The sequence below is a fragment of the Photorhabdus temperata genome (assembly GCF_025384845.1).
GTDB lineage: Bacteria > Pseudomonadota > Gammaproteobacteria > Enterobacterales > Enterobacteriaceae > Photorhabdus > Photorhabdus temperata.
The window spans coordinates 113,639-154,417 of sequence record NZ_JAJAFX010000003.1 but is presented as its reverse complement, the minus strand read 5'-3'; the positions used below and the strand labels follow the sequence as shown (position 1 = coordinate 154,417).

Genomic DNA, 40,779 nt, shown 5'->3' with positions numbered 1-40,779 from the left:
ACTCAGGAAAATAGCCTTTTGTTGATACTATTTTGAATACCTGCGGCATCAAGCCCTAAATCAGCTCTGATTTCTTCCTGGCTGCCTTGTGGCACAAATTGGTCAGGCAGGCCGATATTTAGAATTTGCACAAGTTGACCTTCCTGCATCAGCAGTTCATTGACGCCACTGCCGGCACCGCCCATAACCGCGTTTTCTTCCAACGTGACCAGTAAATCATGGCTGCCAGCCATTTGCAGAACCAGCTCTTTATCCAGTGGCTTAACAAAACGCATATCAATGACAGTCGCGTCCAGTGATTCTGCTGCTGTTATTGCATCGGGTAATAGAGTGCCAAAGTTCAGAATTGCTATCTTCTTACCCTGACGGCGAATAACACCTTTACCGATGGGCAACTGTTCAAATGGTTGACGTTCTGCGCCAGTTCCGGCTCCTCGCGGATAGCGTACAGCTACCGGACCTTGCTGGTAATGATAACCGGTATGCAGCATTTGGCGGCATTCGTTCTCATCACTCGGTGCCATAATCACCATGTTGGGAATGCAACGAAGGAATGAGAGATCAAAGGCTCCTTGATGTGTCTGACCATCTGCGCCAACGATGCCACCGCGATCTATTGCGAACAGCACAGGCAGATTCTGGATTGCGACATCATGAATAACCTGGTCATAAGCACGTTGCAGGAATGTTGAGTAGATAGCGACAATCGGCTTGTAACCACCAATTGCCAAACCAGCGGCAAAAGTCACGGCATGTTGCTCTGCGATAGCGACATCAAAGTATTGATCCGGATATTCGCGGGAGAATCGCACCATACCAGAGCCTTCACGCATAGCCGGAGTGATTGCCATCAGTTTTTTATCGTTAGCGGCTTCTTCACATAGCCAGTCTCCAAATATTTTGGAGAACGTTGGGCGGTTGTCTGAACTCTTGGGTAATGTACCGCTAGCCGGATCAAATTTAGGCACCGCATGCCAACTGATAGGATCTTTTTCGGCTGGTGCATAGCCACGGCCTTTTTTGGTCATGATATGCAGGAGTTGTGGCCCTTTCAGCTCGCGCATGTTTTTCAGTGTTTGAGTTAATGTCAGTACATCATGTCCGTCAATCGGCCCTATGTAGTTAAAGCCCAATTCTTCAAACATTGTGCCGGGAATGACCATCCCTTTGATGTGTTCTTCGGTTTTTTTCAGTAATTCTTTAATGGGTGGCAGGTTAGAAAAGACCTTTTTTCCACCTTCTCGCAGTGTGGTATAAAGCTTACCGGAAAGAAGTTGAGCCAGATGGTTATTTAACGCTCCGACGTTCTCTGAGATAGACATTTCGTTGTCATTAAGAATGACCAGCATATCCGGGTCGATATCTCCCGCGTGGTTCATCGCTTCAAAGGCCATACCCGCCGTTATCGCACCGTCACCAATAACACAGACTGTACGGCGACCTTTGCCTTCGCGTTGAGCGGCAATTGCTATACCTAATCCTGCGCTAATAGAGGTAGATGAGTGCCCGACGCACAAGGTGTCGTATTCACTTTCATCCCGCCAAGGGAAGGCATGAAGTCCATTTTTCTGACGAATAGTATCAATACGATCCCGGCGTCCTGTCAGGATCTTGTGCGGATAAGCCTGATGACCAACATCCCATACTAGTTTATCGAAAGGCGTTTTATAGACATAATGCAATGCCACAGTCAGCTCAACGGTACCAAGACCGGAAGCAAAATGACCACTGGAGCGACTGACACTGTTTAGCAAGAATTGCCGAAGTTCATCACATAACTTCGGCAGGCTCTCTTTTGGCAACATACGAAGTTCTTCAGGATTTTCCGCTAATGCCAATGTTGGGTATTTGGCTATATCAATGCTCATTTGATGCTCGTTAAGAAGTGTTTATTAATAGAGCTGTTGGAAGTCAAATTTACCAACAGACCTTAGAGCCCATCCCATTAGGCTATTTATGTAACGATAACACCTATTGGGATAGGCAATTAGTTGTTACGCTCAATGATAAAGCTGGCAAGTGCACGCAGCATTGTTGTGTTATAGGATTTTTCTTCCAGTTTATTCAATGATTCTAGCGCTTCTTGATACAGCTCGTGCGCTTTTTTCTGTGCTTGTTCTAACCCCAGCAATGCCGGGTAGGTACTTTTTCTTAATTGTTGGTCACTGCCTTGACGCTTCCCAATCATTTCGGTATCGCCAATGACATCAAGAATATCGTCATGAACCTGGAAAGCGAGGCCAATAGCTTGGGCATATTGATCCAATTCAGGTAAGGCATCATGTCCATTCTTGCCCGCGCCATAGGCTCCTATTCTGACAGCGCAACGGATTAGAGCCCCCGTTTTGTGGCGATGAATTTGTTCCAGCGCATGAAGATCAATCTGTTTGCCTTCAGCTTCTAAGTCCAGAGCCTGACCGCCACACATACCGGCGATACCACTGGCTGTTGCCAGCTCAGAAAGCATTTCAAGGCGATCAGCTGTTGTCACATCTGGCATTTCTCTTTTAGATAAGATTTCAAATGCCAGAGACTGTAATGCATCTCCCGCCAAAATAGCGTGAGCTTCACCAAATTTGATGTGGCAAGTTGGTTGCCCACGGCGTAAATCATCGTTATCCATTGCGGGTAAGTCGTCATGAATTAATGAAAAAGCATGAATGCATTCGACTGCTGCGGCTGGCGCATCCAGATTATTGGCAGATAATCCAAACATGTCACCTATGGCATAAACTAAAAATGGACGCAGACGCTTGCCACCAAGTAAAGCGCCATATTGCATTGCCGGAACCAGTGGGTTGGTAAATGCCAATGAAGATAATGTGGTTGTCAGAACGTTATTGACGCGTTGTTGACAGGCCTTAAGTTGTTCTTTGAATTGAATTGGGTTTTGTTCAGACATAGATTCACTCAGTATCCGGGGAGAAGTTATTCAGCGGAGATTGGGCGTCATCGTTAAGAAGAATTTGCACCCGCTGTTCTGCTTGTTGCAGAGTCTGTTGTCCTTGACGGGCTAACTGAATACCACGTTCAAATTCATTCAAGGCTTCTTCCAGTGCCAGTTCACCGGATTCAAGACGGACGACAATGCGCTCCAACTCTTTTAATGAGCTTTCAAATGTCATTGCTGGTGTGGTTTCTGGTGTACTGTCTGGGCTTTCTGATATTGCGTTTTTCTTTGGCATAATCTTTTTTACTATTTAGAGTTCGCCTGAGGGTTGCAGACTATCCTATTATGCTGGTGCAAACAAATCCTTAACTGGTTTTGTATTTTTTGCGCGCTATGTCGTGAGATAGTGCTATACTCCGCAGCCTGATTTGACTACCAGAACATGATGTCAGTTTCATTTATCAAAACTCCTAACGACTACTATAACTCACTATGAAGTTTATTATTAAATTATTCCCAGAAATCACGATTAAGAGCCAAACTGTCCGTTTGCGCTTTATTAAAATTCTCGCCAGTAATATTCGCAATGTGCTCAAGGCATTGGGAGATAATATTGCGGTAGTTCGCCATTGGGATAATATCGAAGTTCGTACTAAAGATGAAAACCTTGGCGCTCAAATTTGTGATGCGTTGACACGTATTCCCGGTATTCACCATATTCTGCAAGTAGAAGAGCGTGAATTTCGTGATATGCATCATATCTTTGAACAAGCTTATGAGGCTTATGGTGAATCGCTCCATAACAAAACATTTTGTGTACGGGTTAAACGCCGTGGTAAACATGCGTTTACTTCTAATGAGGTAGAGCGCTATGTCGGTGGTGGTTTAAACCAGCACATTGAATCTGCGAAAGTAAAACTGACTCATCCTGATGTTACCGTTAATCTGGAAATTGAGCAGGATACACTGATTCTGGTGAAAGCCCGTTATGAAGGCATTGGCGGTTTTCCTATCGGAACGCAGGAAGATGTGCTGTCTCTGATTTCCGGTGGTTTTGATTCTGGTGTTTCCAGCTATATGTTGATGCGCCGTGGCTGCCGTGTTCATTATTGTTTCTTTAATCTTGGTGGCTCTGCTCATGAAATTGGTGTGAAGCAGGTCGCTCATTATCTTTGGAACCGCTTTGGTAGTTCCCATAAAGTCCGTTTTGTTGCTGTGGATTTTGAACCTGTAGTCGCTGAAATTCTGGAAAAAGTTGATGACGGCCAAATGGGTGTGGTGCTTAAACGGATGATGGTAAGAGCGGCATCTAAAGTTGCAGAACGTTATGGCGTGCAGGCCATTGTTACCGGTGAGGCATTGGGACAGGTTTCCAGCCAGACGCTGACTAATCTGCGTTTGATTGATAATGCATCGGATACTTTGATTCTGCGGCCGCTGATTTCTCATGATAAAGAGCACATTATCAAATTGGCACGCGAAATTGGCACTGAGGATTTTGCCCGTACGATGCCTGAGTTTTGTGGGGTTATTTCTAAAAGTCCGACTGTAAAAGCGGTTAAAGCCAAAATTGAAGCAGAAGAGGCTAATTTCGATTTTGATATTCTGGAAAAGGTTATCAGTGAAGCTCAGAATATTGATATCCGTCAGATCGCAGAACAAAGCAGTGAGCGAGTCGTTGAAGTTGAAACAGTCACTGAATTTGCTTCAACAGATGTATTACTGGATATTCGCTCACCTGATGAACAAGATGATCGCCCATTGCAGATGAATGGCGTAGAAATCAAATCATTGCCGTTCTATAAATTAAGCAGTCAGTTTGGTAATTTACCTAAAGAGAAAACCTATCTTCTCTATTGTGAGCGCGGAGTGATGAGCCGTTTACAGGCGCTTTATTTGTGTGAGCAGGGGTTTGATAATGTGAAAGTTTATCGGCCTTAATTACGATATTTAGAGGCTTCCCATCAGGGGAGCCTCAATGATTTAATCTTAAGCAGGGCATTTTTGTCTGCTTTTTCACTACCATGAGCTAGGCAGATGAGTGCTGAATGGTTCATAATCACTTTCCTTACGTTTTATCCGGTTATATAGACGGATATTCTCAGGAGCAGACAGGCCATGAGTACGGGCTCGGCGCAATAAATATCCAGTGATATAGTCAATTTCAGTGTGACGTTTGGCGCGGATATCTTGCAACATCGAAGAGTAGTTTTTTGCTGTGCGCTCAATAACATCGTAGACATAGGCAGTTAAGCTATCGATAGAAGTATGTATGTTTTCTCGCTCCATAACCTGAATGATTTCTTCACACAGAACATTTAATTGTTCCGGGTAGCGAAGCAAATCTCCATTCCGACATTCATAAATTGCAGTAAGTGGGTTTATGACACAGTTAGCAGCGAGTTTCAGCCAACTAATAGAGAGAATTTCATTATGCCATGCAACGTCCGGTAAAGCCTGATGCAGAATATCGGCCAGAGAGCTGAGTTCAGTGGCATTGGATGTTGCAGAGCCAATATGTGTTAGTCCAGAAGCCGTATGATAAACCTGTTGGTCATTCTGATATGCGCCGTGAGTTGTGACGCCAAGGAGTATTGGATTAGGCGCAGATAGCAATTCTTCCTGGGAACCCATGCCATTGTGTAGTAATAAGATTGGGCAATCAGATGAAAGTTTGGGGAGCAGATTATTAACCGCATCAGATACTTGCCAGGCCTTCAGGCAGACAATCAGTAATTCGCTGTTGGCAAGATGGTCATTGTCATTAGTTGGGATCCGCTGGTTAAATGCTTCTCCACTAATTTCGTCAATATGAACAGGTAAATCAGGCTGGGGGATTCTTAGCCAACCTTGTACCTGGTGTTTTTGTTGTGATAATGCTGCCAGCCACAGTTTTCCTATAGCGCCACAGCCAAGAACGGTTATCTTCATAATATACCCTCGTTGCAAGACGCTGTAATATTGAATGGAAATAGCAAGATCCCGCTAATCGGAGTATAGAGCTTTTGCTAACAATGGAAAGCGGTTATTATGCCAACTTATTGATTATCAGGAGGTCACGGATAATGCCATCTTTCGATATTGTCTCAGAAATTGATATACATGAAGTTCGCAATGCGGTAGAAAACGCGCAGCGTGAGCTTGCTACACGCTGGGATTTCCGTAATGTCAGCGCCAGTTTTGAATTAAATGAAAAAAGTGAATCTATCAAGATTGCCAGTGAGTCAGATTTTCAGGTAAATCAGTTGGTTGATATTATACGTGAAAAACTGGCTAAACGTGGTATTGATGGAGCTGCACTAAATATCCCTGATGATATGCTGCACAGTGGTAAAACTTATAGCGTTGAGGCGACTCTGAAACAGGGGATTGATACCCCTACAGCGAAAAAGATCGTGAAGCTGATTAAGGATAGTAAATTGAAAGTGCAGGCTCAGATTCAGGGTGAGCAGGTGCGGGTAACCGGTAAAGCGCGTGATGATTTGCAGAGTGTTATGGCATTAGTCCGTGGAGCAGAATTAGGGCAGCCATTCCAGTTTACTAATTTCCGGGATTGATTTTTCCCGTATTGGCTAACCAGCTCCGCTTAATGGATTAACATATTTGGCCTAATGTGGGGTGGGATATTTCTGAGCGGGAATCCCATCCCCAATTTCCCTTCAATATCGAACCGGAATGAGGGGGTTTTATTAGCGAAAGTTGCTGTAAGTTATGCTATCAATTGCTCAAGTTGTGCTCTGCTCGTCTGCTTAGTATCTACTTTTATGTAAGCGCTGCACTCTTCCGGCACAATAACAACTTCGCGAACACCGGGTTGAACAAGAATTTTTTGTTCCAGCAATGTCTTATTTACTCTATTTTCTGGCAGCGAAATTCTGATACTGCTGACATAAGGGGGTTGTTTCATTGTCGTGCTGATAATAAACCAAATAATTGTCAGAGCGATGCCTGCCATAAATACCAGCGATGCTCCCTTTAATTCATATAACCAGCCACCAAGGCTACCGCCCAAAGCTACGCCTAAAAACTGACTGGTGGAGTAAATTCCCATTGCTGTACCTTTGTAACCCGCCGGCGCTTCTTTGCTGATAAGTGATGGCAGAATAGCTTCCATTATATTGAAAGCAATAAAGAAAATTTGTATGCCAACAAAGATTGTCCACAAATGGTGTCCTGCTGACCACAATACAATTTCGGCGATAAATAGCAGTGTGATACATAACAGAAACACTTGTTTCATGCGGCGCTTTTTTTCTGCGTAGATAATGAAAGGCAAAACAGATAAGAATGAAATCAGCATGGTGATCAGATAAACCTTCCAATGCTGTTGGGCTGGGAATCCAGCTTGTTGCATAACCAGAGGCAAGGCGACAAAGCTTGCCATTAGCAAAGCGTGCAAACTGAGAATGCCAAAGTTAAGTTTTAGTAGTTGGCTATCAGCTAAAACTTTATGGAAACTGTGACGAACAATGTCTGATTCACGGTTAAGAACGTGTTTATCTGTGGAAGGAACAGCAAATAATGTTATTAGAATGCCACAACCGGCTAAAATGGTAATGCCCCAAAACAGGCCATTTAAGCCAATGGCATGAGTAAGAATTGGGCCAAGTACAATTGCTATGGCGAAAGTGACTCCAAAGCTAATGCCAATAAATGCCATTGCCTTAGTTCGGTTTTGTTCGCGGGTCAAATCAGAAAGCAGAGCCATAATTGCGGCGGATATAGCACCAGCCCCCTGGAGTGCGCGCCCAACGATTATGCCCCAGATAGAATCACTGAGAGCTGCCGTGATACTGCCAAGAACAAAGAGTAGTAGTCCACCAACAATTAAGGGCTTACGGCCAATTTTGTCAGAAAGCAGGCCAAAAGGGATCTGGAAAATTGCCTGAGTTAAACCATAAATGCCAATAGCGATGCCAATAAGAGCTTCGGTAGAACCTTTTAGATCAAGACCATAGGTTGTTAAGACAGGAAGGACCATGAACATGCCCAGCATACGCAAAGAAAAAACTGAGCCTAAGCCCCATGTCGCCCGAAGCTCAAGTGGCGTCATTTTATTATCGTTCATGGTTACCTCGAAATATTTAGATGTGCCATTGTAGATAGGTTTCTGATAAGTGGTAAATAGTTAATTGAATTAATAATATTGAAGTATAAGGGAAGGGGGAAGGAGATGAAAAGGAAACTGATGGCAGAGGCGTATGCCACTGCCATCAGGGAGAATTACCGGACGTAAGTTAGAAAGGTTTCTGAGGACACATTTGGGTCAACAGACATCATGACACTCAGGGAAGTGATTGCCACAATGGAAAAGACAAATAACTTACGGGCCCAAACGCGGTCATTAGCTGTTTTATAACCGGATAATGCCATTCCCAGCCACCAGATGCTGACTGCTGCTGCAACAATCAGATATTTGTAACCAGCGTAACCGCTGATTGCCAACATGAGAGTTGCAATCATAAATGCCAGGATATAAAGGATAATATGGTTTTTCGCCACAGAGATGCCTTTAATCACGGGTAGTACAGGGATGTTCGCTGCCTGATAATCCTTGAAACGGAAGATAGCAATGGCATAGGAGTGCGGCATTTGCCACAAACTGAAAATCAGTAACAGGATCAACGCGCCCGTGTCAAACTGACCAGTCACTGCACAATAACCGATAACCGGAGGTGCAGCGCCGGACAAACTGCCGATCAACGTGCCATAGACAGATTTCCTTTTCATATAAAGGCTGTAAACCCCTACATATACGACAAAACCGATAATCGCTAATTGCATTGCTAAGGCATTGGCTGCTACATAGAGCAGCGCCATGCCAGCAATACCCAGTATTGATGCATAAATCAGGCTGATTTTCGGATCAATAAGCCCTTTTACAAGGACGCGGTTTTTTGTTCTTTCCATGATCCGATCGATGTCACGGTCAATGTAGTTGTTAAATACACAACCAGAAGCCACGACTAATGAGACGCCGAGTAGAGTCGAGATGAACAAAGAGTAATCAATCACCCCTTTCGAGGCGAGTAGAAAACCACCGATCACAGAAATTAAATTGCCGAAAATAATTCCTGGTTTAGTTACTTGCAGGTATTGCTTAATCATAATATGCAGCTCTTTAATCAACCATCATATTAATGTTGAGGTTGTACATGATCCATAGCGAGCCAACAACAACAATACCGATAATCAAAATAGTGAACAGCAATGCGACTAAGTTCCAACGCTCTTCTGACGAAGTGTTCATGTGCAGGAAGTAGATAAAATGAACAAGAATCTGCACAACAGCTAGAGCGACTACCGTTGTCAGGATAGTGGTATGGGAGGCGGAACCATCCATTACCATCCAGAACGGAATCACTGTCAGGATGACTGAAAGAACAAAGCCGATAATATAAGACTTCAGGCTACCGTGGCTAGCTCCAGTATGAGCTGTATTTGAATGACTCATTACATAGCTCCTAACAGATAAACAACGGTAAACACACAGATCCACACCACATCAAGGAAGTGCCAGAATAAGCTCAGACAGTTCAGACGGGTTTTATTAACATCGGTTAATCCGCGGCGTGTTACCTGAATTATCATGATGATAATCCAGACCAGACCACAGGTAACGTGGATACCGTGAGTGGCGACCAGTGCGAAGAATCCAGACATGAACGCACTGCGGTCAGGGCCGTAGCCGTCTGCAATCAGATGATGGAATTCATACAGTTCCATTGCCACGAAGCCAAGGCCGAACAGGAAAGTCATACCGAGCCAAGCGTTAACCTGGCCGATTTTGCCTTTGTTCATACCCAGCATGGCAAAGCCATAAGTGATACTACTGAATAACAGCAGGAAAGTTTCAACCAGTACAAAAGAGAGGTCGAAAATTTCTTTACCAGATTTGCCGCCCGCGGTTCCGTTAACCAGCACTGCATAAGTCGCAAACAGACATGCGAACAAAATACAGTCACTCATCAAGTAGATCCAGAAACCGAATACCTTAGTGGCTCCCGCATCGTGGTGCCCATGATCCTCATGGGCATGATTGTGGTTAGTCATAGTTTCAGTTGACATGGTTCAGACCTGCCTTGCTAATTTGTTCATGGTGTTGATTCTCAATTTGCTCAACTTCAGCAACGGGTACGTAGTAATCAACATCGTTATCAAAGCTTTTCGCGATCCAAGTGATAATCATGCCGGCGAAGCCTGCGATAGCCAGCCACCAGATATGCCAAATCATAGCGAAACCAAAAAGCAAGCTGAAGCCTGCAATAATCACACCTGCACCGGCATTTTTAGGCATATGAATTTCTTCATATTTAGCAGGACGCTTATAAGCTGTGCCTTTTTCTTTCATATCCCACCATGCATCACGGGTTTGAACATGTGGAACGTCAGCAAAGTTATAAAATGGTGGTGGAGAAGATGTTGCCCACTCCAGAGTACGCCCGCCCCAAGGGTCGCCAGTTAGGTCACGGTTTTGGTCACGGTCACGGATACTGACGTAGAATTGAATGACCTGACACAAGATACCAACGGCAATCAGTGCAACACCGATTGCGGAGACAACCAGCAGAGTATGGAATTCAGGGTTGATATCCTGGCTGATACGACGGGTCATACCCATGAAGCCGAGTGCGTAAACTGGCATAAAGCCGATGAAGAAGCCAATGATCCAGAACCAGAATGCGCGGACACCCCATTTTTCATTTAGTGTGAAACCAAATGCTTTTGGGAACCAGTAAGCAGTACCAGCGAAACAACCGAAGACAACACCACCGATGATAACGTTATGGAAGTGTGCGATCAGGAACAGACTGTTATGCAGAACGAAGTTTGCACCCGGAACAGCCAGCAGAACCCCAGTCATACCACCGATCGAGAAGGTGACGATAAAGCCAACAGTCCACAACATCGGTGTTTTATACTCAATACGGCCCTGATACATCGTGAACAGCCAGTTGAAGATCTTAACCCCTGTCGGAATCGAGATAATCATGGTGGCTATACCGAAGAAGGCGTTAACGTTCGCGCCGGAGCCCATTGTAAAGAAGTGATGCAGCCATACGATGAACGACAACACGGTAATGGCAATGGTTGCCCATACCAGAGAAGTATAGCCGAACAGCCGTTTTTTCGAGAACGTCGCAGTAACTTCAGAGAAGACACCAAAGACCGGCAGTACCAAAATATAAACCTCAGGGTGACCCCAGGCCCATATCAGGTTGATATACATCATCATGTTACCGCCCATATCATTGGTAAAGAAATGGGTGCCCATGTAGCGGTCGAAAGTCAGCAGGGCAATGGTAACAGTCAGAATCGGGAATGCTGCGATGATCAGTACGTTAGTACACAGTGCTGCCCAAGAGAATACAGGCATTTTCATCATAGACATGCCGGGGGCACGCATCCGCAGGATCGTGGCAAAGAAGTTAACGCCTGTCAGCAGCGTACCGATACCCGATATCTGGAGACTCCATATCCAGTAATCGACCCCAACGCCAGGGCTATACTCTATACCTGAGAGTGGAGGGTAGGCTAACCAGCCAGTTTGAGCGAATTCACCTACACCCAGCGAGATGTTAATCAGTGCGACACCAACGACAAAGAACCAGAAACTCAGTGAGTTCAGGAATGGAAACGCAACGTCACGGGCACCGATCTGTAGTGGAACCACGATGTTCATCAGGCCGACAACGAAAGGTGTTGCCATGAAGAAAATCATGATGACGCCGTGGGCGGTAAAGATCTGGTCATAGTGATGCGGCGGCAGGAAACCTGCTTCGCCAGCGGAGGCGACAGCCTGCTGACCGCGCATCATGATGGCATCGGCAAAGCCACGGAGCATCATGACCAGCGCCACGATGATGTACATAATACCGATTTTTTTGTGGTCAACGCTGGTTAACCACTCGCTCCACAGCCATTTCCATTTACGGAAATAGGTCAGGGCTCCGACAACTGCGAGCCCTCCGAAGAGAATCCCTGCAAGAGTGACCATGATAATGGGCTCATGCAATGGGATTGCATCAAGTGTTAATTTTCCCAACATTACTTTATTCCTCAACTCCGGCATGAGCAATTTCGCTCATATTCATGTTATGACCTGTCGTTGCACCGTGGCCGCCATGCATGTTCATGTCGCCCATAAATTTGGCAATAATGTCTTGATACAGGTTAGGCTTAACGCTTGAGAAGTATTCAACCGGATGGTTCTGGCTTTGTTTGGCTAACTCATCAAATGCCTGCATGGTATCCAGGGTTTTGGGAGAGGCTTTTACTTTTTGGACCCATTGTTCAAAACCTTCACGATCCGCGGTAGCTGTGGCAGTAAATTTCATGCCGGAAAAGCCGTGCCCGCTGTAGCTGCTGGACAAACCTTTATAAGTGCCTGGTTCATTGGCAATTAAGTGAAGTTTCGTCTGCATACCCGCCATTGCGTAGATTTGACCACCTAACTGTGGGATGAAGAATGAGTTCATCACAGAATCAGAGGTGATTTTGAAGTTAACAGGAACACCAGTAGGGAAGGCAATTTCGTTAACGGTAGCGATACCTTGCTCCGGGTAAACGAACAGCCATTTCCAGTCAAGAGAGATTACTTCAATAGTCACTGGTTTTTCGTCGCTGACCAGTGGCTTATATGGATCAAGCTCGTGGGTTGTTTTCCAGGTAATAGTTGCCAAAATGATAATGATAATGATAGGAACCGTCCACACTACCAGCTCAATTTTATTTGAGTGTGCCCAGTTAGGGCGATAGGTAGCGTTTTTGTTGGCTTCGCGGTAACGCACGGCAAAGGTAAATGCCATGATGATTACCGGAATAACTATGATAAGCATCAGGCCAATAGCCGTGAGTATTAGCGTTTTTTGTTCAGCGCCGATGGCGCCTTTAGGATTCATCAATACCATATCACAACCATTCAACATAAGAGTGGCTGCCAGTAATGACAATATCCCAATACTTTTATTGTATTTCATAAGTCTAACGACTCCAAATAACAAAAGCTCTATTGTCGTTTCATCAGTGTGGGCATTCTACGGTAAGGCCACAGGAGTGTAAACATTTGTAATAGTTAGTTGATAGGTTGTTGACCCTTTATGTTAGTGGGATCACATGTAAATGGAAGATGCGGCAAGAGCTAGCTTGAAAAGGTTATTTCAGCTTAACGAGGTGTGACTGAAATGTGATGGAAATATTAATTTATATTGAAATATTTTTATATTTTTCAGTGGAAAGAAAAATATAAAAATTTACTTTAAAGATTTTCATGACGGCAATTTTATTTAAGAATTAAATTAACTGAGAGCTACCCAGAAGCAGCTCACAGTTAACATCAGTAATTAGAAATTATATTTGATGGTGTAGACAATTCCATCCTGCCAGAACCCTTCACCTAATTTATGATCGGCATATCGATATTGAACGCCGGTTGTGAAAGATGGGTGAGGTGTCCACCACAATGCCACTGCGCCGTTAACACCGTCCCGCCCGCCATTGCCATAGCGCTCATTCCGGTTAAGTTCTATTTCATTCCAGTTAGTTATACTGAATTTTTCCTGCCAGAGCTGAAAATCATAACCTGCCACCCAGCCGACAACATAGCCGTTATTACCAGAGTAGAAAGTTTGATCAACATAATGTAATGCAACGAATGGTTTGAACCAGACACCGGCGATGTCAGTGTTGTAGCCAATACCATACAGGGTATTTACCTCATGGAAATTTCCACCGTGTGCTTTACCTGGGAGGGAATAAGTCCCGTAAACATGGCCGTAGAGATTGAAACCAGTATCAGCCAGATAGAAGCGCCCGGTTGTTTTAAAGGTGTATCTTTGGTTATCCCCTGGTTGAGCATGTTTGCTGTTGAAAGCATTTTCCAGATCAAAGAACCCGTATAATTCACCCCAGTCAAATCCGGTTCCGCCTTCCAGTTCCACATAGGCAAAGTCGTCTTTATGAGAGGTTTGCCCTGATTTATGTGTGGTGTGGCTGGTCCAGTCGAGGTAGTTCATGCTGATATTAGCAAAGCCCCATTGATATTCAGCATAAGCTGGAACTGAGACAGTAGTAAATAAGGCAGTAGCCAGAATGGTTTTTCTCATAAATTTCTCTAACGCATCCATGAAAAGAGGTTTTTAATTTTAAAGCTATATAGATAAGCTTTAAAAATGGTAGCCTGATTTTACGCGGATATGAATATTGAACAATCCAATAATTACTCAAAAATAGCACTTTTAGATAAATGACTATCCAAAATGTGATCGTTATCACTTAGTTTTTAGCCGGATATAAAAAGGCTGACCGTAGTCAACCTTTAATAAATTAATTTAATGTTTTCACTTTGTTAAGCCAATTTGTTCCTTCTTAATGCAAGATAATCCAGAACGCTGCCTAAAATGATGCCGGCGATACTGAACTGTGCTCCTAACAATAGTAATTGTTCGGCCAGATTAGGTGCATTAGTCCAGTTGAGAGCATTGGTGATTATGGTAAATAACCAAAATGTAAGAAAGATACTTGCTAATGATAGTAAGCCAAGAGCCAGGCGATAAAAATTTCTGAACTCAGTACGCGGCATAAAATCATTGGTTTGTTGGGTGTAAGCCAGAGTTTGGCGGCAGATAAATAGCAGTAATAAACCTGGAACAGAGGCTGCTATAGAAAACAGATAGAAGTTTGGCCAGCCATGTAATTCAACGAACCAACCAGCAATCGGGCCGACGTATACTCGTCCAACAGCCGATAAGGCAGATAATAAAGCAAACTGTGTTGCGGAGAATGATTTGTGACATAAAGCCATAAGTAAGGCAACAAATGCAGCGGTTCCCATTCCACCACAGATATTTTCCAGAAAAATGGCGCTGCCCATAGTGTAGATATTTTTGTCAGTGATGGATAACAGCCAGTATCCAGTATTAGAGATGGCTTGAAGAATGCCAAATATCATTAGTGAGCGAAATAAACTCCATCGTTGCATCAAATAACCACCATATAATGCACCGACGATAGTTGCGGCTAATCCCAGTGTTTTGTTGATCATACCGACTTCACCAGCATCAAAACCAATACCACGGATGAGAAATGGGGTGCTGAGACTGGCAGCAAAGGCATCGCCTATTTTATACATGACAATTAATAGCAGTATCAGCCACGCATTATTCCGACTGAAAAAATCAGCTAATGGTTCTATTGCGGCCTGCTGGAGTGTTTTGGGTGGAGGTGCGTTAATTTCGGGCTCTCTGGCTCTTAACGTCGCATAGACGCCAATCAGCATCAATCCAGCCATCAACCAGTATGTGTATTGCCAGCCTATATAGCGGTCTGCGATCCATAATGCTAACCCGCCTGAAACTAACATTGCCAACCGATAACCAAGTACCGAAACAGCCGCTCCTACTCCCCGTTCTTCGCTACTGAGTAAATCTGCTTTATAAGCATCAAAGACGATATCTTGTGACGCAGAACAGAAAGCGACGGCGACTGCCAGTGCTGCCAGCCACCATAAATGTTGAGATGGTTGGAGAAAACCCATTGCAGCAATACTGGCTATTAGTAATAACTGTGTAACAAGCAGCCAACCACGGCGGCGCCCAAGGAAAGAGGGGGTAAAGCGGTCCATAAAAGGGGACCAAAGAAATTTGAAAACATATGCCTGGCCGACAAGGGAAAAGAAGCCAATAGTTTTAAGATCGACGTCTTCAACGGTCATCCACGCTTGTAGGGTGCCGGCAGTCAGTGCGAGAGGTAAACCAGAAGCAAAGCCAAGTAAAAGCAGGATACGTGAGTTATGTTGAGTAAAAACAGTGAGATAACGATAATGCATGAGCCTCCCAAAACTCTGTCCTTGGCGGACAGAGTAAGTCATTAATCCTTAATTAGCGGGCATTTTGTTTGATGAAATTACTAACGGAAGGATCCTGAGCCATATCTGCGATGACTTCAGATAGTACAGTATTTACCGCATCAGCAATTTTCTCATTGGTTGCTCCGAGAGGGCCTTGCACATTGTAGCTGGTGCGATAGTTTTTAACTTGTTTACTTCCGTTTTGCGCTGCACTGATGATGGAAATATCGGCTTTTGTTGAAATATTATGACGTAAGCTGCCTTCTTTAACATCTGCATACAGGTTGTTCACAATAATTTGCAGATTAGCATTGGCTGGAGAGCCAATCATATAACCACGGGCAGCCATCTGTTTTTCCAGGATTTCCTGGAGTAGAAAACGCAGATCACGGGACGGTTTCAGTATTTCCAGCTTTGCATTGCGGTTAACTTGAGCGAGTGTCTGAGATTGACGATTATCGGCACCACTGATGCTGATGGTAATAGCCCCCATAGTTGGGTCTGCTGTTGGCAGCGTAATTTTAGGTTCGATGGTCAGGGTATTGCTGGGAGCAGCACAACCAGCAAGAAGAAAAAGGGCTATAAGCGGGAATAATATTCTTTTCAGCATGTTGATTTTCTCATCAGTGATAAGGATGTCCAGTAATACTTATCAATTTAATAAGCATAAACTACGCCAATAATAGCACTGCCTTTGATCATGGCATATCCCTGATGAGGTAAACGTGTACAAAAACCTTTTGATGTGGGGTTTGATTAAAAGATATTTTAATACACAGGTGCTATAACTCATGAAGAATAGACTAAAATCATTGATATGGTTGGCAGTACGATTGCTGTGTAGTTTAAGGAGAATGATTATGGTGTACCAGGATATAGAAGAGAAATTACAGGCTGCATTTAATCCCTCATATCTTGAGGTTATTGATGAAAGTTATCGTCATAATGTACCTGTAGGTTCTGAAAGCCATTTTAAGGTTGTAATCATCAGTAATAAATTTGTTGGTGAACGTATGCTGAATCGCCATCGTTCTGTTTACGGTACATTATCGGCAGAACTGGCCGCAGGTGTTCATGCTTTGGCGTTGCATACCTATACCGAAAAAGAGTGGAATGAATTGCAGGATACTGTTTTAACTTCACCGGCTTGTCGGGGTGGTAATGTGGCCTGAGTACTTAATTGGGACATTCTCCTGAAATTGCGATATTAAAATAGAATGAACCCGATTAACGGCCTTTGGGCCGTTTTTGCGTTTTGTATGTGACACATTTTGAACGCAATTCTGATAGTTAAGAAATTGTTGTTGCATGGAATTGATGAATACCTCGGGCTTTTGTTAGCAATTCTCGACTCACACCGTCTGCATCGCTATAATGTCGCGTCTAATTTTTAGAATGGTTTCGGGACGCTTCTGACATCAGGGATTCTCGGTTTTTAAATGCGACCGCCCCGGTTCTTAGAGAGTGTTGCGATTGGCACATAGAACATCTGCCGGTTGTACGGTCTCTGGAGTTGACCGAGCACTATGATTTTTTTGAGGTAAAAAGATGCAAGTTTCTGTTGAAACCACTCAAGGCCTTGGGCGTCGTGTGACAATCACCGTTCCTGCTGCCGATGTTGAAAAGGCAGTTAGCAGTGAGTTGGTCAATGTAGCAAAAAAAGTTCGTATCGATGGTTTCCGTAAAGGCAAAGTGCCTATGAACATCGTTAAACAGCGTTATGGTGCTTCTGTTATTCAGGATGTTCTGGGTGATCTGATGCAACGTAACTTTATTAATGCAATCATCGAACAAAAAATCAATCCAGCGGGTGCGCCAAGTTATGCGCCAGAGCAGTTCAAAGACGGCGAAGATTTCACTTATTCTGTAGAATTTGAAGTGTATCCGGAAGTTGAGCTGAAAGACCTGGAAGCTATTGAAGTTGAAAAACCAGTTGTTGAAGTAAAAGACGAAGATGTTGATGCAATGTTGGAAACATTGCGTAAGCAGCAGGCTGACTGGAAAGAAACCGAAGAAGCTGTTAGTGCGGAAGATCGTATTACTGTTGACTTCAACGGTTCTGTTGATGGTGAAGAGTTTGAAGGCGGCAAAGCTTCTGATTTTGTTCTGGCTATGGGTCAGGGTCGTATGATCCCAGGTTTTGAAGAGGGCATTGTTGGTCATAAAACTGGTGAAGAGTTCACTATTGATGTGAACTTCCCAGAAGATTATCATGCTGAAAATCTGAAAGGTAAAGCAGCTAAGTTTGCGATCACTTTGAAAAAAGTGGAACAGCGTGAATTGCCGGAGTTAACTGAAGAATTCATCAAACGTTTCGGTATTGCTGATGGCACTGTTGACGGCCTGCGTGCAGAAGTACGTAAGAATATGGAACGTGAACTGAAAAATGCAGTTCGTAACCGTATTAAATCTCAGGTTATCGATGGTTTAGTTAACGCTAACGAAATCGAAGTTCCGGCCGCTGTTGTTGATGGCGAAATTGATGTTCTGCGCCGTCAATCTGCCCAGCGTTTTGGTGGCAATGAAAAACAAGCGTTGGAATTGCCTCGTGAACTGTTTGAAGAACAAGCTAAACGTCGCGTTGTTGTTGGCCTGTTATTAGGTGAAGTTATCAGTAGCAATGAACTGAAAGCTGACGAAGAGCGTGTTAAAGGACTGATTGAGGAAATGGCTTCCGCCTATGAAGATCCTCAGGAAGTGATCGAATTCTATGGTAAAAACCAGGAATTGATGAGCAATGTTCGTAATATTGCTCTAGAAGAACAAGCTGTTGAAGTTCTTCTGGGTAAAGCAAAAGTTTCTGAAAAAGAAACAACTTTCAATGAGTTAATGAATCAGAATCAAATGGCGTAAGCTTTAGCTTCGCTTGAGATAACGAATTTATCATCTCTGTGAAACTGAACCCGCAGATTTATCTGCGGGTTTTTTTATGAATAAAGGCGAAATTTTTCTTGAAAAAAGCGGGTTTAACCCCAGATCCTTTTTTACATTATGTATATGATTGCAAAATTTTTCAGGGGTAATCCTCCTTTGATTGATTAACTTTTGAATCATGGTCATCATCGCTTATCTCAAGTAGAATCGGTTATGAATGGCACCAACATGAATTCTATTAGGAGACGGAAATGTCATATAGCGACAAGCGGGATCAATATGTGCCTCATATGGCTTTGGTGCCGATGGTAATTGAACAGACTGCACGTGGAGAGCGTTCGTTCGATATCTATTCACGCCTGTTAAAAGAACGTATTATTTTTCTGACCGGTCAGGTTGAAGATCATATGGCAAACCTGATTGTGGCCCAAATGCTGTTCCTTGAGGCAGAGAATCCGGAAAAAGATATTTTCTTATATATTAATTCACCAGGTGGTGTGATTACTGCGGGCATGTCCATTTATGACACGATGCAGTTTATTAAACCGGATGTTAGCACCATTTGTATGGGGCAGGCATGTTCAATGGGGGCATTCTTGCTGACTGCCGGCGCAGAAGGAAAACGTATCTGTCTGCCAAATTCCCGGGTCATGATCCATCAACCATTAGGTGGTTTCCAAGGGCAGGCTACGGATATTGAGATCCATGCCCAGGAAATACTTAAAGTTAAAGCGCGTATGAATGATTTGATGGCAAAACATACGGGAAAAACCCTTGAAGAAATTGAGAAAGATACAGAACGTGATCGTTTCTTGTCAGCAAGTGAAGCTGTAGAGTATGGGTTGGTTGATAAGATTTTCACCCATCGCGATTAATTTATTATTCCCGGAAGCTATAATATAAATATTCGCCTTACCATTTGGTAAGGCTATGCCGTTCGGGGTAATAGCAGAGTTTCCTGCTTTGCCAGATGAATCTGGGGTGGCAGTTGATTAAAGTGAGGTTGTGACTGATGACAGATAAGCGCAAAGACGGTTCAGGAAAGCTGCTGTATTGCTCTTTCTGCGGGAAAAGCCAACATGAAGTGCGGAAATTGATTGCTGGCCCGTCAGTGTATATCTGCGATGAATGTGTGGATTTATGTAACGACATCATTCGCGAAGAAATTAAAGAGCTTGTACCACATCGTGAGCGTAGTGCATTACCAACTCCTCATGAAATTCGTCAGCATCTGGATGATTATGTTATCGGCCAGGAAACGGCGAAAAAAGTGTTAGCAGTTGCTGTTTATAATCACTACAAGCGGTTACGTAATGGCGATACCAGTAACAGTGTTGAATTAGGTAAAAGTAATATTCTGCTTATTGGGCCGACAGGGAGTGGTAAGACACTGCTGGCTGAAACACTGGCCCGTTATCTTGATGTTCCCTTTACTATGGCAGATGCGACTACGCTGACCGAAGCGGGATATGTGGGCGAAGATGTAGAAAACATTATTCAGAAGTTACTGCAAAAATGTGACTACGATGTGCAGAAAGCTCAACGCGGTATTGTTTACATTGACGAAATTGACAAAATTTCACGTAAATCTGATAACCCGTCAATTACCCGGGATGTTTCAGGGGAAGGTGTACAGCAAGCGCTGCTGAAATTGATTGAAGGTACAATTGCGGCGGTTCCTCCTCAGGGCGGGCGTAAACATCCACAGCAGGAGTTTTTACAGGTAGATACCTCTAAAATCTTATTTATCTGTGGTGGGGCGTTTGCCGGTCTGGATAAAGTGATTAGCCAGCGTCTGAATACCAGTACTGGTATTGGCTTTGGTGCGAAAGTCAAAGGTGAGTCAGAAAAAGCGACTGAAGGTGAATTATTTGCACAGGCTGAACCAGAAGATCTGATCAAGTTTGGTCTTATTCCTGAGTTTATTGGGCGGTTACCTGTTGTTGCCACGCTTACTGAACTGAGTGAAGAAGCGTTGATTCAGATTCTAAAAGAGCCTAAAAATGCGCTGACTAAGCAGTATCAGGCTCTATTTAACCTTGAGGGTGTCGATCTGGAGTTCAGAAATGAAGCTCTGATCGCTATTGCTAAGAAAGCGGTGCTTCGTAAGACAGGGGCCCGTGGCCTGCGCTCTATTGTTGAAGGTGCATTGCTGAACACGATGTACGATTTGCCATCAATGGAAAATGTTGGCAAAGTTGTTGTAGATGAATCAGTTATCAATGGTCAATCTGCACCATTACTGATTTACAGCAAGCCGGATGCCCAGGTTTCTGGTGAATAATTGAGGCCAGGACAGGGAATTCACTAAACGAGATATTATTGAATAAAATGAGGGGGTTGCCCTCATTTTGTTTTTAATTAAAGTGCCATACCATTGAATGTCAAATTCCTGTCCCCATATATTTTATATTCTATGAAGTGAAACTCGTGAGAACCGTGTTTCACGAGATTCCTTAAAAACTGGCGAAAGCTAAACGAAGAGAGAGCTCTATGAATCCTGAGCGTTCCGAACGCATAGAAATCCCTGTATTGCCTCTGCGCGATGTGGTGGTTTACCCGCATATGGTGATCCCACTGTTTGTAGGGCGTGAAAAGTCTATTCACTGCCTGGAAGCAGCAATGGATCATGACAAACAGATCATGTTGGTTGCGCAAAAAGAAGCTTCAACTGATGAGCCAGGGGTTAATGATCTTTTCTCCGTTGGTACATTAGCTTCTATTTTACAGATGTTAAAACTGCCTGATGGCACCGTAAAAGTACTTGTTGAAGGGTTGAGACGTGCCCGTATTACGACTCTGACTGATAATGGCGAGCATTTTTCTGCTCAGGCTGAGTATCTTGATTCACCAATCGTTGATGAGCGTGAGCAGGAAGTTCTGATCAGAACGGCTATTAATCAGTTTGAAGGTTACATTAAGCTCAATAAAAAAATCCCGCCGGAGGTTCTGACCTCACTGCACAATATTGAAGATGTTGCTAAATTAGCTGATACAATTGCTGCTCATATGCCATTGAAACTCAGTGACAAACAGACTGTTCTGGAAATGTCTGATGTTGTTGAGCGCCTTGAATATCTAATGGCAATGATGGAATCAGAAATTGATCTGTTACAGGTAGAAAAACGCATCCGTAATCGCGTGAAGAAACAAATGGAAAAAAGCCAGCGCGAGTACTACCTGAATGAACAGATGAAAGCGATTCAGAAAGAGCTGGGTGAAATGGATGATGCGCCTGATGAGTATGAGACTCTCAAGCGCAAAATTGAAGCGGCAAAAATGCCAAAAGAAGCCCATGAAAAAGCGGAAGCTGAATTACAAAAGCTGAAAATGATGTCTCCTATGTCGGCGGAAGCGACGGTTGTCCGTAGCTACATTGATTGGATGGTACAGGTTCCGTGGGTTGTCCGCAGTAAAGTTAAAAAAGATTTGGTTAAAGCCCAAGAGACTCTGGATACTGACCATTATGGTTTGGAGCGCGTGAAAGAGCGTATCCTTGAGTATCTGGCAGTACAAAGCCGAATCAGTAAAATTAAAGGGCCGATTTTATGTCTGGTTGGGCCTCCAGGGGTGGGTAAAACTTCTTTAGGCCAGTCTATTGCACGAGCAACCGGGCGGAAATATGTGCGTATGGCATTGGGCGGAGTTCGTGATGAAGCGGAAATCCGTGGTCATCGCCGTACCTATATTGGTTCTATGCCGGGTAAATTGATTCAGAAAATGTCCAAAGTTGGGGTGAAAAATCCATTATTCCTGTTGGATGAAATCGACAAGATGTCATCTGATATGCGTGGTGATCCAGCTTCTGCCTTATTGGAAGTTTTGGACCCGGAACAGAACGTGGCATTTAACGACCATTATCTGGAAGTCGATTATGATTTGTCAGATGTCATGTTTGTTGCAACATCCAACTCTATGAATATTCCGGCACCATTGCTGGATCGTATGGAAATTATTCGTCTTTCCGGTTACACCGAAGATGAAAAACTAAATATTGCCAAACGTCATTTGCTGCCTAAGCAGATTGAGCGTAATGCCCTGAAAAAAGATGAATTAACTATTGATGACAGTGCCATTATTGGCATTATCCGTTATTACACCCGTGAAGCCGGAGTGCGTAGTTTAGAACGAGAAATTTCTAAACTGTGCCGTAAGACGGTGAAAACATTGCTCATGGATAAGAGCTTAAAACACATTGAGATCAATGCAGATAATCTGAAGGATTATCTGGGTGTTCAACGTGTGGATTATGGTCGTGCAGATACAGAAAACCGTATTGGTCAAGTCACAGGACTTGCATGGACTGAGGTTGGCGGTGATTTATTAACCATTGAAACCGCATGTGTTCCAGGGAAAGGTAAGCTGACGTATACCGGTTCATTAGGTGAGGTTATGCAGGAGTCCATTCAGGCTGCATTGACCGTTGTTCGTGCCCGGGCTGATAAACTGGGTATCAATTCTGATTTCTATGAAAAGCGGGATATTCATGTCCACGTTCCAGAAGGTGCAACACCAAAAGATGGCCCAAGTGCAGGTATCGCTATGTGCACAGCATTGGTTTCTTGTCTAACAGGTAATCCAGTTCGGGCTGATGTTGCTATGACGGGGGAAATTACTCTGCGTGGTTTAGTTCTGCCAATTGGTGGTTTGAAAGAGAAACTATTGGCTGCGCATCGAGGTGGCATTAAAACAGTCTTGATTCCGGAAGAGAATAAACGTGATCTGGAAGAAATTCCTCAGAACATTATTGCGGATCTACAGATCCATCCGGTTAAGCGTATTGAAGATGTTTTAGCTATTACATTGCAGGATCCTGCGTTTGGCGCGGAATTAGTGTCAGTTAAATAGTATAAAAATAGTGAACGATCCCAAGAGCTATGGATGAAATATAGGCTGGTAAGTGAATTCAGGCTTACCAGCTTTTTTTGTATCGTTAACTTGGATGAATTGTCTAATAAATATTTTGCTGTTTTATGATTTCTTGCCAATACCGGAAAGGATTGATATAACGGCACTGCTATCGGGTTATCTGTTAGGATTCTGATGCGATAGTAAAATACTATATGGGGATGATAAGAGTGAATAAATCACAACTGATCGACAAAATTGCTGCTGACTCTAATATTTCTAAAGCAGCTGCAGGGCGTGTAGTAGATGCATTCATTTCTTCTGTAACTGCTGCATTGAAAGATGGCGATGATGTTGCTCTGGTGGGATTCGGTACTTTTGCTGTTCGTGAACGTTCTGCTCGTACTGGTCGTAACCCTCAAACAGGGAAAGAGCTCAAAATTGCTGCGGCTAAAGTACCTGCTTTCCGTCCAGGTAAGGGTTTGAAAGACGCGGTTAACGAGTAACACAAACCAAATATTCTTTGTCAACGTCTGCTATATTGGTAAACATAGACTGACGAGACAGATTTGGTAAGCTAAAATAGAAGCGCATCAATTGATTGGTGCGCTTTTTTTCTCTTAACGCTTGAATTAGCGTAATATGGCGTTTTCTATTTCACCAAAGCGGAGTTTTGCCTCTTTATGATGGACAACCTACGCACGGCGGCAAACAGTCCTGTGCTTAAAATCGTGCTGGCTCTCATTATCTTGTCTTTTGTACTGACGGGGGTTGGGGGCTACTTGACAAGTGGAACTGGTAGTTATGCTGCCGAAGTGAATGGTCAGACTATCAGTCGTACTCAATTGGAGCAGGCGTTTCAGCAAGAGAGAAACACGTTGCAAGAACAACTGGGAGATAAATTCTCTGTGTTGGCAAGTGACGAACAAAGTATGAAGCAGATTCGTAGCCAGGCTTTGGAACGTCTGATTAATAACGCGTTGATTGAGCAATATTCCCGTGAATTGGGTCTATCTGCCAGTGATGAGCAAGTTAAGGATTCTATCCGAAATATCCCTTATTTTCAGACAAATGGTAAATTTGATAACAACAAATACCTGGAACTGCTTAACCGTTTCAATCAGAGTCCGGATATTTTTGCTGAACAAACACGCCAGAATTTAATTAATCAGCAATTAGTTATGGCTTTTTCTGGTAGTGAAATAGCATTGCCTGGTGAGGCAAAACTCAATGCTGAATTGCTTTTGCAAAAGAGGACAGTCCGTCTGGCTACACTGGAGCTGAAGAAAATCCAGGCGCAGCAAGAAGTGACAGATAAAGATTTACAGGATTATTACACTCGAAATAAGAACAGCTTTATTGCTCCCGAAGAAGTGAAAGTAAGTTATATAAAGATGGATGCTGTAGACGAAATGGATAAAGTTTCAGCCACATCCGCTGATATTGATACTTACTATGAGCACAACTTGAAGCGTTATACTCAATCAGAGCAGAAAAAGTACAGTCTGATTCAGCTTGCAACTGAAGCTGAAGCCAAAGCAGTGCTTGATGAGCTGAATAAAGGTGCTGATTTTGGTAAATTGGCGACTAAAAAATCCACAGATAAGTTTTCAGCGAAAAGTCATGGCGATATTGGCTGGATGGAAGCGGATTCTCTTCCTGAAGAGATGAAAAAAGCTAACTTGAGAGAGAAAGGCCAAACTTCTTCTGTGATTAAAGTTCCTAATGGTTTCGCTATTTTCCATTTAGATGATGTTAAGCCTCAAATAACTAAGCCTTTGTCTGAAGTTCGCCCTGAAATTGAGAAAATAGTTAAGCAGGAAAAAGCGGTAGATGCTTTCTATGCTCTGCAACAGAAGGTCAGTGATGCGGCTACCAGCGATAATGAATCTTTAGCTGCTGCTGAGGAAGTTTCAGCTATTAAAGTTGTGACGACTAATTGGTTTGATCGCAATAATGTGCCGGCAGAGATTAATTTTAGTTCTGTTATTCATGCAATTTTTGAAGGTAATCTTGTTGACGGGCAAGGGCCAACAGGCACTAACTCTGATGTGATCTCAGTTGAAGGTGATCGTGCGTTTGTTCTGCGTGTAGATAATTACAAGCCAGAAACAGTGCAGCCATTTGAGAAAGTTAAAGAACAGGTTATCGAACTGGTTAAGCGTCAGAAAGCTGAAAAACAGCTTCAAATTGAAAGTGAGGGATTACTTGCTGCCTTAAAAGAAGGTAAAGGTGAACAAGCTCTGAAAGACGCAGGCATTCATTTTGGTGAATCTCAGGTTATTCAGCGTATACCTCAGAATAATGTATTGGTTGATGCGGTATTCGCTTTACCACAGCCAAAAGAAGCTAAGGCAGAGTATGGTTTAGCGAAAAATAGCTTGGATGACGTTGTTTTGATTCAATTGGATAAAGTGACTCCAGGTGTTGTATCCGAAGAGCAAATTAAAAGCATGACTGATGGTTACCAGAGTGAGATGGGTAACGCGATGCTGGAGTCATTACTGATTAGCTTGCGTGAAAAAGCCAAAATTAAGTTAGGTCATATTGAATAAAAATTTGCGGGAAATATCGCAAATATTTTTGTAATTATCTTGCTCATAAAGGCCGCTTTCGCGGCCTTTCGCATATCTGATATTCATCTATTGTGCTCAAATTTATCTGTGGCAATCTTTTTTGTACCAATAAAACACGGAGGAATGAGTATGAAAAAATCGGGAATTTTATCTGTTTTGCTTGCTGGCTTGCTTTATGCGTGTGGAGGGCAATTTGCAATCGCCGCTGAACAAGTAAAAGATAAAGTCGCTAAAACAGCCAGTACTACAAGTAATTCTTCATCAGAAAAGCAGTTACAGCAACCAGATGCTTTGAAAGTAGAAGAAAAGGGAAAGGTGAATATTAATACTGCAAGTGCAGAAGAGTTAGCAAAAGCACTGAATGGTATTGGGGTAAAAAAAGCACAGGGAATTGTTGAGTATCGTGAAAAACATGGCTCATTTACTGCTGTGGAACAATTACAGGAGGTTCAGGGAATAGGGCCAGTTTTTATCGAACGAAACAGAAGTAAGTTGAGTTATTAGTAGCCATCCAGCATCCTCATTCATGATTTATTTTGTGAGTGGGGATGTTGTGATCGGGGTTGCAAATAAATCACTTTAATTCGTGTAAATTTTTTGTTTTGCTATTGTTAACCGAATCTGGTCAGATGAGTGACGTTAACATTAAGGCAATATTATGAGTTCAATTATAAAAGTTCATGGTTATCATATCGATTTATTTCAACATGTAAACAATGCCCGCTATTTGGAGTTTATGGAAAGTGCTCGATGGGAATGGCTATATAAGCACTCTGTAGTGGAATGGATACAGAAAAATAATGTTGGGTTTGCGGTGGTTAACATGAATATTAATTATCGTAGTTCAGCCGTTCTTGGTGATGAATTGGAAGTGGATTGCCGATTAACTGAGTTGAGAAACAGAAGTGGTGTATTTTCTCAGGAAATAATACGCAAGAGGGATAATCAACTCATTACAGATGCTAAAACCACATTTGTGTGGATTGATAGGAAAACGCAAAAGGCATTGTCTATTGAAGGTGAATTACGTGAAATAATGGGAGCTTTGATGAAAACGGGACAATGAGAGGAGAATGTTCCCATTGTCCTTTGGGTTAAGATAAATGTGTTTTTGCTTTCATTTCAGTCATTATTTTCTCAGGCGCATTCAGATATTGTTCCAGTCCGTTAGCTCTGAGATGACAAGCTGCACATGTACCACACCCATTACCTTGAATGCCGTTATAACAAGTCAGTGTCTGGCTACGGACGAAATCTAAATGCTGATAGTAATCGGACAATGCCCAGGTTTCAGCTTTGTTGAGCCACATCAATGGGGTTTCAAAGTGGATATCACGGGCAACGCCAAGGTTTACAGCTTTATTCAGTGCTTTGACAAATTCATCACGGCAATCAGGGTAGCCAGAGAAATCAGTCTCGCATACACCAGTGATAACTGTTTCAGCTTCAACTTGGTAAGCATATATAGCAGCCAGTGTCAGGAACAAAATATTACGGCCAGGAACAAATGTACTGGGTAGGGTGCTTTTTTCACTTTCACTATAGTTAGGGATAGGGATGTTATCACGAGTCAGACTGCTGAGAGCCAGTTCGTTAAGTAATGTGACATCAATTACCTTATGTGCAATAACACCAAGAGAATGGCTGATATCACATGCAACATCAATTTCGGCACGATGGCGTTGACCATAATCAAAAGTGACACAATGTACTTCATCATATTGGTTAATTGCCTGAATCAGACATGTAGTGGAATCTTGCCCACCACTGAATACAACAACAGTTCGTCTCATTGTAACATCCTCATTGGAATAAAACGGTTATGTTACTTATAACCTTGGAGATTGGGTAGCTGCTTGAGGTAAGGTGAGATATCGCCGATATTATTTTTTACCCAATCTGGGTTGTAATAAGTGTCGAGATAACGTTCACCACTGTCACACAGTAAGGTGACTATTGCTCCTTGTTCTCCACGTTCATGCATTTGATTGGCAAGCAGGAGTGCACCCCAAACATTAGTCCCCGTAGATGCTCCAACTTTTCTGCCCAGTAATTTTTCCAGCCAGTAAATCGTTGCAATGCTGGCGCAATCTGGTATTTGTATCATGTCATCGATAACTGTAGGAATAAAAGAAGGCTCTGCTCGGGGACGGCCAATACCCTCAATTTTGCTGCTGTAATTGCCACGAATATCACAACAATTTTGACGGTAGCAGTCATAAAATACAGAGTTTTCTGGATCAACAACAATCAGCTTGGTGTTATACCCCTGGTAACGGATATAGCGTCCTAATGTTGCGGAAGTTCCGCCAGTGCCAGCACTCATAACGATATAATCTGGTTCAGGAAATGGTTCCATTTGCATCTGGCGGAAAATACTTTCAGCAATATTATTATTACCCCGCCAGTCTGTTGCACGTTCAGCATAAGTGAATTGATCCATATAATGACCATTTAATTCTTTCGCTAGTCGTTCTGATTCGTCATAAATTTGAGCTGAATGATCAACAAAATGGCATTTCCCGCCGTAGAATTCAATTTCTTGAATTTTACGTTTTGCGGTGTATGAGGGCATAACAGCAATAAAAGGTAATCCAAGTAGACGGGCAAAATAGGCTTCGGATACAGCAGTACTGCCAGATGAGGATTCAATAACGGGAGTACCTTCTTTGATCCAGCCATTGATAAGTGCGTAAAGGAATAAAGAACGGGCAAGTCGGTGTTTTAGACTGCCGGTTGGGTGGGTACTTTCATCTTTCAGATATAAATGGATACCTGGAAAGGCCGGTAAATTAAGGCGGATGAGATGAGTATCAGAACTGCGTTGATAATCTGCCTGAATCTCTTTGATTGCCTTGGTTGTCCAGCTGTACGACATAATTTATTAACTCTTAATTAGAATATGATTGATGATGAGTAGATTAACTTTATACTGGGAGAAATGGATTGTTATTTTTTTCAATATGTGGTTTCTTTATGGAAAAATTTTCTATAAGAGGTGACTATGTTAGATAAAACAGACCGCAAATTGCTTAAGTTACTACAGAAAGATTGTAGCCTGTCTCTGAATGCATTGGCGGAAGCTGTTAATCTTACCTCTACCCCTTGCTGGAAACGTTTAAAACGGCTTGAAGACGAAGGATATATCGTTGGCAAAGTTGCTTTGATTGATAGTGAAAAATTAGGGCTAGGGTTGACAGTGATTGTCATGATCAGAACTCAGCAGCATAACAGTAGTTGGTATGAGGAATTTGTTGCATTTATAAAGCAAATGCCAGAGGTTCTGGCTTTTTACCGTATGGCCGGTGAATGTGATTATCTGATGCATGTAGAAGTTGTGGATATGAAAAGCTATGATCTCTTCTACAAGCGCATGGTTAATGGTGTTTCGGGATTGATTGATGTTACATCCAGCTTTGCAATGGAAAAAATCAAGTACACTACAGCATTACCGATACCAGATTAGCTAATGATTACTCAATGAGTTAACTTCATTATTCTGAATGTTGTTCAACATTTATATTATCTATTTCTATTTCAGGATATACGCGTGTGAGATTATTTTCTCAATTAAGCTGGTACTTCCGCCGCGAGTGGCGTCGCTATCTTGGCGCAGTGACTCTGCTTATTATCATTTCTATTCTGCTACTGGTTCCTCCATATCTGGTGGGCGTAATTGTTGATGGCATCCGTGCTGGTTCTATGTCATCTCACCAACTGATGGTGTGGATTGGTGTTATGCTGGTTATTGCATTGATTGTTTATATTCTGCGTTATATATGGCGCTTATGGTTGTTTGGGGCGTCATATCAATTAGCGGTTAAATTACGGAATAATTTTTACCAGCAACTTAGCCGACAAACCCCTGAGTTTTATCTGCGTCACCGTACGGGTGATTTGATGGCCCGTGCGACTAATGATGTGGACCGTGTGGTATTTGCTGCGGGTGAAGGGGTGCTCACTTTAGTTGACTCGTTGGTTATGGGTTGTGCAGTACTGATTATGATGAGTGTACAAATTAGTTGGCAGTTAACTTTATTGTCTTTGTTACCTATGCCAATTATGGCAATCATCATTAAACGATATGGTGATCAACTTCATCATCGCTTTAAATCTGCACAAGGTGCCTTTTCTGCTCTGAATAACCAAGCTCAGGAAAGTCTGACCAGCATTCGCATGATCAAGGCATTTGGTCTTGAAGATATGCAATCAAATCAGTTTGAACAGGTTGCTGTGGAAGCTGGGCGTAAGAATATGTATGTTGCCAGGGTGGATGCCCGATTTGATCCGACAATTTTTATTGCTATCGGTATGTCAAACTTTCTGGCTATCGGCGGTGGTAGCTGGATGGTGCTGAATGGTGTTTTGACTCTTGGGCAGCTCACTAGCTTTGTGATGTACCTTGGCCTGATGATTTGGCCAATGTTAGCGCTGGCATGGATGTTTAATATCGTTGAACGGGGAAGTGCTGCATATAGCCGTATCCGTAGCTTGTTGCAGGAGCCTCCGGTTATTGCGGATGGTAACCGTCATTTATCTCCTGAGCGTAGTATTCTGAATGTGAATATCAAAGCGTTTCATTATCCGCAAAGTAATAAAACTATTCTGAGTCAAATTAACTTCCGGTTATCACCCGGACAGTTACTGGGGATATGTGGCCCAACCGGTTCAGGTAAGAGCACACTACTTGCGTTGATACAGAGACAGTTTGATGTGACTGATGGGGAAATTTTTTTCCAGTCGATTAAAATTGCAGATATCCGGTTAGATGAATGGCGAGCACGGTTTGCTGTTGTCAATCAAACTCCTTTTCTATTTTCAGATACAGTTGCCGGGAATATTGCTTTGGGACGTCCTGATGCAACACAGGAACAGATCGAAGAAGTTGCCCGTCTTGCCAATGTTCATGAAGATATTCTTCGTTTACCTGAAGGGTACCAAACGGAAGTGGGCGAGCGTGGAGTGATGCTTTCTGGTGGGCAGAAGCAGCGCATCTCTATTGCAAGAGCATTGCTTTTAGATGCAGAGATTTTGATTCTGGATGACGCTTTATCTGCGGTGGATGGGCAAACTGAACACAATATCTTACAAAACCTCAGCCAGTGGAGACAACAACGCACGGTTATTATCAGCGCACACCGCCTGTCTGCATTAACTGATGCTGATAATATTCTGGTGATGCAGCAAGGTTCTGTTATACATCAGGGGCGGCATCAGCAACTGGCGGAGCAGCCAGGATGGTATCGTGATATGTATCATTATCAGCAGCTTGAAGCAGCATTGGATGACGGGGAAACCACTGAGGGAGATCAAGATGACTAAGGTTCGCCGATTGTGGCCGTCTCTGAAACGTTTGCTGGCTTATGGAAAAAATTATCGTAAGCCGTTGGGGCTGGCGGTGCTAATGCTGTGGGGGGCTGCAATTGCGGAAGTAAGTGGTCCGATTTTGATTAGTTACTTTATCGATAATATGGTTGCAACAGGTAATATGCCAGTAGGAGTGATTATTGGGCTGTCTGTAACCTTTATTGCTCTGCAACTGATTACGGCCTCATTACACTATTTCCAGACTTTATTGTTCAATCAAGTGTCAGTGGATGTGGTTCAGCAACTTCGTACTGATGTGATGAATGCAGCATTGCGCCAGCCTTTGAGTGCTTTTGATCATCAACCGGTAGGGCAATTGATTTCCCGTGTAACGAACGACACAGAGGTTATTAAAGATCTTTATGTCAATGTGGTTCCTACGGTATTCCGGAGTATAGCGTTGATTGGTGCGATGATGATAGCCATGTTTGTGCTCGAATGGCGTATGGCACTGATTGCAATGCTTATTTTTCCTGTTGTGTTGATTGTCATGGCGATATACCAGCATCTAAGTACGCCAATTGTCCGACGGGTACGCAGTTATTTAGCTGATATTAATGATAATTTTAATGAAGTTATCAATGGAATGAGTGTTGTTCAGCAGTTCCGGCAGCAGGCTCGTTTTGGTGAACGTATGTTGTCAACAAATCGTGCTCATTTTAAAGCAAAAATGCAGGCGTTGCGATTAGATGGGATTTTATTACGTCCATTGCTGAGTTTCTTGTCAACTATGGTGCTGTGCGGTCTTATTGTGTTGTTTGGGTTCAGTGGAGCAGGAGTGATTGGTGTCGGGGTATTATATGCTTTTATCAATTATCTTGGGCGGTTGAATGAACCACTAATCGAACTGACCTCTCAACAATCAATCTTGCAACAGGCTGTAGTTTCTGGTGAGAGGATATTTGAATTAATGGATAGCCCTCAACAAGGTTATGGTATGGATAGTCAACCACTATCCAGTGGTCGAATTGATATAGAAAATGTCAGTTTTTCCTATCGGGATGACAAAATAGTTTTACAAGATATTAACTTACAGGTTCCAGCTTATGGTTTTATTGCTTTGGTTGGTCATACCGGTAGTGGAAAAAGTACGCTGGCAAATTTACTGATGGGATATTACCCGTGGCAGAAAGGGGAGATTTACCTTGATGGCCGGCCTGTGTCGTCTCTGTCTCATTCGGTATTACGCAATGGTGTGGCAATGGTTCAGCAGGATCCAGTCGTTCTCGCTGACTCTTTCTTTAACAATGTTACGCTTGGTCGGAATATTTCAGAAGAGAAAGTTTGGCAGGTATTGGACACTGTGCAATTAGCTGAGTTAGTGCGTACGCTTCCTGATGGTCTTCATACTATCTTGGGAGAGCAGGGCAATACGTTGTCAGCCGGCCAAAAACAATTGCTTGCTATGGCGAGAGTGTTAGTGCAAGCACCGCAAATTTTGATCCTTGATGAAGCGACAGCAAATATTGATTCTGGTACGGAACAGGCGGTACAACAGGCTTTACGATTGATTCGCCAGCAAACAACATTGATCGTGATTGCTCACCGTCTGTCTACGATTGTAGAGGCTGATACTATTCTGGTGCTGCATCGTGGTGCAGTTGTTGAACAAGGACACCATCAACAATTATTGGTAAGACGTGGACGTTACTATCAGATGTATCAGTTACAACAAGTGAGTGATACATTAAATGAATGTGGCACAATCTCTGAGAAAGAGATGGTGATTTAATCATATTTGCACTAATTTGGTGCGCTAACGGGAGAGGACATTCGCTGCTCTCTCTATTCTTCTCTCTGTAATTTATATTCATCCTATAATTAATTGATTTTTATATACTTTAATTTCTGGCACACCCCTTGCTAATTACTTATTGCAAACACAGTAGCCGGATGGCAGGGGGATATATGAAGCTCATTACGACAATTATAAAACCATTTAAATTGGAGGATATTAGGGAGGTTCTCTCTGGTCTTGGTGTTCAAGGGTTGACCATAACAGAGGTAAAAGGATTTGGTCGCCAAAAAGGGCATGCGGAGCTTTATCGTGGAGCTGAATATAGCGTCAATTTTTTACCTAAGGTAAAGATAGATATTGCTGTAGCAGATGAGTTAGTTGAGGAGGTAATTCATGCGATTCAGCAATCGGCTTTCACCGGAAAAGTTGGCGATGGTAAAATTTTTGTCATCGAATTACAACAGGCTATCCGTATCAGAACAGGCGAGATTAATGATGCGGCACTGTAAGTCACTGATAGAGACCATATATATGAAAAGACAATTCTCTGTGGCTACCGGTGTTGTGGCCAGTTTTTTACCATCATTATCTCAGGCAGCGGAAGGTGTTGTTGATAGAGCTGATAATGCCTTTATGATGATTTGTACAGTACTTGTTCTGTTTATGACAATTCCAGGAATCGCTCTATTTTATGGTGGATTGTTACGGAGTAAAAATGTTTTATCGCTGATGGCTCAGGTTATGGTGAGCTTTGCTCTGGTATGTGTATTGTGGGTGATTTACGGTTATAGTCTGGCTTTTGAGCCAGGGAATGGTTTTTTTGGTAGTTTTAGTCAAGTGATGTTAAAGAATTTGGCACTCACGAACTTAAGTGGCAATTTTTATCAGTTAATTCATGTGGCATTTCAGGGTTCTTTCGCTTGTATCACAGTCGCTTTGATTATTGGCGCGTTAGGCGAGCGTATTCGCTTTTCGGCTTTGTTAATTTTCAGTGTGCTCTGGTTGACGTTTTCTTACTTGCCTATGGCGCATATGGTTTGGGGTGGTGGTGTTCTTTCACAGGATGGTGCGTTGGATTTTGCTGGTGGTACAGTTGTACATATTAATGCTGCTGTAGCTGGATTGGTTGGTGCTTACTTACTGGGAAAACGTACTGGTTTTGGGAAAGAAGCATTTAAACCGCATAACTTGCCGATGGTCTTCATTGGTACTGCTATACTCTATATCGGTTGGTTTGGTTTTAATGCGGGTTCTGCTGGTGCTGCTAATGAGATCGCTGCTCTGGCATTTTTGAATACAATTGTGGCGACTGCCGCCGCTATTCTGTCATGGGTTTTTGCAGAATGGCTTTTCCGTAATAAACCTTCTCTTTTAGGGGCATGCTCAGGCTGTATTGCCGGGCTGGTTGGTATTACACCTGCTGCGGGAATGGTTGGTGTTGGTGGTGCACTAATTATTGGATTAATTGCGGGTTTTGCCGGGCTTTGGGGAGTAGTGGCCTTAAAACGGTGGTTACGCGTTGATGATGTGTGTGATGTATTTGGTGTACATGGTATATGTGGGATCGTAGGTTGCCTCCTGACTGGAGTTTTTACGGCAAAATCATTGGGCGGAACCGGTTATGCAGAAGGTATAACCATGTTAGAACAAGTAGGTATTCAGGTTTTCAGTATATTAATCTGTGTGGTTTGGTCAGTAATTGTCTCTTTTATTGCTTTTAAAATAGCAGATCTGCTGGTAGGGCTGCGGGTTACTGTTGAAATTGAAAGAGAAGGTCTGGATATTAATTCCCATGGAGAGAGTGCTTATAATTAATCTGTGATATAAACAGGCAGCAATAAGACCGTAGGTGTGATGCTGATTTCTTATTTGCTGCCCTTATTATTTTTATTTGTTCCGTTTCCTGATTAGCCCTTCTTGTACAGTGGAAGCAACAAGTACACCTTCATAATTATAAATCTGTCCACGAACAAAACCACGGGCCCCAGAAGCTGATGGACTATCTATAGCATAGAGTAACCAGTCGTCTAGTTTAAACGGACGATGGAACCACATAGAGTGGTCAATAGTTGCTATCTTAATATCTTTCTCAAGGAACCCAACACCATGTGGCTGTAATGCTGTTGGTAGGAAATTAAAATCAGAGGCATAGCCGAGCAGATATTGATGCATAAAAGGATCGGCAGGCATGTCGCCATTACTGCGGAACCAAACATAGCGTACAGGTTCTTCTGGTAGATAATTGAATGGGCTGTAATATTTCACTGGCCTCATTTCCAGCGGGCAGGGGTGGAGAAAAATATTCTGCATCTTCTGCGGCAGCAGATGCGACATTTTTTTCGCAATTTCGTCCTGAGGGATAAGTTCTTCTGGATAGGGGACATCCGGCATCATATTCTGGTGTTCAAAACTTTCTTCATGACTTTGGAATGAGGCGGTCATATAAAAGATAGGCTTACCATTTTGAATCGCACTGACTCGCCGGGCACTGAAACTTCCGCCATCGCGCAGGATCTCGACATCATAGACGATGGGTTTGCTACTGTCACCGGGGCGTAAGAAATAGCTATGGAAAGAGTTGCTCATCCGGTCATCAATAACGGTTTGTTTGGCAGCATAAAGTGCCTGACCAATCACTTGTCCCCCGAAAACCTGAGGAAAGCCTAAATCTTTACTTTGCCCCCGGTAAATACCTTCCTCAATTTTTTCTAAGTTCATCAGATTTATCAGATTCTTTAATGACTTGCTCATAATATGCCTTTGTTTTCTATCTGGTTATCAGAGAGTACAAGAGATGATTATTGTCCCATTAATAGATGATAAATAACTAACTAAATTGTAAATGTTTTAAGTCCTGATAGTAGTGCAACAAAGAATATGAGATTAATTGAAGTTTTATATTCAAATTTTTAATCTATAATCCAGACGGTTTAGATTTAACGGTTTGATATTTCAATTTATTTTATTATTTATATAGATTAGTTAATAGTGGAGGAGTGTGTATGAAATTATGGCAGATCCCTGCGAGCGTATTACTGGCGGTTGCTTTGGTTGGGTGTAATGGTAAAGGTCCTGAAATAGCAGATACTCAGGTGGAAGCGATTGAAAATCCAGTAAAACGCTCTTTTGTTGAAGGCAATATTAATATATTGCAGCGTATTGCGTTGCCAGCGGATGCAGTTCTGACAGTAACTTTATCTGATATATCTTTGGCTGATGCGCCTTCAGTTACTCTGTCTGAGAAGGTAGAGCGTTTAGGTGGGAAACAATCACCTTTCCATTTTGTTCTGCCTTACCAGTCAAACGAAATTAAGCCACATGCACGTATTGCCGTCAGTGCTTCTGTTTCGCTGCATAATCGTTTGATGTTTGTTACAGATACTGCATATGAAGTGATTAATAATGGACAGACTAAAGACATCGAAATTACGTTGAAAGCTGTCAGATAATACATTTTCTTGTGTATTTACTCGCAATGTGCAATAAATCATCATTCGGGTCTGCTTGTCTTGCTATTTAGGTAGGTATGAATGATAATGGCGTCGCTTTGAAGCTAAAGCAACACGTCAATGGGGGCTCTGTTGGTTCTCCCGCAACGCTAACTTGTTAACTTGGTCAGGTCCGGAAGGAAGCAGCCATAGCAGGGGATGTGTGTGCCGGGATGTCGCTGGCAGAGCCCTCACCAATTTTATTGATAACCTAATTAAGCCGATAGCACTTTACCGGCCCGGATCATTTTCTACCTGATGAAAACTATTTTAGCGAACGTATTTCCACACTGAAGGTGGAATTCTATCATATAGTTTATTCATGGTCAGCTCAGCTAGTCGGTGATCCGCAGCAGAGTAGAATAGTTCAAGTTCGTCTCCTGAAAGTTCATATTTGTTCTTTTCAATCACACGTTCCAGTGTATCAATTGTAGTGCATTTTCTTAAACGCATCAGATAATCAGTTTTAGTCATAGTCGCCTTTCTTATTTAAGATATATAAAGAATTATTTAGTGAAATATTCAATCAAATTTTGCTCAAGGAGCAATTTAAATCGTGTAACAGGATACTGGTTAAACGTTCATTGGTTTTTTTACCATTTCGTAAGTTTAGAAAAGCTAATCTTATTCGCTTCCAAACAAAGTATAAGTATATGTATTATCAAAAAATTTATCAATTCAAGTGAGAAGGTCGAAATCATCAGAATATTTTATTTTAAAGTGCCAAACTAAAATTGATATGTACTCAATCAATTCATTTAGCTTTAAATTATTCTGAGACGTAAGAATTATTTACACAACCAGTCTCAATGTACTCTGTCACTAGAGGTGCTTCTTGCCTTAGATTCTCACATCAGCATTTTAATTCAGCAATGTCATGTCATCCTAGTGAATATTCATCTATGCTATGTATCTCTCCCGTATATGTATGGCATTACTTAATTTGAGTCAAACACTAAACATATGCACGTATTATAGAAATTTTCTTTCGAGAGATTATTATTATGTGCCTATAATCGTTCTTTGGGATTATTTTTCTTTTTTACAAGAAACCCTGATTTGCTTTTAGTAAATCAGAATCACCTCTTAAACAAAAATTCGTACCTTAACGTAATAAACTATAAATATCGGCTAGTATATGTGAGTTAATATGTAGGCTTATATAAAGCAGTATTATCCTCAGATACCCGTAACAGCAGATTATAGCCTGATGGCTACAATAATCAATGAATATAGCATCATTATTACATAAGTCACTATGTGCTGGTATTGTTTTTTGTCATTTAGTGTAAAAAAAGATAAAGCAATTTTTGTCCAACAATTTTCTCGTTAATTTTATTAAAATCAGTAATGCTTGGATTTTTAAAGATATTTTCTACTCATAAGCGGTAATTTTAATTAAATTTGAACGAATTTATGTAAGAGTTCAGCGAGTAGATTAGTGGTCAGAATCTTGCCTGATACAGGCAACTATTATATTTAAGAAGGCCGTTAAAACGGCCTTCTGATTATTGTTTAGTTGCATTAGTGAGATTCTGACGCAGGTTCAATCTCCTCAGCTTTCTTACTAAAACGTCGTCTGATAACGACAAAGAACACCGGTACGAAAAAGATAGCCAGCGAGGTTGCAGCAATCATTCCGCCCAATACCCCGGTACCCACTGCGTTTTGAGAGCCGGAGCCTGCACCATTACTCAGTACTAGAGGGATAACACCCAGCATAAATGCCAGTGATGTCATTAGGATTGGGCGAAGACGCATTCTTACGGCATCTAGCGTAGCTTCTATCAACCCTTTTCCTTCTTTTTCCATCAGGTCCTTAGCGAACTCAACGATTAGGATTGCGTTCTTTGCCGATAAGCCGATGGTAGTCAGTAAGCCAACTTTAAAGTAAACATCGTTATCCAAGCCTCGGAATGTTGTTGCTAACAAGGCTCCAACGATACCCAGTGGTACTACCAGCATAACTGAGAATGGAATTGACCAGCTTTCATACAGTGCAGCCAGACAGAGGAATACCACTATCAATGACAGTGCATACAGAGCAGGCGCCTGATTACCTGACAGGCGTTCCTGATAAGACATACCTGTCCAGTCGAAACCGATTCCATTTGGTAACTGGGATGCTAATTCTTCCATCAGAGCCATTGCATCACCGGTACTTTTACCTGGCGCTGCTTCACCCAGAATTTCCATTGATGGCAAACCATTGTAACGTTCCAAACGTGGCGAGCCATAGGTCCATGGTTCTTTAGACATATCTGCGAAGGCAGATAATGGAACCATTTCGCCGTGTTTGTTACGAACATACAGTTTGTAGATATCACTTGGCAGCATACGATAAGGTGCTTCTGATTGAACATAAACTTTTTTGACACGACCACGGTCGATAAAGTCGTTCACATAGTTGCCACCAAACATCGTGCTTAGTGTCGAGTTGATATCAGAGATGGAAACACCTAAAGCTTCCGCCTTTTCCTGATCAATCCTAATCCGATACTGAGGGGTATCTTCCTGACCATTAGGGCGAACACCTACTAACATATCTGGATGTTTTTGTATCATGCCAAGCAATTGGTTACGTGCTTCGGTCAGTTTATTATGCCCAAGGTTCGCTTTGTCAATTAATTCAAAATCAAAACCAGTTGCTGAACCTAACTCGACAATTGCTGGAATGTTAAAGGCAAAAACCATACCTTCTTTGATTTTTTGGAAGTGAGCACTTGCTCTGGCAACAATGGCAGGCACTTTGCTCTCTTCATCAGAGCGCTCACTCCAGTCTTTCAGGCTTATAAATGCCAGACCAGTGTTTTGCCCCTGACCACTGAAACCAAAGCCACTTACTGTAAATACAGAAACCACAAGATCTTTTTCTTCTGTATTGAAGTAGTCACTTATTCTATCCAGAACTTTCTGTGTCTGTTCTTGAGTTGCACCTGAAGGTAATTGAACCATTGTCAGCAATACCCCTTGATCTTCTTCAGGAAGGAAGGAGGATGGCAGACGAGTGAACATGACAGCCATACCAGCAACCAGCAATACATAAATTACCAGGTAGCGGCCTGTATTGCGCAGAATACGGCCGATACTATCAGTATAGTGGTGGGTACTTTTATCAAATATGCGGTTAAACCAGCCAAAGATTCCGGTCTGTTTACCGTGACTGCCTTTAGCAATGGGTTTCAATATGGTGGCACACAGAGCAGGCGTCAGGATTAATGCTACCAGTACAGACAGTACCATTGCAGATACGATGGTGATCGAGAATTGACGATAAATCGCACCGGTTGAACCACCGAAGAAAGCCATTGGGACAAATACAGCAGACAGCACCATGGCAATACCAACCAGGGCGCTTTGGATTTGCCCCATTGATTTCCTGGTTGCTTCCTTCGGAGATAGACCTTCTTCCTGCATAACACGTTCAACGTTTTCCACCACCACAATGGCATCATCTACCAGTAAGCCAATGGCGAGAACCATGGCAAACATAGTTAATGTATTTATTGAATAACCAAATGTGGCAAGTATTGCAAATGTTCCCAGTAATACGACAGGAACCGCAATGGTTGGAATAAGTGTTGCTCGGAAGTTTTGTAGGAATAGGTACATAACCACGAACACCAGCATAATTGCTTCAACTAGTGTTTTAACTACTTCGTTAATAGAGATTTTAACGAATGGAGTGGTGTCATATGGATAGACGATTTTCAGCCCATGAGGGAAGAAAGGCTCCATATTTTTTAGCGCTTCTTTTACCGCTTTTGACGTATCCAGAGCGTTAGCGCCTGTTGCTAGTTTGATACCGACACCAGCAGCTGGTTTACCGTTAAAGCGGGCAATGATATTGTAACTTTCTGCTCCTAATTCCACTTTTGCCACATCTTTCAGACGGATCTGAGAACCATCAGTATTAACGCGCAGAAGAATATTGCTGAACTCTTCCGGTGAAGTCAGACGTGTTTGGGCAATAATAGAAGCATTCAGCCGTTGACCTGGAACTGGAGGGGTTCCCCCTAACTGACCGGCGGCTATTTGGTTATTTTGAGCTTTGATTGCATTTATTACATCCAGAGTCGTCATTTTGTAGTCAACGAGCTTGTCAGGATTTAACCAAATGCGCATTGCATATTGGTTACCAAACAGCATTG

At 42.6% G+C, this 40,779-nt stretch carries 36 protein-coding genes and 1 other RNA gene (1 of these 37 running past the window's edge); 18 read left to right on the top strand and 19 right to left on the bottom strand.

The annotated features are described in order from the left end of the window. Positions 1 to 2: 2 nt before the first annotated feature. The 3 genes from dxs to xseB all read right to left on the bottom strand — a co-directional run bounded on the left by dxs (position 3) and on the right by xseB (position 3,185). Positions 3 to 1,868: a 1-deoxy-D-xylulose-5-phosphate synthase gene (gene dxs / locus LGZ99_RS02270; RefSeq protein ID WP_262978817.1), complete on the bottom strand. Its 1,866-nt coding sequence runs from the start codon at positions 1,866 to 1,868 to the stop codon at positions 3 to 5. 119 nt (positions 1,869 to 1,987) lie between these two features. Next, positions 1,988 to 2,902 (bottom strand): (2E,6E)-farnesyl diphosphate synthase, encoded by a 915-nt coding sequence (ispA, locus tag LGZ99_RS02265; RefSeq protein WP_036836960.1) that lies wholly within the window; start codon positions 2,900 to 2,902, stop codon positions 1,988 to 1,990. Positions 2,903 to 2,906: 4 nt separating this feature from the next. Further along, complete coding sequence (gene xseB, locus LGZ99_RS02260; RefSeq protein ID WP_021323474.1) at positions 2,907 to 3,185, bottom strand: exodeoxyribonuclease VII small subunit; 279 nt, start codon at positions 3,183 to 3,185, stop codon at positions 2,907 to 2,909. Between the two features lie 197 nt (positions 3,186 to 3,382). On the opposite strand from xseB, the gene thiI reads away from it, so the two are divergent. Next, positions 3,383 to 4,831 carry a tRNA uracil 4-sulfurtransferase ThiI gene (gene thiI, locus LGZ99_RS02255; RefSeq protein WP_021323475.1) on the top strand — a complete coding sequence of 483 codons (1,449 nt, stop codon included), beginning with the start codon at positions 3,383 to 3,385 and terminating at the stop codon, positions 4,829 to 4,831. Positions 4,832 to 4,909: 78 nt separating this feature from the next. On the opposite strand, the gene panE is transcribed toward thiI, so the two are convergent. Further along, positions 4,910 to 5,821 carry a 2-dehydropantoate 2-reductase gene (gene panE / locus LGZ99_RS02250; RefSeq protein ID WP_023043753.1) on the bottom strand — a complete coding sequence of 304 codons (912 nt, stop codon included), beginning with the start codon at positions 5,819 to 5,821 and terminating at the stop codon, positions 4,910 to 4,912. Positions 5,822 to 5,955: 134 nt separating this feature from the next. Here panE and LGZ99_RS02245 point away from each other — a divergent pair, with 134 nt between their 5' ends. Then, positions 5,956 to 6,447, top strand: a complete 492-nt coding sequence (locus LGZ99_RS02245) for a YajQ family cyclic di-GMP-binding protein (RefSeq protein ID WP_021323478.1) — start codon at positions 5,956 to 5,958, stop codon at positions 6,445 to 6,447. A 152-nt stretch (positions 6,448 to 6,599) separates the two neighbouring features. Here LGZ99_RS02245 and LGZ99_RS02240 read toward each other — a convergent pair whose 3' ends face one another. The 9 genes from LGZ99_RS02240 to LGZ99_RS02200 form a co-directional block, all read right to left on the bottom strand. After that, positions 6,600 to 7,958: an MFS transporter gene (locus LGZ99_RS02240; RefSeq protein WP_023043754.1), complete on the bottom strand. Its 1,359-nt coding sequence runs from the start codon at positions 7,956 to 7,958 to the stop codon at positions 6,600 to 6,602. Between the two features lie 155 nt (positions 7,959 to 8,113). Continuing rightward, on the bottom strand, positions 8,114 to 8,998 hold the full coding sequence (gene cyoE, locus LGZ99_RS02235) for a heme o synthase (protein WP_023043755.1): 885 nt from the start codon (positions 8,996 to 8,998) through the stop codon (positions 8,114 to 8,116). Between the two features lie 13 nt (positions 8,999 to 9,011). Next, positions 9,012 to 9,344, bottom strand: coding sequence for a cytochrome o ubiquinol oxidase subunit IV (locus LGZ99_RS02230; RefSeq protein WP_021323480.1), 333 nt, complete (start codon positions 9,342 to 9,344; stop codon positions 9,012 to 9,014). Beyond that, entirely contained in the window at positions 9,344 to 9,958 is a 615-nt protein-coding gene (locus LGZ99_RS02225) for a cytochrome o ubiquinol oxidase subunit III (RefSeq protein ID WP_036836957.1), read from the bottom strand. Before LGZ99_RS02225 ends, LGZ99_RS02230 begins: the two co-directional genes overlap by 1 nt. Continuing rightward, on the bottom strand, positions 9,948 to 11,939 hold the full coding sequence (cyoB, locus tag LGZ99_RS02220) for a cytochrome o ubiquinol oxidase subunit I (RefSeq protein ID WP_021323482.1): 1,992 nt from the start codon (positions 11,937 to 11,939) through the stop codon (positions 9,948 to 9,950). Before cyoB ends, LGZ99_RS02225 begins: the two co-directional genes overlap by 11 nt. 4 nt (positions 11,940 to 11,943) lie before the next feature. Next, positions 11,944 to 12,870 (bottom strand): cytochrome o ubiquinol oxidase subunit II, encoded by a 927-nt coding sequence (gene cyoA / locus LGZ99_RS02215; RefSeq protein ID WP_023043756.1) that lies wholly within the window; start codon positions 12,868 to 12,870, stop codon positions 11,944 to 11,946. A 363-nt stretch (positions 12,871 to 13,233) separates the two neighbouring features. After that, on the bottom strand, positions 13,234 to 13,995 hold the full coding sequence (locus tag LGZ99_RS02210) for a nucleoside-specific channel-forming Tsx family protein (RefSeq protein ID WP_021323485.1): 762 nt from the start codon (positions 13,993 to 13,995) through the stop codon (positions 13,234 to 13,236). A gap of 242 nt (positions 13,996 to 14,237) precedes the next feature. Continuing rightward, positions 14,238 to 15,716: a muropeptide MFS transporter AmpG gene (gene ampG, locus LGZ99_RS02205; RefSeq protein ID WP_036836956.1), complete on the bottom strand. Its 1,479-nt coding sequence runs from the start codon at positions 15,714 to 15,716 to the stop codon at positions 14,238 to 14,240. Between the two features lie 52 nt (positions 15,717 to 15,768). Beyond that, positions 15,769 to 16,347, bottom strand: coding sequence for a lipoprotein (locus LGZ99_RS02200; RefSeq protein ID WP_021323487.1), 579 nt, complete (start codon positions 16,345 to 16,347; stop codon positions 15,769 to 15,771). Positions 16,348 to 16,597: 250 nt separating this feature from the next. Here LGZ99_RS02200 and bolA point away from each other — a divergent pair, with 250 nt between their 5' ends. The 9 genes from bolA (at position 16,598) to LGZ99_RS02155 (ending at position 27,101) form a co-directional block, all read left to right on the top strand. Next, positions 16,598 to 16,909, top strand: coding sequence for a transcriptional regulator BolA (bolA, locus tag LGZ99_RS02195; RefSeq protein ID WP_021323488.1), 312 nt, complete (start codon positions 16,598 to 16,600; stop codon positions 16,907 to 16,909). Between the two features lie 376 nt (positions 16,910 to 17,285). Then, a complete protein-coding gene (gene tig, locus LGZ99_RS02190) occupies positions 17,286 to 18,590 on the top strand; it encodes a trigger factor (protein ID WP_023043759.1) in 1,305 nt (434 codons plus the stop codon). 272 nt (positions 18,591 to 18,862) lie between these two features. After that, entirely contained in the window at positions 18,863 to 19,486 is a 624-nt protein-coding gene (gene clpP, locus LGZ99_RS02185; protein WP_023043761.1) for an ATP-dependent Clp endopeptidase proteolytic subunit ClpP, read from the top strand. A gap of 137 nt (positions 19,487 to 19,623) precedes the next feature. Beyond that, positions 19,624 to 20,895 (top strand): ATP-dependent protease ATP-binding subunit ClpX, encoded by a 1,272-nt coding sequence (clpX, locus tag LGZ99_RS02180; RefSeq protein ID WP_023043762.1) that lies wholly within the window; start codon positions 19,624 to 19,626, stop codon positions 20,893 to 20,895. A gap of 209 nt (positions 20,896 to 21,104) precedes the next feature. Then, on the top strand, positions 21,105 to 23,459 hold the full coding sequence (gene lon, locus LGZ99_RS02175) for an endopeptidase La (protein ID WP_023043763.1): 2,355 nt from the start codon (positions 21,105 to 21,107) through the stop codon (positions 23,457 to 23,459). Positions 23,460 to 23,689: 230 nt separating this feature from the next. Next, on the top strand, positions 23,690 to 23,965 hold the full coding sequence (gene hupB / locus LGZ99_RS02170; RefSeq protein ID WP_021323863.1) for a nucleoid-associated protein HU-beta: 276 nt from the start codon (positions 23,690 to 23,692) through the stop codon (positions 23,963 to 23,965). Positions 23,966 to 24,142: 177 nt separating this feature from the next. Beyond that, complete coding sequence (gene ppiD / locus LGZ99_RS02165; protein WP_021323862.1) at positions 24,143 to 26,014, top strand: peptidylprolyl isomerase; 1,872 nt, start codon at positions 24,143 to 24,145, stop codon at positions 26,012 to 26,014. Between the two features lie 150 nt (positions 26,015 to 26,164). Beyond that, on the top strand, positions 26,165 to 26,539 hold the full coding sequence (locus tag LGZ99_RS02160) for a ComEA family DNA-binding protein (protein ID WP_021323861.1): 375 nt from the start codon (positions 26,165 to 26,167) through the stop codon (positions 26,537 to 26,539). 154 nt (positions 26,540 to 26,693) lie between these two features. Continuing rightward, the gene (locus tag LGZ99_RS02155) at positions 26,694 to 27,101 is read left to right on the top strand and encodes an acyl-CoA thioesterase (protein WP_021323860.1); all 408 of its coding nucleotides are present in this window, start codon (positions 26,694 to 26,696) and stop codon (positions 27,099 to 27,101) included. 28 nt (positions 27,102 to 27,129) lie between these two features. Here the strand turns inward: LGZ99_RS02155 and queC are convergent, their stop codons facing one another. Together queC and LGZ99_RS02145 are read right to left on the bottom strand one after the other, a co-directional pair. Continuing rightward, positions 27,130 to 27,828 carry a 7-cyano-7-deazaguanine synthase QueC gene (gene queC / locus LGZ99_RS02150; protein WP_036836955.1) on the bottom strand — a complete coding sequence of 233 codons (699 nt, stop codon included), beginning with the start codon at positions 27,826 to 27,828 and terminating at the stop codon, positions 27,130 to 27,132. A gap of 32 nt (positions 27,829 to 27,860) precedes the next feature. Beyond that, a complete protein-coding gene (locus LGZ99_RS02145) occupies positions 27,861 to 28,913 on the bottom strand; it encodes a PLP-dependent cysteine synthase family protein (RefSeq protein WP_036836952.1) in 1,053 nt (350 codons plus the stop codon). A 126-nt stretch (positions 28,914 to 29,039) separates the two neighbouring features. Between LGZ99_RS02145 and LGZ99_RS02140 the strand changes: the two genes are divergently transcribed. From LGZ99_RS02140 to amtB, 5 genes are all read left to right on the top strand, one after another. Beyond that, positions 29,040 to 29,501 carry an Lrp/AsnC family transcriptional regulator gene (locus LGZ99_RS02140; RefSeq protein WP_021323859.1) on the top strand — a complete coding sequence of 154 codons (462 nt, stop codon included), beginning with the start codon at positions 29,040 to 29,042 and terminating at the stop codon, positions 29,499 to 29,501. An 86-nt stretch (positions 29,502 to 29,587) separates the two neighbouring features. After that, the gene (locus tag LGZ99_RS02135) at positions 29,588 to 31,357 is read left to right on the top strand and encodes a SmdA family multidrug ABC transporter permease/ATP-binding protein (protein WP_036836950.1); all 1,770 of its coding nucleotides are present in this window, start codon (positions 29,588 to 29,590) and stop codon (positions 31,355 to 31,357) included. Further along, a complete protein-coding gene (locus LGZ99_RS02130; protein ID WP_036836949.1) occupies positions 31,350 to 33,134 on the top strand; it encodes a SmdB family multidrug efflux ABC transporter permease/ATP-binding protein in 1,785 nt (594 codons plus the stop codon). The genes LGZ99_RS02135 and LGZ99_RS02130 overlap by 8 nt, the downstream gene beginning before the upstream one ends. 176 nt (positions 33,135 to 33,310) lie before the next feature. After that, complete coding sequence (gene glnK / locus LGZ99_RS02125; RefSeq protein WP_021323857.1) at positions 33,311 to 33,649, top strand: P-II family nitrogen regulator; 339 nt, start codon at positions 33,311 to 33,313, stop codon at positions 33,647 to 33,649. A gap of 22 nt (positions 33,650 to 33,671) precedes the next feature. After that, the gene (gene amtB / locus LGZ99_RS02120) at positions 33,672 to 34,955 is read left to right on the top strand and encodes an ammonium transporter AmtB (protein ID WP_021323856.1); all 1,284 of its coding nucleotides are present in this window, start codon (positions 33,672 to 33,674) and stop codon (positions 34,953 to 34,955) included. Positions 34,956 to 35,027: 72 nt separating this feature from the next. On the opposite strand, the gene tesB is transcribed toward amtB, so the two are convergent. Beyond that, on the bottom strand, positions 35,028 to 35,891 hold the full coding sequence (tesB, locus tag LGZ99_RS02115) for an acyl-CoA thioesterase II (protein ID WP_036836948.1): 864 nt from the start codon (positions 35,889 to 35,891) through the stop codon (positions 35,028 to 35,030). 251 nt (positions 35,892 to 36,142) lie between these two features. Here tesB and LGZ99_RS02110 point away from each other — a divergent pair, with 251 nt between their 5' ends. Together LGZ99_RS02110 and ffs are read left to right on the top strand one after the other, a co-directional pair. Continuing rightward, entirely contained in the window at positions 36,143 to 36,589 is a 447-nt protein-coding gene (locus LGZ99_RS02110; RefSeq protein WP_021323855.1) for a YbaY family lipoprotein, read from the top strand. 130 nt (positions 36,590 to 36,719) lie between these two features. After that, positions 36,720 to 36,816, top strand: an RNA gene (gene ffs / locus LGZ99_RS02105) — signal recognition particle sRNA small type. An 82-nt stretch (positions 36,817 to 36,898) separates the two neighbouring features. On the opposite strand, the gene LGZ99_RS02100 is transcribed toward ffs, so the two are convergent. The 3 genes from LGZ99_RS02100 to LGZ99_RS02090 all read right to left on the bottom strand — a co-directional run. Continuing rightward, complete coding sequence (locus LGZ99_RS02100; RefSeq protein ID WP_011147992.1) at positions 36,899 to 37,102, bottom strand: HHA domain-containing protein; 204 nt, start codon at positions 37,100 to 37,102, stop codon at positions 36,899 to 36,901. 204 nt (positions 37,103 to 37,306) lie between these two features. Next, a complete protein-coding gene (locus tag LGZ99_RS02095; RefSeq protein ID WP_231398158.1) occupies positions 37,307 to 37,381 on the bottom strand; it encodes a hypothetical protein in 75 nt (24 codons plus the stop codon). Between the two features lie 771 nt (positions 37,382 to 38,152). Continuing rightward, positions 38,153 to 40,779 carry the 3' portion of an efflux RND transporter permease subunit gene (locus tag LGZ99_RS02090; protein WP_036836947.1) on the bottom strand. The gene runs 523 nt beyond the window's last position, so only the last 2,627 of its 3,150 coding nucleotides appear in the window; the start codon falls outside the window, past its right edge; it ends in the stop codon at positions 38,153 to 38,155.

Coding starts and splice junctions, on each gene's coding strand:
- LGZ99_RS02145 (WP_036836952.1), bottom strand. CDS start 28,913: ATGTCGTACAGCTGGACAACCAAGGCAATCAAAGAGATTCAGGCAGAT.
- dxs (WP_262978817.1), bottom strand. CDS start 1,868: ATGAGCATTGATATAGCCAAATACCCAACATTGGCATTAGCGGAAAAT.
- LGZ99_RS02130 (WP_036836949.1), top strand. CDS start 31,350: ATGACTAAGGTTCGCCGATTGTGGCCGTCTCTGAAACGTTTGCTGGCT.
- xseB (WP_021323474.1), bottom strand. CDS start 3,185: ATGCCAAAGAAAAACGCAATATCAGAAAGCCCAGACAGTACACCAGAA.
- clpX (WP_023043762.1), top strand. CDS start 19,624: ATGACAGATAAGCGCAAAGACGGTTCAGGAAAGCTGCTGTATTGCTCT.
- bolA (WP_021323488.1), top strand. CDS start 16,598: ATGGTGTACCAGGATATAGAAGAGAAATTACAGGCTGCATTTAATCCC.
- LGZ99_RS02100 (WP_011147992.1), bottom strand. CDS start 37,102: ATGACTAAAACTGATTATCTGATGCGTTTAAGAAAATGCACTACAATT.
- cyoB (WP_021323482.1), bottom strand. CDS start 11,939: ATGTTGGGAAAATTAACACTTGATGCAATCCCATTGCATGAGCCCATT.
- queC (WP_036836955.1), bottom strand. CDS start 27,828: ATGAGACGAACTGTTGTTGTATTCAGTGGTGGGCAAGATTCCACTACA.
- tig (WP_023043759.1), top strand. CDS start 17,286: ATGCAAGTTTCTGTTGAAACCACTCAAGGCCTTGGGCGTCGTGTGACA.
- glnK (WP_021323857.1), top strand. CDS start 33,311: ATGAAGCTCATTACGACAATTATAAAACCATTTAAATTGGAGGATATT.
- LGZ99_RS02140 (WP_021323859.1), top strand. CDS start 29,040: ATGTTAGATAAAACAGACCGCAAATTGCTTAAGTTACTACAGAAAGAT.
- ispA (WP_036836960.1), bottom strand. CDS start 2,902: ATGTCTGAACAAAACCCAATTCAATTCAAAGAACAACTTAAGGCCTGT.
- cyoA (WP_023043756.1), bottom strand. CDS start 12,870: ATGAAATACAATAAAAGTATTGGGATATTGTCATTACTGGCAGCCACT.
- clpP (WP_023043761.1), top strand. CDS start 18,863: ATGTCATATAGCGACAAGCGGGATCAATATGTGCCTCATATGGCTTTG.
- thiI (WP_021323475.1), top strand. CDS start 3,383: ATGAAGTTTATTATTAAATTATTCCCAGAAATCACGATTAAGAGCCAA.
- panE (WP_023043753.1), bottom strand. CDS start 5,821: ATGAAGATAACCGTTCTTGGCTGTGGCGCTATAGGAAAACTGTGGCTG.
- LGZ99_RS02200 (WP_021323487.1), bottom strand. CDS start 16,347: ATGCTGAAAAGAATATTATTCCCGCTTATAGCCCTTTTTCTTCTTGCT.
- LGZ99_RS02210 (WP_021323485.1), bottom strand. CDS start 13,995: ATGAGAAAAACCATTCTGGCTACTGCCTTATTTACTACTGTCTCAGTT.
- ampG (WP_036836956.1), bottom strand. CDS start 15,716: ATGCATTATCGTTATCTCACTGTTTTTACTCAACATAACTCACGTATC.
- amtB (WP_021323856.1), top strand. CDS start 33,672: ATGAAAAGACAATTCTCTGTGGCTACCGGTGTTGTGGCCAGTTTTTTA.
- LGZ99_RS02225 (WP_036836957.1), bottom strand. CDS start 9,958: ATGTCAACTGAAACTATGACTAACCACAATCATGCCCATGAGGATCAT.
- LGZ99_RS02230 (WP_021323480.1), bottom strand. CDS start 9,344: ATGAGTCATTCAAATACAGCTCATACTGGAGCTAGCCACGGTAGCCTG.
- LGZ99_RS02110 (WP_021323855.1), top strand. CDS start 36,143: ATGAAATTATGGCAGATCCCTGCGAGCGTATTACTGGCGGTTGCTTTG.
- cyoE (WP_023043755.1), bottom strand. CDS start 8,998: ATGATTAAGCAATACCTGCAAGTAACTAAACCAGGAATTATTTTCGGC.
- LGZ99_RS02240 (WP_023043754.1), bottom strand. CDS start 7,958: ATGAACGATAATAAAATGACGCCACTTGAGCTTCGGGCGACATGGGGC.
- lon (WP_023043763.1), top strand. CDS start 21,105: ATGAATCCTGAGCGTTCCGAACGCATAGAAATCCCTGTATTGCCTCTG.
- LGZ99_RS02245 (WP_021323478.1), top strand. CDS start 5,956: ATGCCATCTTTCGATATTGTCTCAGAAATTGATATACATGAAGTTCGC.
- LGZ99_RS02155 (WP_021323860.1), top strand. CDS start 26,694: ATGAGTTCAATTATAAAAGTTCATGGTTATCATATCGATTTATTTCAA.
- LGZ99_RS02160 (WP_021323861.1), top strand. CDS start 26,165: ATGAAAAAATCGGGAATTTTATCTGTTTTGCTTGCTGGCTTGCTTTAT.
- ppiD (WP_021323862.1), top strand. CDS start 24,143: ATGATGGACAACCTACGCACGGCGGCAAACAGTCCTGTGCTTAAAATC.
- tesB (WP_036836948.1), bottom strand. CDS start 35,891: ATGAGCAAGTCATTAAAGAATCTGATAAATCTGATGAACTTAGAAAAA.